The sequence below is a fragment of the Pseudomonas sp. CJQ_9 genome (assembly GCF_043106615.1).
GTDB classification, from domain to species: Bacteria; Pseudomonadota; Gammaproteobacteria; order Pseudomonadales; family Pseudomonadaceae; genus Aquipseudomonas; species Aquipseudomonas juntendi.
The window spans coordinates 57672-114761 of record NZ_JBICMS010000044.1 but is presented as its reverse complement, the minus strand read 5'-3'; the positions used below and the strand labels follow the sequence as shown (position 1 = coordinate 114761).

The following is a 57090-nucleotide window of genomic DNA, read 5'->3' as shown; positions in this document are numbered from 1 at the left end:
GGAGCTGCCGGTCCGGGTGCTGCGTTTTCCCAGCCGGCAGGCCGCTTTGGAAGCACTCCGGCAAGGCGACATCGACCTGCTGGGCAGCGCCAATGGCTACGAAGCGGCCAGCGGCGGCCTGGCCTTGTCGCACCCCTATGCCGTGGACCAGCCGGTGCTGGTCACACGCGAAGACGAAACGCGGGCACTGGACACGGGCCTGGCCGGCATGCGCCTGGGCATGCTCTATCACTACCTGCCCGAGGCAGAACTGCTCAACGCCTACCCCGATGCCGAGCTGCTGACGTTCGAGTCCTCCAGCCAGGCGTTGAATGCCGTAGCGTTCGGCCAGGCCGATGTGTTCATCGGCGACACCATTTCCACCCACTACCAGCTCAACCGCGGCCACCTGCCACGCCTGCGCATGGCCAACTTCGGCAAGCATGAAGCCATCGGCTTTGGCTTTGCCCTGCGCCAGCAGGACACCGTACTGAGGGAACTGGTCGATACCGTCCTCGATAGCCAGCCCCCCGCCATGCGCGCCAGTATCTTCAAACGCTGGAGCGCCGGCAGCGACCTGCTGTTGACCGACCGCAACCTGCAATTGAGCGAAACGGAGCAACAATGGCTGCAACAGCACCCTGTGATGCGTGTGGCCATCGACGACACCGCTGCGCCCTTGTCCTACTTCGATGGCTCGGGGCACTTTCGCGGCATCACGGCCGACCTGCTGGAGCTCATTCGCCTGCGCACTGGCTTGCGCTTCGAGGTGCAGCGGGCCAGTGGCATCGCCGACATGATCGCCCGCTTGAAGGATGGCCGCGCCGACGTGATCGCCGCCCTGGCCATCGCCGGGTTGGTCGACAAGGACCTGCAGATCAGCCGGCCGTACCTGGAAAGCGCCTATGTTCTGGTCAGCCGCAAGGACAAACCGGCCCCAGGGTCCCTGGAACAGTTGCAGGGCCACCGCATCGCCTTTACCCGCCACAGCGCCCTGCATGCCACGTTGCCGCAGCATTATCCGCACATCGGCTGGGTCGAGAGCGCCAGCGCGTTCTACTCCATGGCGTTACTCAACAGCGGCGCAGTCGATGCGGTGATCACCACCCTTATCGATGCCAACCACGCCCTGGCCAGCAACCCCGACCTGGTCATCCGCACCTCGGTCGGCGGGGAGCCCGCCAACTACGCCATGGCCACCAACGCGTCTTCACCGGCACTGGCCTCGATCCTCGACAAGGCCCTGCAGAGCATTTCGCCCGAGGAACTGGGGGTCATCAACAACCGCTGGCGCAGCTTTGGCCCGCACGAAGACAGCAAAAGCCAGAGCTACCGCCGGCTGGCGCTGCAGGTGGTATTGGCCACGGCGGTGCTGCTTCTGCTGGCGTTGCTCTGGAACGCCCGCCTGCGCTTGCAGATCCGCCAGCGCCAGCGCGCCGAAAGGGCGCTGAACGACCAACTGGCATTCATGCGCGCACTGCTCAACGGCACCCCTCACCCTATGTACGTGCGCGACCGCGATGGCCGCTTGCAAAGCTGCAACTACAGCTACCTGGAGGCGGTGCAGGCCCGCTCCGAGCAGGTTATCGGCAAACAGCTGAGCGCCAGCCTGTTCGCTGACGCCGAACAGACCCGGCAAATCCAGGCTGATTACCACAAAGTGATGGCTGCCGGCTCCCCCCTGATCATGGACCGCCCCTTGCGGATAAAGGGCAGGGAAATGACCATCTACCACTGGATCCTGCCCTACCGTGATTCGCTGGGTGAGGTGCAGGGCATCATCGGCGGCTGGATCGACATCAGCGACCGCCGCCAGCTGGTCACGGAACTGCGCCAGGCCAAGCAGCAGGCCGACGATGCCAACCGCGCCAAAAGCACCTTCCTGGCCACCATCAGCCACGAAATCCGCACCCCCATGAATGCGGTCATCGGCATGCTCGAACTGGCGGTCAAACGCGCCGATCAAGGGTGGGTGGACCGCAGCGCGCTGGCCTTGGCGCACCATTCGGCCAAAGACCTGCTGGGCCTGATCGGTGACATTCTCGATATCGTGCGCATCGAATCCGGGCATCTGTCGCTGGCCCCCGAGGTGGTCGACCTGGCAGCCTTGGTCGAGTCGGTGGGGCGCATGTTCGATGGCCAGGCACGGCAAAAAGGCCTGGCGCTGGAAGTGATCATCGAACCGGCCGCACGTTGCCACGCGTTGCTCGACCCCCTGCGTTTCAAGCAGGTGCTGTCCAACCTGGTGAGCAACGCCATCAAGTTCACCGAGCATGGCCAGGTACGCATCTGCGTCAGCCTGCTGGACGAACGCCCTGGCAGGCCTGCAATGCTGGACCTGGAGGTGCGCGACAGTGGTATCGGTATCCCTGCCAAAGACTTGGAGCGCCTGTTCAACCCGTTCATCCAGGCCAACCCTCACAGCCAGGGTGCCCGTGCGGGCACCGGGCTCGGTCTGGCCATCTGCCGCAACCTGTGCGACATGATGGGGGGCAGCCTGACCATCAAAAGCCTGGAGGACGTCGGCACCCAGGTGCGCCTGAAGATGCCGTTGCAACGGGTCGATGCTGCAGCGCAACCCGCCCAGTTGCCGGAATGCCTGGACGCTCCCGACCCCGGTCTGCGCGTGCTGGTGATCGACGATCACCCGGCCAACCTGGAACTGATGGCGCAGCAGCTCGGTTATCTGGGCCTGCAGCATGCCAGCGCCAGGGATGGCCGGGAAGGCCTGGCCGCCTGGCGCGCAGGTGATTTCGACGTGCTGGTGCTGGACTGCAACATGCCGCACATGAACGGCTACCAGCTGGCAACCGCCGTGCGCACCGAAGAACGCCATGGCCAGCGGCCGCGCTGCACCATCCTGGGTTATACCGCCAACGCCCAGCCAGAGGTGCGTCGAAAGTGCCTGAGCGCCGGCATGGACGACTGCCTGCTCAAGCCCATCAGCCTGAGTACGCTCAGCCAGTGCCTGGCGGGCATTCGCCCGCGCCGCCAGCAATGCCCCCCGGGCAGGTTGTACGAACTGGACGGCCTGGCGGCCGTGACCGGGCCAGCACCCGACGACCGTCAGCGTTTTCTGCAAGCGCTACTGCAGAGCCTGCAGGCCGACCTGCTCAGCTTGATGGCGCTGGACCCACAGCACGACAGCACGGCCATCGCCGACCAGGCCCACAAGGTGCTGAGCGCCGCGCGTATGCTCAAGGCACCCGCCCTGATGGCGGCATGCGAAGCGCTTGAAGCCGGCACCCTTACCACTGCCCAGCTACGCTTGAAGCGCCAGGCACTGGCACGCCACATGCGCCGGGTGGAGCGCGCCCTGGCCAGGGAGTTGGCGCCAACCGCCGACACTCAGGCAGGCAGCCACGCGTGTTAACTGGTAGACTGCGCGGCGTTATTACCTAAGAGGATTGTTTCATGGCCACAAACCGCTCCCGTCGTCTGCGCAAGAAGCTGTGTGTCGACGAGTTTCAGGAATTGGGCTTCGAGCTGAACCTGGAATTCAAGGAAGATCTGGATGACCAGGCAATCGATGCTTTCCTCGACGCGTTCCTGGCTGAAGCCATGGACGCCAACGGCCTGGATTATGTAGGCGGTGACGATTACGGCCTGGTTTGCTCGGTCAAACGCGGTTCGGTCAGCGAAGAGCAACGCGCCGCCGTCGAAGCCTGGCTCAAAGGCCGCAGCGAACTGACCAAAATCGAAGTCAGCCCGTTGCTGGACGCCTGGTACCCGGAAAAGCCGATCAACAAGGCTGAGTAACCCTCAGCCCGGTTCGATCGAAGAAAGGCCACCTCTCGAGGTGGCCTTTTTATTGGCGATGGTTTTCCGTCGAACGTGGCGCATCGTCGCTACGCTTGGGGCATAATGCGGTTTCTTTAGCTCGTGGGGCCATCATCGCTTACAGCCCCAATGTCCTTTTCCCTCGCTGCAGGGTATTTGCTCACCATGATCAAAACGCTTCGTCCCCTCGTACTCGCCGGCCTGCTATTGCCCTTCGCCTTGCCCAGCCAAGCCGCAGCCGTCAACACCACCTTGCCTGCCAAAGTGCAGCAGGCGCTCAAAGCCAACAAACTGCAAGACACCGCGCTGTCGCTGGTCATGCTGCCCCTGGATGGCCCCGGTGTTCCCACCGTGTTCAATGCCGACGTGTCGGTGAACCCGGCCTCGACCATGAAACTGGTCACCACCTACGCAGCCCTCGAGCTGCTTGGCCCGACCTTTCAGTGGAAGACCGAGTTCTACACCGACGGCACCCTGAGCAACGGGGTGCTCAACGGCAACCTTTACCTCAAAGGCGGCGGTGACCCCAAGCTGAACATGGAAAAGCTGTGGCTGCTGATGCGGGATCTGCGCGCCAATGGTGTGCGCACCGTCACCGGTGACCTGGTACTGGACCGCAGCCACTTCGTGCAACCCAACCTGCCCCAGTTCAACGACGACGGCGGTGACGAAAACAAGCCGTTCCTGGTCAAGCCCGACTCGCTGCTGGTCAACCTCAAGGCCCTGCGCTTTGTAGCCCGCAACGATGGCGGCAAGGTCACCATTGCGGTGGAGCCACCGATTGCCAGCATCCGCATCGACAACCAGGTCAAGCCTGTGGCCTCGAAACAATGCAGCGGCGATGTGCGCTACAACCCAGTGCCTCAGGCCAACGGCATCAGTGTGACGGTCAGCGGCCAACTGGGTGACGGTTGCAACTCGCAGACTTACCTGGCCCTGCTTGACCACCCGACCTACGCGGCCGGTGCCGTGCGTGCCATCTGGAACGAGCTGGGCGGCACCATCCAGGGCGGCGACCGCATCGAGAACGTGCCCAAGAGTGCCCGCCTGCTGGCCCGTGCCTTCTCCCCAGACCTGGTCGAAGTGATCCGCGACATCAACAAGTACAGCAACAACACCATGGCCCAGCAGTTGTTCCTGAGCCTTGGCGCACAGTTCCGCACCGATGCCGATGGCGACGATGCGCGTGCCGCACAGCGCGTGGTACGCCAGTGGCTGGCGAAAAAAGGCATTACCGCGCCGCACCTGGTAATGGAAAACGGTTCAGGCCTGTCGCGAGCCGAGCGAGTCAGCACCCGGGAAATGGCCGAGATGCTGCAGGCGGCCTGGAAGAGCCCCTACGCTGCCGAATACATGAGTTCGATGCCGCTGGTGGGCATGGATGGCACCATGCGCAAACGCCTCAAGCGCACCGCCATGGCCGGTGAAGGGCACATCAAGACCGGCACCCTGAACACGGTGCGCGCAATAGCCGGTTTCAGCCGCGACAGCAACGGCCACACCTGGGCGGTGGCGGCGATCCTCAACGACCCGAAACCATGGGGTGCCTCGCAGGTACTGGACCAGGTGCTGCTGGACCTGTACCGCCAGCCGAAACTGGCCGGCAGCACCGCTGCCAATTGATGCATCGAGCGCCGCCGGCGCGGCGCTCGATCTCACAGGCGCTGAAGATGCAGTGGCCAGCACCTGGCAGCGCGGTCAGGCCGACTCGCCCTCTACCCGGTCCCGCCCGGCCTGCTTGGCCGCATAAACCCCGGCATCGGCGCGCAACAGCAATGCATCGGCGCCCTCCCCCCGCCGCCACCCGGCCACGCCGAAACTCGCGGTCACTTGGCCCACGCCGTCTACTGGGTCATTGCGCACGCCTTGCCAAAGCTCCAGCGCCAGCACACGCGCCTGCTCGGCATCACTGCCCGGGCACAGCACCATGAACTCCTCCCCGCCCAGCCTGCAGAACACATCGGTCCGCCGTAAGCGCTGGCCGATGCGCTGGCACAGGCTACGCAGCACCCGGTCACCGACCGCATGGCCGAAACGGTCGTTGATGCGCTTGAAGTGATCAATGTCGAGCATGATCACGGCCAGCGCCTGGCCACCTCGCAGGGCACGCTCCAACTCGTTTTTCAACCGTTCCTGGAAGTAACGGCGGTTATGGATGCCGGTCAGTGAATCGGTCACCGACAGCCTGCGCAACTCGTGTTCCACGCCCTTGAGATCGGAAATATCGGTCAGGTAGCCATGCCACAAGGTGCAGCCCTGCTCGCCCACTTCCGGCGTTGCCTCGCCACGCACCCAGCGCAAGCCCGCCTGGGGCAGGCACACGCGGTACTCCTCGCGCCACGGCGTCAGGTGTTCGGCCGAATAACGCACCGAGCGGCTCACCCGCTCCAGGTCATCAGGGTGAATGCGTTCGTACACTGCGGCGGCATCTTCGCGCAGCTGCTGCAGGTCAAGCTCATAAATGTCGTACAGCCCCTTGCTGGCATAGGGGAAACACGAATGGCCGTTGGCATCCAGCCTGTACTGGTAGATGCCGCCCGGTACTTCGGCACTGAGTTTTTCCAGCAACCGGTCACGCGCAGCCAATGCCTCGTGCACCCGACGCCGCTCGGTGACATCGATGCAGATGGCCAGGTAACCCACCCACAAGCCCTGCTCGTCCAGCATGGCGGTCACCAGCATGTTGGCTACCAGTTGGCTGCCGTCGGCGCGTACCAGGGTCCACTCACCCGGCTCGGCCCCCTGTTCGTATACCGTTTCGGCAAACAGTGCATGGCCCCCCGCAATGGCGCGGCCAAAGCGCAAACTCAAGGCGTGGGCGCGCTGGCTCAGCTCCTCGGCCAGCACCAGTTGCTCAAGACGCAGGCGGCCAATGGCTTCACTGGCCGGGTAACCAAGCATGCTTTCGGCACCGGCATTAAAGGTGCTGACCACCCCTTTGAGGTTGGTGGCGATGATGGCAACCTGGGTCGCGGCATCCAGCACGCTGCGCAGCTGATTGTGAGTGCCGCGCAGCGACTGTTCGCTGATCTGCAGCTCTTCGGTGCGCTGCGCAACCAGGGCCAAGGCCCGTTGACGCTGGCTGAGCAGGCTGAACAACAGCACGCTCAGCAGCAGGCTCAGCAAACCGCCCAGGGCACCGACTGCCAGCACCGCCGAAGAACGGTTGGCCTGCAAGAATGCCAGGCTGGGGCGGATACTCAGCAGCAACTGGCGGTCCGCCAGGTGCAGCACCTGATCGCTGACCAGCGAGAGAGGCGCCACGGGGTTGTTGGAGTCGTAGAGAACTTCTGGGCCCTGCCGCCCGGACGGGTCAACCAAGCGTGTTACCAGGTTATCGTCAGGCGCCACTGGCCGGCCATCGCCGATCAGCTCGGGCATGCTCAACAAGGCCAGCACATAGCCCGCTGCAGCGCCGTGGGTCGCGGCAACGGCGAACACCGGCGCGACCATCAACAGGCCGCCCGCGCCCTGTTCGCTGGCATTCAACTTGAGCGGCTGGGACACCGCCATGCTTCCCGGCACCAGCGCCCGCGCAAGCACAGCCCGGGCCGCATCCTGCGCGGCCAGGTCGAGACCATAAGGCAGCCCCGGCGAGGTGCCTGATGCGTTATACAGCACGGGAAAATACAGGTCGCGCGCGGGAGCGCGGCGCCATTGCCCCTGTTCGTCCTGATCGCGAATCACAAAGCCCGGGCCGGCAAGGGTGCTGGCCTGGCGTTCAAACACGGCGCGCTGAGCAGCCTCTACACGCGGGGCCCAAGCATAGGCCTGGGTACGGTGCAGCAGCGGCCGGGCATAACCGTCAAATTCCCGAGGGGTTATTTCGTCGGAATAGCTGAAAAACCACCGCAGCCCATCCAGGCGCTGCTGCTGTTCGGCAAAACGCTCGGCGATGCGGCCAAAGCGCTCGCCCGCCAGCAGCTCGAAGCGCTGGCGCAGCTGCTGGTTGTAAAACGACTGCGCGGCCAGGGCCAGGGCGGCCGTCAACAGGCCGCCGGCCAGCAGCGCAATCAAGGCCATCAGCCAGGCGGACATCGCCTCTGCGCGCAGGCCAAGCACCCGCGCAAGCACGCCACACTTTGACATACACCCGTCTCGTCACGTCAGCGTCCTGCGGATTATCCTGCCCTGCACTCAGTTATAGCCAATTGCCACTACCGACGCAATGTACCCCGTCGGCTCAGCGCAGCTGCAAGCGCCAGGCGCGGTGAATACGGTTGTTGCGGGCGAAATCCGGGTCCAGGGTCTGGGCCGTGATTTCCTCCACTGCGTAGCGCGCCATCAGGTGTTCGTCCAGCTGGAACTTGCGGAAGTTGTTGGAGAAATACAGCACGCCACCGGGCGCCAGGCGGGCCATGGCCAAGTCCAGCAACTGCACATGGTCACGTTGCACGTCGAACACACCTTCCATCCGTTTGGAGTTGGAGAAGGTCGGCGGGTCGATGAAGATCAGGTCGTAGCTGTCACGGTTACCCTCCAGCCAGGCCATGACATCACTCTGCTCCAGGCGATTGCGCTCGGAGTAACCATTGAGCGCCAGGTTGCGCCGCGCCCAGTCCAGGTAGGTCTTCGACAGGTCGACGCTGGTGGTGCTGCGCGCGCCGCCCTTGGCCGCGTGCACGGTGGCCGTGGCGGTGTAGCAGAACAGGTTGAGGAAGCGCTTGCCGGCTGCTTCGCGCTGAATCCGCATGCGCATCGGGCGGTGGTCGAGGAACAAGCCGGTGTCGAGGTAATCGGTGAGGTTGACCAACAACTTCACGCCGCCTTCGTTGACCTCCTGGAAACGCCCCTCGGTAGCCTGACGCTCGTACTGGCGGGTACCGCTTTGCCGCTCGCGGCGCTTGAGCACCACGCGCTGGGGAGCAATGCCCAATGCCTGCGGGATGGCCGCCAGGGCATCAAGCAGGCGCGCCTGGGCCTTGTCCGGGTCCACCGAGCGTGGTGCGGCATATTCCTGCACATGTACCCAATCGTGGTACAGATCGACTGCCAGGGCATATTCAGGCATGTCGGCATCGTACAGGCGATAGCAGTCGACCTGCTCGCGCCGGGCCCATTTGCCCAGTTGCCTGAGGTTTTTCTGCAGGCGGTTGGCAAACATCTGTGCCCCTTCCGACAGGCGGGCCGGCTCGCTGGTGACGGGCACCTGCTGGCCGACCTCACCGGTGTCGGCCGGTGCCTCGCGACGCTCACCGGTGACGAATTGGTCAGGCTGCACCTTGAACAACAGCAGCTTGCACGGCAACGCGCCGTTCCAGAACGCGTACTGCTTGTGGCTGCGAATGCCCATGCGCTTGCCCAGTTGCGGCGCACCGGTGAATACCGCAGCCTCCCAACCCATGCATGCCTGGCGCAGGCGCTCGCCAAGGTTCTGGTAGAGATACAGCAGGCTGGCTTCATCACCCAGGCGCTCGCCGTAGGGCGGGTTGCTGATGACCAGGCCTTTCTGGTTCTGGTCCGGGCGCGGCTCGAAGGTGCTGACCTCGCCCTGGTAGATTTTCACCCAGTCACCCAAGCCTGCGCGCTCCACGTTGTTACGGCCCGGCTGAATCAGCCGCGGGTCGGCCTCGTAGCCACGGATCCACAGCGGGGGTTTGGCCAGGCCAGCCTGAGCACGTGCCTGCGCTTCTTCATGCACCTTGCGCCATAGCGCCGGCACGTGGCCGAGCCAGGCGCTGAAACCCCAGCGTTCACGCTTGAGGTTGGGCGCGATATCGGCAGCAATCATGGCGGCCTCTACCAGGAACGTACCCACACCGCACATCGGGTCGGCCAGCGCACCACCTTGCGCGGCAATACGCGGCCAGCCGGAACGGATCAGCACAGCAGCCGCCAGGTTTTCCTTGAGCGGCGCGGCGCCCTGCTGCAGACGATAGCCACGCTGGTGCAAGCTGTGCCCGGACAGGTCGAGGGACAGGATCGCCTCGCCGCGCTCCAGCCGCAGGTGCACGCGAACGTCAGGATCGATCTTTTCCACCGACGGGCGCAGGCCTTCGCGGTTGCGCAGCTTGTCGACGATGGCATCCTTGACCTTCAACGCACCGAAATGGGTGTTGTCGATGCCCGAGCCATGGCCGCTGAACTCGACAGCCAGGGTGCCATCGGCCGCCAGGTGGTCCGCCCAGTCCACGGCGTGCACACCGTCATACAGGTCGTCGGCGTTCTTCATGGAAAAACGCTTGAGCACCAGCAGCACCCGGTTGGCCAGGCGCGACCAGATGCACAGGCGGTAGGCGGTCTCCATGTCGGCGGCGCCGCGGATGGCCGAGGTGTGCTCACGCACTTCGTCCAGGCCAAGGCTTTTGGCCTCTTCGGCAAGCAGGCCTTCAAGGCCTTTGGGGCAGGTGAGGTAGAGTTCGAAACGGTCCGACATGAATATTCCAGAGCCTTGGGCTATTGACTGACGAGGCGACGCATCGCCCCGCGATGTTTGCCCGCACGCCTTTCCAGCAGGCGTGCAGGTGGCCGGTTGGGCACACTCGTGTGCCGCAGCGGGCCGGGCCACCTGACAGATCTGCGCTTCGCCGGGTGGCAAAGACAGCTTAGATCATCAGGCAGTACGAAAAATTCTGGCGACGTAGAGCGCTGTGTGACCCTTCGTCGCATTTCAAATTATTTCTCTGTTCCTTGACTGACGCTGGCAAAATGACGTCAATGATCGGCAAACCCCGATCGTAGCGGGCTCAACTCTAAATAAGGTTGAGTCGCATTTCTTTACTTATCCCCACACCCTCACAAACGTTACGTCCTTATGACAAATCGATCATTCACACCGTGACTCGCATTCGATAGAACTGGTCTCAGGCCGCTTCGCAACGAGGCGGCACATTCAGCTCGCCACGCCGGCAGCGAGCGCAAACCGGCAGAAAGACTCTGCCCGGCCTCGGAGAGGCCGACGGGACATTACAGTCAACAAGTGAGGGCAACACCCTATGAGAAGACTTAAGCGTGATCCGTTGGAAAGAGCATATTCACGTGGCTACCAATACGGGGTAACCGGCAAATCCCGCGAACTTTGCCCATTCAATCTTCCTTCTGTTCGCCAAGCCTGGATCAACGGCTGGCGTGAAGGTCGCGGCGATAACTGGGACGGTATGACTGGCACCGCTGGCATCCATAGACTCAACGAAAATCACGCCGTAGGCTGATCGAGGACACTGAATTCGATTTACCATGCACGCCCCAACCGGGCGGCGGGCTTAGGCCCAGGGGCCCCTTCAAGGGGCCCTTTTTCATGCGCTGGCAAACCCCGCCAGGCTAGCGAGGCATCGCCGCGATCGCATCCACCGCTTCGCGAATCAGCGCCGGCCCCTTGTAAATGAAGCCCGAATAGATCTGCACCAGGCTCGCCCCAGCAGCGATCTTCTCGGCAGCGTGGCGCCCTTCGGTGATGCCACCGGCGGCAATGATCGGCAACTTCCCACCCAATTCACCCGCCAGCACCTTGACGATATGGGTGCTCTTCTCCAGCACCGGCGCGCCTGACAGGCCACCTGCCTCGCCCCCATAAGGCAGCGCTTCGACACCCTCACGGCCCAGCGTGGTGTTGGTGGCAATCACTGTATCCATGCCCGACTCCATCAACGCAGCCGCCACCAGGGCGGTTTCTTCGTCGCTCATGTCGGGGGCGATCTTGATCGCCAGCGGCACGCGCTTGCCATGTGCAGCAGCCAGCTGCTCACGGCGCTCGGCCAGGGCATCGAGCAGTTGCTTGAGCGAATCGCCGAACTGCAGGCTGCGCAGGCCCGGGGTGTTCGGCGAACTGACGTTGACCGTGATGTAGCTGGCAGCGGTATACACCTTGTCCAGGCAGATCAGGTAGTCGTCCACCGCGCGCTCGACCGGGGTGTCGAAGTTCTTGCCGATGTTGATGCCCAGCACACCGCTGTAACGCGACGCACGAACACGGCCAAGCAGGTGATCGACACCCAGGTTGTTGAAGCCCATGCGGTTGATGATGGCGGTGGCTTGCGGCAGGCGGAACAGCCGAGGCTTGGGATTGCCCAGCTGCGGGCGCGGCGTGACGGTGCCGATTTCGACGAAACCGAAGCCCAACTGCGCAAAGCCGTCGATGGCCGCGCCATTCTTGTCCAGGCCGGCGGCCAGGCCGACCGGGTTGGCAAAGTTCAAGCCCATGACCGATACCGGCAACGCCGCCGGTTGCTTGCACAGCATGCCGTTGAGGCCAAGACGGCCACCGGCGCCGATCAGGTCCAGGGACAGGTCGTGAGAAGTTTCCGGGGAAAGCTTGAACAGCAGCTGGCGGGCCAGGGTATACATGGGCGGGCAAGGCTCAGGGTGAGTGAGGGGGCGATTATAGCTAGCGCGGCGCCGGCATGACAGCACATCGTGGGGCTGCGGAGCGAGGTGATCGCGTAAATGGCACATCGGTTGCACCCCAAGTGCCCACAGCCTTATCAGTATGGGCGAGGAACCTTGTGAACACTGCACCCCGAGCAACGCCCCTGGCCTGGGTCAACGGCAGCGACGCGCCGGAGAAACCCAGCCTCAACATCGGTTTCATGGGCCTCACCGACTGCGCCTCGGTCGTGGTCGCCGCCACCCAGGGCTTCGCCCAGCAGCACGGCCTGACCCTCAACCTTAAGCGCCAGGGCTCGTGGGCCGGCCTGCGGGACAAACTGGTCAGTGGCGAACTGGACGCCGCGCACTGCCTGTATGGGCTGGTCTACGCCGTGCACTTGGGCATCGGTGGCGTGCCGGGCAGCGACATGGCCGTGCTCATGGGGCTGAACCAGAACGCCCAAGCCATCAACCTGTCCCCAACCCTGCAACGTAAAGGCGTGACCAACCCTGAGGCGCTGGCGCGGCTGGTGCACCAACATGGCCCACGGCTGACCTTTGCCCAGACCTTCCCCACGGGCACTCACGCCATGTGGCTGTATTACTGGCTGGCCAGCCAGGGCATCCACCCATTGCGTGACGTCGACAGCGTAGTCGTACCGCCTGCGCAGATGGCCGCACACATCCAGGCCGGGCGCATCGACGGCTTCTGCGTCGGCGAGCCGTGGGCCGCCGACGCGGTCGCCAAAGGCCAGGGCTTCACTTTGGCCACCAGCCAGTCGATCTGGCCCGACCACCCGGAAAAAGTCTTGGCCTGTGCCCGCGCCTTCGCCGAACAATACCCCAACAGCGCGCGCGCGTTGATCAAGGCGATCCTCGCTGCCAGCCGGTTCATCGAGCAAAACCCGGACAACCGCCGCAGCGCCGCGCAACTGCTCAGTGGCAGTGCCTACCTGGACACCGCGCTGGCCAGCATCGAGCCACGCCTGCTGGGCCACTATCAGGACGGCCTGGGCAACCACTGGCAAGACCCGCACGCCCTGCGCCTGTTCGACCAGGGTCGAGCCAACTTCCCTTACCTGTCCGACGGCATGTGGTTCATGACCCAGTTTCGCCGCTGGGGCCTGCTGCGCGAAGACCCGGATTACCACCAGGTCGCAGGCCAGGTCCAACAACTGGCGCTGTACACCGAGGCCGCCCAGAGCCTGGGCGTGGCATGCCCGGCGCACCCCATGCGCAGCAGCCTGCTGATAGACGGTAGCCGCTGGGACGGCAGCGACCCCTACGGCTATGCCCGTAGCTTCAGGCTGCATGCGTTGGGCGCGCTGCCCGACGCCCAGGTTGGCAGGTAAGGGGGGACGACCATGCTGCGTATCCTGCTGATCGACGACACCCAGAGCAAACTAGGCCGCCTCAAAGCCGCTTTGACCGAGGCCGGCTTCGACGTCACCGAAGCCCCAGGCCTGACCATCGACCTGCCCGCCTGCGTCGAAACGGTGCGCCCGGACGTGGTGCTGATCGACACCGATTCACCGGACCGCGATGTGATGGAGCATGTGGTGCTGGTCAGCCGTGACCAACCCCGACCGATCGTGCTGTTCACTGACGAACACGACCCCGGGGTAATGCGCCAGGCGATCCAGGCAGGGGTCAGTGCCTATATCGTGGAAGGTATCCATGCGGCGCGGTTGCAGCCGATTCTGGACGTGGCCATGGCTCGCTTCGAAAGCGACCAGGCCCTGCGCGCCCAGTTGCTGGCGCGCGACCAGCAACTGGCTGAACGCAAGCGTATCGAGCAGGCCAAGGGCCTGTTGATGAAAATGAAAGACTGCAACGAAGAACAGGCCTACACCCTGATGCGCCGCCAGGCCATGAGCCGCCAACAAAAGCTGATCCAGGTGGCCGAGCAGATCATCGCCATGCACGAGATGCTCGGCTGAGGGTGCCAGTGCACTACCTGGCCAGCCTGCCCAGGCACAGTTGGCCCATCTCTTGCTGAACAAAACGCACCGGTAACCAACGGCGGTTGCCCCACTTAAATTCCGACAAAGACGTCGCTCGCCCCTCCACAGCCGTGGAGCGGGTGGCGGCGTCTTTTTCGTTCCGTTGCATGACCGAGTGAGGTGTTCGATGAGTACCAGCTTCTGGAAGTCCGGGCATGTGCCCACGCTGTTCGCCGCGTTTCTGTACTTCGACCTCAGCTTCATGGTCTGGTACCTGCTGGGCCCGCTGGCGGTGCAGATTGCCGCCGACCTGCAACTGAGCGCACAACAGCGGGGCCTGATGGTGGCGGTGCCGATCCTGGCCGGGGCCATCCTGCGCTTTGCCATGGGCGTGCTGGTGGACCGCCTGTCGCCCAAGACCGCCGGGCTGATCGGCCAGGTGGTGGTCATCGTCGCGCTGGCCGCTGCCTGGCGCCTGGGCGTGCACAGCTATGAACAGGCACTGCTGCTGGGCGTGTTCCTCGGTTTTGCCGGCGCCTCGTTCGCCGTGTCGCTGCCACTGGCTTCGCAGTGGTACCCGCCACAGCATCAAGGCAAGGCCATGGGCATCGCCGGGGCCGGCAACTCGGGCACGGTGTTCGCGGCCCTGCTCGCCCCGGCACTGGCAGCCGGCTTTGGCTGGAACAATGTCTTCGGCTTTGCACTGCTGCCACTGTCGCTGGCGCTGGTGGTATTCGCCTTGCTGGCACGTAACGCCCCACAACGGCCCAAGCCCAAAGCCATGGCCGACTACCTCAAGGCACTGGGCGACCGCGACAGCTGGTGGTTCATGTTCTTCTACAGCGTTACGTTCGGTGGTTTCATCGGCCTGGCCAGCGCCCTGCCTGGCTACTTCAGCGATCAGTACGGCCTGAGCCCGGTCACCGCCGGCTACTACACGGCGGCCTGCGTGTTCGCCGGCAGCCTGATGCGCCCGCTCGGTGGCGCCCTGGCCGACCGCTTTGGCGGCATCCGCACGCTGCTGGGCATGTACAGCGTAGCGGCCATCTGCATTGCTGCCGTCGGCTTCAACCTGCCCTCCGCGGCCGCCGCCCTGGCCCTGTTCGTCAGCGCCATGCTCGGCCTGGGTGCCGGCAATGGCGCAGTGTTCCAACTGGTGCCGCAACGCTTCCGCCAGGAAATCGGCGTCATGACCGGGCTGATCGGCATGGCCGGTGGTATGGGGGGCTTCCTGCTGGCGGCAGGGCTGGGCACCATCAAGCAGCACACTGGCGACTACCAAATGGGGTTGTGGCTGTTCGCCAGCCTGGGCCTGCTGGCCTGGTTCGGCCTGCACGGCGTGAAACAACGCTGGCGCACCACCTGGGGCTCGGCGGCCGTGACCGCAGCGCGGGTCTGAGGCACACCCATGAGCCTGCAACTGAGCTTTGCCCAGGCCAGTGCCACCGGGCCACGCGCGGAAAACCAGGATGCCTTGCGCCTGGTCACCCCGGCGCCCGAACTGGCCGCCAGCAAGGGCTACCTGTTCGCCCTGGCCGACGGGGTCAGCCAATGTGCCGACGGTGGCCTTGCCGCGCGGGCCAGCCTGCAGGCGCTGGCCCTGGACTACTACGCCACGCCGGCCACCTGGGGCGTGGCCCAAGCCCTCGACCGCCTGCTGCTGGCACAGAACCGCTGGCTGCGCGCCCAAGGGAATGGTCAGCCGTTGCTGACCACCCTCAGCGCACTGGTGCTGCGTGGGCGGCGCTTCACCCTGGCCCACGTAGGCGACTGCCGGGTGTATCGTTGGCACGCCGGCCAGCTGCAGTGCCTGAGCGAAGACCATGTCTGGGACCAGCCCGGCATGCAGCATGTACTCAAACGCGCGCTGGGCCTGGACCAGCATCTGCTGGTGGATTACCTGGAAGGCGAATTGCAGCCGGGTGAATGTTATCTGCTGGTCAGCGACGGTGTCTGGGCCAGCCTGGGCGACCAGCACATCCAGGCGGTGCTGCGCGAGCAACCCGACCTGCAGCTGGCCGTGGACACGTTGGTTGCCAGCGCCCACCTCAACGGTAGCCAGGATAACGCCAGCGCCATGCTCGTGCAGGTCGACCAACTGGGCACGGCGAACCTTGGCGACACGTTGGCGCAACTGCAGCACTGGCCTGTGCCCGAGCCATTACGGCCAGGCCTTTTGATCGATGGCTGGCAGGTCGAACAACTGCGCGCGCACAGCCGTCAGTCATTGTTGTACCGGGTGCGCGATGGCCAAGGCCAGGCGTGGCTGCTCAAGACCTTGCCGCCCGAGCGGCGGCAGGAGCCTGGTGCGGCGCAGGCCCTGCTGCTCGAAGAGTGGTTCATGCGCAGGGTCGCCGGCCGGCACTTCCCCGAGCTGCACGCCTGTAGCCAGCGCCAGCAGTTGTACTACGTGATGCGCGAATACCCTGGCCAGAGCCTGGCCGCGCTGCTGGCCGAAAATGGCCCACTGCCGTTGGCCCAGTGGCTGGAGCTCGCCCGGCAGTTGCTACAGGCGGTGGGGGTGCTGCACCGGCGCAACCTGCTGCACCGCGACATCAAGCCCGACAACCTGCACCTGGGCTGCGATGGCCAGTTGCGCCTGCTGGACTTCGGCCTGGCGTACTGCCCCGGGCTCTGCGAAGACCCGCAACATGCCTTGCCCGGCACCCCGTCCTACATCGCCCCGGAAGCCTTTGACGGCCTGCCGCCCAGCCCACGCCAGGACCTGTATGCCGCAGGCGTGACGCTGTATCACCTGCTGACCGGGCACTACCCGTACGGGGAAGTGGAAGCTTTTCAGCGGCCACGCTTCGGCCAACCGGTCAACCCTGCGCGCTACCGGCCCGACCTGCCGGAGTGGCTGCAGCACCACCTGCAGCAGGCCGTGGCCGCCGACCCGGCGCAGCGCTTCGAAACCGCCGAACACTGGTTGCTGCTGCTCGAACGGGGCGACCGCCAGGAATTGCCCGGGCGGCCACGGCCATTGCTGGAGCGCGAGCCACTGAAAGTCTGGCGCACCCTGGCCGTGCTGTCGCTACTGATCAACTTGATATTACTGCTCGCCCTGCTCAAGGGCTGAATGCAGCTTGCCAATGAGGAAACGCGGATGAATGCAAAAGTGTGGCTGGTCGGCGCCGGCCCGGGTGACCCGGAACTGCTCACCCTCAAGGCTGTACGCGCCTTGCAGCAAGCGGCAGTGGTGATGGTCGACGACCTGGTCAACCCGGCAGTGCTGGAACATTGCCCGCAGGCGCGGGTTATTGCAGTGGGCAAGCGTGGTGGCTGCCGCTCGACACCACAGGCGTTCATCCAGCGCCTGATGTTGCGCCACGCCCGCCAAGGGCGCTGTGTAGTGCGGCTCAAGGGCGGCGACCCATGCATTTTCGGCCGCGGCGGCGAGGAGGCCCTGTGGCTGCAGGGGCATGGTATCGAGGTGGAAATCGTCAACGGCATCACCGCAGGCCTGGCAGGCGCCACGCAGTGCGGTATTTCCCTGACCTCGCGGGGCGTCAGCCGCGGGGTAACGCTGGTGACCGCGCATACCCAGGATGACAGCGCACTGAACTGGGCAGCATTGGCCCAGGCTGGCACCACGTTGGTGGTGTACATGGGCGTGGCCAGGCTGGAGCAGGTCCGCCAAGGGTTGCTGGACGGGGGAATGGCACCCGGCATGCCGGTGGCCATGATCGAGAATGCCTCGCTCCCCGAGCAACGCGAGTGCAGGAGCGATGTGCAGGGGATGGTCGAGGATGCGCGTGGGTTCGCTTTGCGTAGCCCGGCGATCCTGGTGATTGGCGAGGTGGTTGGGGCGCAGGTCGCTCAGCAGTGGGTGACCGCTACCGGCTGACAGCCACGGCCCGCCGGCCGGTAAAATCCAGCCAAAGAAAAACCCGGCCGAGGCCGGGTTTTTCGTGAAGCTTCAAACCAATTACTTGGCCTGGGCTTCTACCTGAGCTTCAACGCGACGGTTGATAGCACGGCCTTCTTCGGTGGCGTTGTCAGCAACCGGACGGGTTTCGCCGTAGCCAACCGAGTCAACACGGCTGGATTCTACGCCGTACTGCTGGGTCAGGACTTGCTTGACAGCGTTGGCACGACGCTCGGACAGCTTCTGGTTGTAAGCGTCTGGACCCACGGAGTCAGTGTGACCTTCAACCACGGTGGTGGTTTGTGGGTACTGCTTCATGAAGTCAGCCAGGTTCTTGATGTCGCCGTAGCTGTTTGGCTTGACGACCGACTTGTCGAAGTCGAACTTCACGTCCAGCTCAACACGAACGACTTCGGCAACAGCCGGGCAGCCGTCAGCATCAACGGTAACGTTGGCCGGGGTGTCTGGGCACTTGTCGACGTTGTCGCACACGCCGTCGTTGTCGGAGTCGGAGCAAACTTCAGCAACAGGTGCTGGAGCGGGGGCTGCGGTTTGCTTCGGGCTACCGCCGAAGTTCAGACCAACACCAACGCTTGGGGCCCACTCGGTGTCGCCCTGGTCGATGTTGTACTGGGCTTCAACGCCAGCACGGGCGTAGAACATGTCGGTGATGTACCACTTGGCACCGGCGCCAACGTTGGCGAAGGTGGAGTGGTCACGACCGCCACGGCCGGTCTGGCCCAGCGACTGGTGCGAGAAACCAGCGGAAACGTACGGACGGATAGCGTCGTACGGGTTGTTGAAGTGGTAAACGGCGTCCAGGGCGGTGTTCGAGCCCTTGATGTTCTTGCCGTCGTCGCCACGAGCGTTGTGCACTTCGTCGTAGCCCAGACGCAGTTCAACGTCGTCGGTCAGGAAGTAACCGATCGAGCCGCCGAACAGGTTGCCGTCGTTCTTGAAGTCGCGCTGGCTGTCGAAGAATTCTTTCTTGTAGAAGATTTCAGTCTCGACGGCGCCTTGACCTTGTGCCATAGCGCCAATCGAGGTGGCGGCTACGAGCGAACCAATGGCCAAGCCCAAGGTGTTTTTCAATTTCATCCGTTAAATCCCCATCTGGTGATAGTTAAGCAGTCCCACCATAAACAAGGGGGACAACTCGACGGCAAGTCTAGCAGAACTCGCCGATTCATTAGAGATATTTGCAGACCACTAAGTTTCATCGAGACCCGCAAATTTCTCACGAAGCTTGTCTAGCGCGCGCTTGTATCGCATTTTTGTAGCGCTCAGGCCCATGTGCATGATGTCGGCGATCTCCTGGAACTCCAGCTCTGCGACAAAACGCAGCACCAGGATCTCGCGGTCGATCGGGTTCACATGCACCAGCCACTTGTCCAGCCCGCCTTTTTCTTCCGGCTTCGGTGCCTTGTCCTCGGACGCCTCTTCAACAGGGTCCAGGCTCAGGGCATCCATCAACCGGCGTTTGCGGCGCTCCTTGCGGTACTGGGTAATGCACTCGTTGTAGGTGATGCTGTAGAGCCAGGTCTTGAACTTGGATTTACCCTCGAAGTTCTTCAGACCGTACAGCACCTTGAGCATCACTTCCTGACAGACATCGTCCGCGTCACGGTCGTTCCCTAAATAACGTGCACAGACGTTGAACAGGGTCCGCTGGTAGCGCCGCATGAGCTCCTCATAGGCACGGGTGACGTGGTACAGCTCCTCATGCGAACGCGCCACCAACTCTTCGTCGGTGAGCTCGCGAGGGTCATAACGCATGGGCGGCGTAGGAACTTTATTCAAAACGGATCTGGCCGACAGTCAGGTCAATGTCGCCGCGCGACCCCGTGGGTCGAATTTCGCGGCGGCATACATTAACAGCTTTCACGCGGTTAGCGGCTATTGACTCGCTGTTCCAGCAGCTCGCGGTTGGACAACGACACCAGCTCCCCCTCCTCGGTCAGCAGCGTGGTTTTCACCGTGCCGATTTCCTCGATGAGCCCTTCGACCTCTCCAATCCGCACCTGCTGGCCTACCTGGTACAACTCGCGAACATAAATGCCGGCCAGAATCTGCCCGGCAATTTCGCGGCTGCCCAGGCCCATGGCCAGGGCAACCGCCAGACCAACGGTAATCAGGCCGATGACGATCACATGGTTGAGCAGGTCGGTTTTCACCTCCAGCTGGCTGATGGCCACCGAAATGCTGATGATGATGACCAGCCCTTGCGCGATCCGCCCCAGGCCAGCCGAATACTCCAGGCCAATGCCTTCTGCAGCACCGCGCACCAGGCCATTGGCCACCTGTGCCAGCAGCACGCCGGCCAGCAACACCAGGGCCCCGCCGAACACTTTCGGCAAGTACAGGGCAAGCATGTCGAGGGTCGCCGAAACCCGCTCCAGGCCCAGCGATTCAGCGGCGGAAACCAGGAAGATGAGCAGTACGAACCAGTAGACGATCTTGCCGATCAGGGTGGAAATGGGCACCTGAATGCCGACCCGGCCCAGCATTTTGGTCAGGCCGGTACCCGCCATCAGGCGGTCCAGGCCGAATTTGGCCAGCAGTTTGGACAGCAGTGTATCGAGCAGCTTGGCTACCACGAAACCGAGCAGCACCACGACCAATGCGCCGAACAGGTTAGGGATGAAGTTCGCCACTTTGGTCCAAAGGGCGGTCATCGCGGTGACCAGGCTCTGGGTCCAGAGATCGAGTTCCATATTCAATCGGCCTTATCTGCTTTGCTGCCAGCGGCAGCGTTGCGGGAAGTGTGTCGACGCACCGGCGCGACATGCGCCGAGCCATTGTTCACGGCAATCAGCAGCGCCTGGCTCCAGCGGCCAAGCAAGCTGAACAGATCACCCGCACCGACCTGGCGGTTGGCGGTTTTCAGCACGCGACCCAAGCAGGCAGCGTCATCCCGGTCGTCCCGGTCGTTGCCGGAGGGTGACGCCTTGAGCAGGTCGCGCAGGGATTCTTCAAACGGATCGTGCATGTGCACCTCGCGCAGTGTCAGCTAGAGACGAGATGGCCCGGCGATGGGTCACACGTCCGATTGGCACGAATGTTTCGAATGGTGTGATGTACGCCTGCAGCCCGCCCACGCTTCATACCCATCGCAACCGGCGGAACAACCACCACTGCCCCACCGCCAGCCCTAGCACCACAAGGCAGGCGAACAGGAAGCCGTAGGGGTTTTGCGCCCCCGGAATGCCACCGACATTGATGCCCAGCAGCCCGGTGATGAAGCTCATCGGCAGAAAAATGCAGGTGATGATGCCAAAGCGGTACATGGTGCGGTTCATCCGCTCGCTGCGGCGACGGTCTTCGCTCTCCAGCACCAGCGCGGCGCGCTCGCGGGTCAGCTCCAGCTCCTCCAGGTAGCGGATCAGGCTGTTGTTCAGCTCGTTCCAGTAATCGGCATCGGCATAGGCGAACCAGCCCCACTTGCTGCGTGATAACTGGGCATAGATTTCCCGTTGCGGGGCCAGGAACCGGCGCAACCCAGCGGCCCGCCGACGGATCTGCTGCAGGCTGCCTTGTTCGGGGGTATACCGTTCGTCGGATTCGACCTTTTCTTCTTCCAGGTCGACCAGTTCGGCGAGGTCACTGACCAGCCCCTGTACCTTTTCGGTCAGCAGTTCCCCCATCAGCAGCAGCAGTTCGGATGCGGATGTGGGCCCCCTGCCCTGTTCCAGTAGCTGGAGCACCTCGTCGCTGGCGCGCAGGGGCCGCAAGCGCAGCGAGATGACCCGCTGCGCCTCGGCGAAAATGCGCACCGAGACCATGTCTTCCGGCTCGGCACCCGGGTTCAGGTTGACCCCACGCAAGAACAGCAGCAGTTGTTCATCGGCCATGGGCAGCAAGCGCGGGCGGGTATTCTCCTCCAGCAGCAGCTCGCAGGCGAACTCGCTGAGGCCGCTTTCATGCAACAGCCAGGTACGGGTTTGCGGGTGGCTGCGATCCCAGTGCAGCCACAGGCTCTGCTGGGGCTGCAATTGCAGGTCGGCCAGTTCGGTACGGGCAATCGAGCGCGCGCCGCCTTTGCCATCGAGCACCAGGGCATGTACCAGCCCCCACTGCGCGTTGTCTTCCTCGAACATCAAAGCTCCATCAGCGCGTGCGGCGCATCACTCCGGCATTTTCAACGGGCTTGGCGACACCAGCACGCCATTGTTGTCGGCGTACACATACTCGCCCGGGCGGAACGTCACGCCGGCGAAGGTCACTGCCACATTGAGGTCACCGATGCCGCGCTTGTCGGTCTTCATCGGGTGGCTGGCCAGCGCCTGCACGCCGACGTCGGTCTGGATCAATACATCGACGTCGCGTACGCAGCCGTAGATCAACAAGCCTTCCCAGCCATTTCTGGCAGCCTTCTCGGCAAGCATGTCCCCCAGTAATGCCCGACGCAGCGACCCACCGCCATCGACTACCAGCACCTTGCCTTTGCCATCGAGTTCGACCTGCTCCTTGACCAGCGAGTTGTCCTCGAAGCACTTGATGGTAACGATCTGGCCGCCAAACGAATCACGGCCACCGAAGTTGCTGAACATCGGTTCCAGCACCTGGACCAGGTCCGGGTAGGCGTCACACAGGTCGGGCGTTACGTAATGCTGCATGGGAAGCTCCTGTCAGTCACAACGAAAGCGGGTATCGGCCAAGGCTACACCGTAGAGCCCATTGCAGTCATCCGGGACTAGATAGTCATGTGTGTTTTGCCTGTGCCGGCCCTATCGCCGGCAAGCCGGCTCCCACAGGATTGTCACAGGTTCGCAGGCTTGTGCAGTACCTGTAGGAGCGGGCGCGCCCGCGAAGAGGCCAGCACAGGCGACGCAAACTCAGCTGACCGGCACAGGCTCTGCAACCACTGTGGACGCATGCACCGGCAACAGCGGGTTACGCAGCCAGCGCTCCACCAGCGGCCACACCTGCACCTGCGCAGCCTTGCTCACCAGCATGTCGACATGCCCGAAAGTGTCGAAACCTTCTTCACGCCCCAGCCGCAGGAACTGCTTGCGCTCGCCCCCCACCTGTTCAAACAGCTTGCGGCAGGCCCACACCGGGTCCTGGAAGTCGCCGGCGCCGGCCACTGCCAGTAGCGGCACATCGACCTCGGCCAGCCCTGCCCACCAATCCTGCTTCTTGTCGCCAAAACGCCCGAACAGGCCATGCCAGCGCAGGCTTTCCAGGGCCAGCCCTAGTGGTTCGTCCTCTGGCCCACGCTTGAAGCGCGGCCCGGAAATCTGCCCCCAGCGCTTGAGCAGCCACTTCGCGCCCCAGGCCACTGGCGGGACCTTCAACGGCCAGTACACGCGGCTGACCTGTGTGCCGAACAGGGCCACGCTCGCAACCTCGTCGGCGCTCAGAAAACCGCCACCCAACGCTGCCACAAGGGTTGTCCCGCCGAGTGAGTGGCCCACCCAATGCGGCGCCTGGCCGGCTTGTTCGCGCACGAAGGCGTTGATGGTTGGCAGGTCTTCACGGGCATAGCCGGCTACGGTGTTGAGTCGCCAGGCCGCATTGCGTGGCGACAGACCATGGCCACGCATTTCCGGGATCCATACGTCGAAACCGGCCCGTGCCAGATAGGCCCCCAGGCCGATGCCCTTGGGCGAATACCAGAAACGCCGGTTGGAAAAACTGCCATGCAGCAGAATCACCGGCACGCCCTGGGCCTGCTCCTGGTCGGCCAGCCCCAGACGGGTAACGGCCAACTCCACACTGGGATCAGGGCTGTTGCCGGCCTTGATCCGGTACACGTCTTCACTGAGGTCGCCGCGGCGCTCGGCACTGAGCAAGGCCACGGGAAATAAACGGCTACTGCTTTGCATAAGGTTGCTTGGTGCACAAAAAAGGGCGGGATCCATTGCTGGAACTCGCCCTGGAAAAAACCAGGCGGGGGCACGCCAGACGCCCCCCCGCGTTTATTGCGTCAGGCTGCGCCCTGGCCTTCGGCGAGGAAGAACCAGGTTTCGAGTACCGAGTCCGGGTTCAGCGACACGCTCTCGATGCCCTGCTCCATCAGCCACTTGGCCAGGTCTGGGTGGTCCGACGGGCCCTGGCCGCAGATGCCGATGTACTTGCCAGCCTTGTTGCAGGCAGCAATGGCGTTGGCCAGCAGCTTCTTCACGGCCGGGTTACGCTCGTCGAACAGGTGGGCGATGATGCCCGAGTCACGGTCCAGGCCCAGGGTAAGCTGGGTCAGGTCGTTGGAGCCGATCGAGAAGCCGTCGAAGTACTCCAGGAACTCCTCGGCGAGAATGGCGTTGGACGGCAGCTCGCACATCATGATGACGCGCAGGCCGTTGTCGCCACGGGCCAGGCCGTTTTCGGCCAGCAGGTCGACGACCTGGCTGGCCTCGCCCAGGGTACGCACGAAGGGCACCATGATTTCGACGTTGGTCAGGCCCATCTCGTTGCGTACGCGCTTGAGCGCGCGGCACTCGAGTTCGAAGCAGTCACGGAACGACTCGCTGATGTAGCGCGAGGCACCGCGGAAGCCCAGCATCGGGTTCTCTTCTTCCGGCTCGTACAGCTTGCCGCCGATCAGGTTGGCATACTCGTTGGACTTGAAGTCCGACAGGCGCACGATGACCTTTTTCGGGTAGAAGGCCGCGGCCAGGGTGCTGATGCCCTCGACCAATTTCTCGACGTAGAAGCCGACTGGGTCGTTGTAGCCGGCAATGCGCTTGTCGACACTGTCTTTGAGGTCGGCAGGCAGACCTGCGTAGTTCAGCAGTGCCTTGGGGTGCACGCCGATCATACGGTTGATGATGAATTCCAGACGCGCCAGGCCGACACCGGCGTTGGGCAACTGGGCAAAGTCGAAGGCGCGGTCCGGGTTGCCGACGTTCATCATGATCTTGAACGGCAGCTCGGGCATGGCATCGACCGAGTTCTGCTTGACGTCAAAGCCCAGCTCACCCTCGAAGATGAAGCCGGTGTCGCCTTCGGCGCAGGAAACCGTGACGCCCTGGCCGTCTTTGAGCACCTGGGTGGCGTTGCCGCAACCGACCACGGCCGGGATGCCCAGCTCACGGGCGATGATCGCCGCGTGGCAGGTACGCCCACCGCGGTTGGTGACAATGGCGCTGGCGCGCTTCATCACCGGTTCCCAGTCCGGGTCGGTCATGTCGGAAACCAGCACGTCGCCTGGCTGCACCTTGTCCATTTCCGACACATCGTGGATCACGCGGACCTTGCCGGCGCCGATGCGCTGGCCAATGGCACGGCCTTCAACCAGGACCGTGCCCTTTTCCTTCAGCAGGTAGCGCTCCATGACATTGGCGCTGGAGCGGCTTTTCACGGTTTCGGGGCGGGCCTGGACAATGTACAGCTTGCCGTCGTCACCGTCCTTGGCCCATTCGATGTCCATCGGGCGCTGGTAGTGCTGCTCGATGATCATCGCCTGTTTGGCCAGTTCGCTGACCTCGGCGTCGCTCAGGCAGAAGCGCGCACGTTCGGCGCGGTCGACTTCCACGGTTTTCACCGAACGGCCGGCCTTGGCTTCATCGCCATAGACCATCTTGATCGCCTTGCTGCCCAGATTGCGGCGCAGGATAGCCGGGCGGCCGGCCTGCAGGGTGTTCTTGTGCACGTAGAATTCGTCGGGGTTTACCGCACCCTGTACCACGGTTTCACCCAGGCCATAGGCGCCGGTGATGAACACCACGTCGCGGAAGCCCGACTCGGTATCGAGGGTGAACATGACACCGGCGGTGCCGGTTTCGGAACGAACCATGCGCTGCACACCGGCAGACAGGGCGACCAGTTTGTGATCGAAGCCCTGGTGCACGCGGTAGGCAATGGCACGGTCGTTGAACAGCGAAGCGAACACTTCCTTGGCCGCGCGGATCACGTTGTCCACGCCGCGAATGTTGAGGAACGTTTCCTGCTGGCCGGCGAACGAGGCGTCCGGCAAGTCTTCAGCAGTGGCAGAGGAGCGCACGGCAACGGCCATGTTGTCGTTGCCAGCGGCCATTTCGGCAAACGCCGTACGGATTTCCGCATCCAGACGCGCCGGGAAGTCGGCTTCCATGACCCACTGGCGGATTTGCGCGCCGGTCTTGGTCAGGGCGTTGATGTCATCCACGTCGAGGGCGTCGAGCGCCGCATGGATCCGGTCATTGAGGCCACTCTGCTCGAGAAAATCGCGGTACGCCTGCGCCGTAGTGGCAAAGCCGCCCGGCACCGATACACCAGCACCGGCAAGGTTGCTGATCATCTCGCCCAGGGATGCGTTCTTGCCCCCCACATGCTCCACATCATGGACGCCGAGCTTATCGAGGGAAACTACGTACTCTACCAAGGTGATCTCTCCACTAACTGTGTTGGAAAAGCTCAAAGGGCGCCCGCCTGTACGCTATGACTTGGCCGGGCGTTTGTGGCCTGTACCTGGAAAATAGGCTTTGCAAATGTGGCAGAATGTCGACAGCCGCATTCGGCAAACCGAACTTATCATATCCAAGAATCTTCATCAGCTTAAGGCCCAGGTCGCAAATGAAACGAACCGCGTTCTTCATCTCCGATGGCACCGGTATCACAGCCGAAACCCTGGGCCAGAGTCTGCTCGCGCAATTCGAGAGCATCCCGTTCAACAAATTCACCCGGCCGTACATCGATTCGCCCGACAAGGCGCGGACCATGGTCCAGCAGATCAATGCCGCGGCCGAGCGTGACGGTGTGCGCCCGATCATCTTCGACACCATCGTCAACCAGGACATACGTGAGATCCTGGCCACGTCGAATGGCTTCATGATCGACATCTTTTCGTCGTTTTTATCCCCACTTGAGCAGGAATTGACCGCCCATTCGTCGTATTCCGTGGGTAAGTCCCATTCGATCGGCGGCAATTCCAACTACATGGAACGCATCGAGGCGGTGAACTTCGCCCTGGACAACGACGACGGCGCGCGCACGCACTACTACGACAAGGCCGACCTGATCCTGGTGGGTGTGTCGCGCTGCGGCAAGACCCCCACCTGCCTGTACATGGCCATGCAGTTTGGCATCCGCGCCGCCAACTACCCCCTGACCGAAGACGACATGGAACGCCTGCAGTTGCCGGCAGTGCTGAAAAAGCACCACAACAAGCTGTTCGGCCTGACCATCGACCCTGACCGCCTCACGGCCATCCGCCACGAGCGCAAGCCCAACAGTCGTTACTCAAGCTTTGCCCAGTGCGAGTTCGAAGTGCGCGAGGTGGAGAGTTTGTTCCGCCGGGAGAACATTCCCAACATCAATTCCACGCATTTTTCGGTGGAAGAGATTTCGGCGAAGATCCTGGTGGAGAAAGGCGTGGAGCGGCGGTTCAAGTAGGAAAGCTTCAAGCTTCAAGCTTCAAGAAAAAGCGGGGGCTGTGTACAGGATCTAAACGGTGCTAAAGCCAGAAGCTGCAAGCGAAACCAGTGAGGTCCGCTTGCAGCTTGTAGCTTGTAGCTTGCAGCTTGCAGCTTGCAGCTTAAGCAGGCACCACCGCGGCCTGCCCGCTCATGGCCAGGTCGACCAGCTCGCGGTTGGCCACCGCATACATCGCATAGTCGTTGCCGCTGGCATTGCGCAGGTCATCGAGCATCGCGCGCCAGCGCTCTACCATCACCCGGTGCTGCTCGGCCCACAGCGCCACACGGGCGTCCATGTCTTGCGGCCCGTCGGCCATTTGCAGGACCGAAATGGTGATCGCCCGCTGCTGCAAGTCGATGTCGTCACGGAAGGCCTCGCGGGCCAGCGCCTGCCAGTTGTTTTCCACCGGCAGGTTGCTGATTTCCTGCAGGTACCAGGTCAGGTCCAGCGCGCTGCCCACGGCGAAGAACGCCTTCGCCACCTGCGCCGGCTCATGCCCGGTAACGTCAGCCGCTTCGATGATCGGCAGCAACGTGTACAGGTGGCTGGTACCGGCCACCATGCGCGCAAGCAGTTCCGGCACGCCAGCCTCGACGAAGCCCTGGTAGCGCACCATCCAGCGTTCGCGGGTCGGGCCTTCGAGCAACTCATCCAGCTTGAGCCCGAGCTGCGCGATTTTCGGCCCGAAGTGCGCGGTGTCGCGCCCGGCGTCCTGCTCGTTGCGGCGGCTGCGCAGGAACCAGCGGGTTGCACGGCGGCCCAGGCGCATCAGCTCGTCCATCAAGGTCAGCTGGACCTCCGCCGGCACCTGGTAGTCGAGGGCCTCGATCTGGCGGAACCAGTGCGGCAGGTGGAAGATGTCGCGCACGATCACGTAAGCCCCGGCCACGTTGGCCGGGCTCATGCCAGTCGACTCCTTGAGACGCTGGACGAAGGTGATGCCCATATTGTTGACCAGGTCGTTGGCGATCTGGGTACTGACGATTTCACGCTTCAGGCGGTGGCGGCGCATGGATTCGGCGAACTTGCTGACCAGCGACGGCGGGAAGGCGGTTTCCATGTCGCGCGTCAGGTAGTCGTCGTCCGGCACCTGCGACTTCAGCAACTGCTCCTTGAGGTCGATCTTGCTGTACGAGATCAGCACCGACAGCTCGGCGCGGGTCAGGCCATGGCCGGCGGCCAGGCGTTCGGCCAGTTGCTCCTCGGAGGGCAGGAACTCGATGGCACGGTCCAGCTTGCCCCGCGCCTCCAGGTCAGCCATCAGGCGCTTGTACTCGGCAATGCGTTCGCGGGCGCGGCGGGCGGCCAGCGACAGCGCCTGGGTCTGCTTGTAGTTGTTGCCCAGCACCAGGCTGGCGACTTCATCGGTCATGCTGCCGAGCAGCTGGTTACGCTGCTTCTCGGTCATGTCGCCACCCTGCACCACTTCATTGAGCAGGATCTTGATATTGACCTCGTGGTCAGAGCAGTCCACGCCACCGGCATTGTCGATGAAGTCGGTGTTGGTCGCCCCGCCGTGCAGGCCGAACTCGACCCGGCCAAGCTGGGTCATGCCCAGGTTGCCACCCTCGCCCACCACCTTGCAGCGCAGCTCGTTGCCGTTGACCCGCAGCGCGTCGTTGGCCTTGTCGCCGACGTCGGCGTGGCTTTCGCTACTGGCCTTGACGTAGGTGCCGATCCCGCCATTCCACAGCAGATCGACCGGGGCCTTGAGCAACGCGTTCAGCAACTCGGTCGGCGTCAGGCGGTCGGCTACGATGGCGAAGCGTTCTTTCATCTGCGGGCTGATGGCAATGCTCTTGGCGCTGCGCGGGAAGATGCCACCGCCTTCGGACATGATGCTGGTGTCGTAGTCGGTCCAGGCCGAGCGCGGCAGGTCGAACAGGCGCTTGCGTTCGGCGAAGCTGGAAGCCGGCTCGGGGTTGGGGTCGATGAAGATGTGCAAGTGGTTGAACGCGGCCACCAATTGCAGCTTTTCGGACATCAGCAAGCCATTGCCGAATACGTCGCCGGCCATGTCCCCCACACCGATGACGGTGATCGGGTCTTCCTGCACGTTGATGCCGCGCTCACGGAAGTGCCGCTGCACGCCGACCCAGGCGCCGCGCGCGGTAATACCCATTTTCTTGTGGTCGTAACCGGCCGAACCGCCCGAGGCGAAGGCGTCGCCCAGCCAGAAACCGTAGTCGATGGCAATGCCGTTGGCGATGTCGGAGAAGGTCGCGGTGCCCTTGTCGGCGGCCACCACCAGGTACGGGTCGTCATCGTCGTGGCGCACCACGTTGGCCGGCGGCACCACGCCGCCATCCTTGAGGTTGTCGGTGATGTCGAGCAGGCCGGAAATGAAGATGCGGTAGCACGCCACGCCTTCGGCCGCGATCTCGTCACGGCTGCCGCCCAGCGGCAGGCGCCGCGGCAGGAAGCCACCCTTGGCACCCACCGGCACGATCACCGAGTTCTTCACCTGCTGGGCCTTGACCAGGCCGAGCACTTCGGTGCGGAAGTCTTCTTCGCGGTCGGACCAGCGCAAGCCGCCACGGGCCACGTTGCCAAAGCGCAGGTGCACGCCCTCGACCCGTGGCGAATAGACGAATATCTCGAACTTGGGCACCGGCTTGGGCAGCTCGGGAATCAGCCGCGGGTTGAACTTGAAGCTGAAATACGACTTGTTCTGGCCGTTGGCGTCCGGTTGGTAGAAGTTGGTGCGCAGGGTGGCCTTGATCAGGTCCAGGTAGCGGCGCAGGATGCGGTCTTCGTTGAGTACCTGCACCTCGTCCAGCGCGGTCAGAATGGCCTGTTCCAGGCGCTGCTGCTTGTCGTCCAGGTCGTCCTGGGTCAGCTTGCGCGCCAGGTAGAAGCGGGTCTTGAACAGCCGGGTCAACTCACGGGCGATGTCAGTGTGGTTGTTCAGGGTGCTGGCGATGTAGCCAAGGTCGAAGCCCAGGCGGATCTGCTTGAGGTAACGGGCGTAGGCGCGCAGCAGTGCCACGTCGCGCCAAGGCAGGCCGGCAGTCAGCACCAGGCGGTTGAAGGCATCGTTCTCGGCATCGCCGCGCACGATATGGATGAACGCGTCCTGCAGGGTGTCATTGAGCTGCTGGATATCCAGGCTAAGGCCTTCGCTGTAAGTGAAGGCGAAGTCGTGGATCCAGTATTCACGGCCACTGGCATGGCGCAGCCGGTACGGGAACTCGCCGAGTACGCGCAGGCCGAGGTTTTCCAGAATCGGCAACACATCGGAGAGCGCCAGCGGCGTGTCCACGTGGTACAGCTTGCAGTGCAGGATGCGCTCGCCGACCTGGGTCAACGGCTGGTAGAAGCTCATCGCCAGCGGCTTGCTTTCCGACAGGTTGAGCACGTGCTGCAGGTCGACTACCGCCGAGTGGGCGGCGAAACGCTCGCGGTAGCCCGCCGGGAAGCCGGTGGGGAAGTCGGCGAGGATGTTGGTGCCCTGGGCTTCGCCGAAGTTCTCCACGACCAGCGCCGAATAGTCGTCGCGCCACGAGCGGCAGGCCTGCACCACTTCGCGCTCCAGCTGCTGCGGGTCGATGTCGATGCGGTTTTTCGGGTCGACCCGAAGAATCAACTGCACGCGGGCCAGCACCGACTCGGAGAAAAACGTCCAGAACTCGCAGTCGCTGGCCTTCAGGCGCTCCATCAATACCTGCTGGATCTTCTGCCGCACTTCGGTGGAGTAGATTTCCCGCGGCACGTAGGCCAGGCAGTAGCAGAAGCGGCCGTACGGGTCCTTGCGCAGGAACACGCGGATCTTGTTGCGCTCCTGGATCTGCACGATCGCCATGACCGTGGTGAACAGCTCGTCGATTGGCGTCTGGAACAGGTCGTCGCGCGGCAGCACCTCCAGCACCTGAGCCAGCTCCTTGCCCAGGTGAGCCTTGGGATCGAAGCCCGAGCGGCGCTCCACTTCCGCGACCTTGACGCGGATGTACGGAATGGCATGCACACTTTCGCCGTACACCGACGAGGTGTACAGGCCCATGAAGCGGTGCTCCTTGATGACGTTGCCGTCGGCGTCCAGCTGGCGAATCGAGACATAGTCCGGGTAGGCCGGGCGGTGCACGCGACTGGGCAGCGCGGCCTTGGCGAACGACAGCAGCAGCGGCTCATTGAGGTAAGCCACGGCGTAGTCTTCGATGCGCAGTTCGTCGGCCGTCAGGCCCACACGCAGGCGGCGCGGCAAGCCGAGGAACGACTGTTCGTCGTAGACCATCTGGCCGCCATCGGCAGTGCTGGCGACGGTGAATTCCTCATAGCCGAGGAAGGTGAAGTGGTTGTCCAGCAGCCACTCAAGGAAGGCCTTGACCTCGCCCTTCTCGTTTTGCGCCGGGCCGAATGCGGTTTGCTCCACCTTGGCGAGCACTTCCTGCAGCTTGGCTTTCATCGGCTCGAAGTCGGCGACCGCCACCCGAACCTCAGCCAGCACCTGTTCGATCTCGCGGGTCAGCACGGCCAGTTCGGCGGCGTTGGCGCAGCGGTCGATCTCCAGGTACATCAGCGACTCGTGCTGCACACCCTCGCCCCGGCTGCCCTTGGGCAGCAGCTCCAGCAGCTCGCCGTTTGCGCCCCGGCGCACGCTGAGCACGGTGGTTTGCAGGGTGTGGATGCTATAGCCACGGCGGTTGAGCTCGGTGCGTACCGAGTCGACGAGGAACGGCAGGTCGTGGTGCAGCACCTCGACCACGGTATGGGTCGACTGCCAGCCGTTACGTTCGTAATCGGGGTTGTACACGCGTACTTGCGGGTACTGGGGGTCGAAACGCTCGATGATGCGCCAGGCTGAGAGGGTGCAGCCGGCCAGGTCGGAAAGCCTGCGCTGGGTGAGTTCGTCCAGAGAGATGATGCCGAAGAACTGATCGGCGAACAGCGCCACTTGTGGCAGGGACTGTTCGCTGATGTGCTGCGCCAGGGCCGCTTGCAGTTGGTGCTGGAAGTCGGCTTTGCTGGCTGCGGTGAAGAACGCCATCTGTGGTACTCCGCTTGGGCTTTGTAATAGTTGAAGCGTCGCTGCGTGCGCCATTTACGGATCAACGATAGCCAACCCGTGGCAAGGCGGACGGTAAAAACCAGAGGTGGAACGTGCGCAGGCACGCCCGGGCTTGGCGAAGCTTAACGACTGATCGGTCATCAAGGCTTGCAGCGCTGCGACAATTTCGGTCAAGGGGCGGTAACTTTACGTTTATGCATGTAGCCAAGACTGTCAGAATTCCCTTCCGTTTCCTTTAATCCGAGCCTGCTCATGCAAATCAACACCGCCCTGCTGTTCGCCACCCCTTGCGATGACGAGGAAGACAACATGGCGACCCTGTGCTGCCATAGCGACAAGGGCCAGATGTTCCTGCTTACCCGCTACCCGGACGAAGACACCGTCGACCTGACCCTGGATGACGAGCCGTCGACGCTGGACGGGCTGAAAGTGACCTTGAGTGCCAAGCGCCTGCTGATCGAAGTGGCCGCCGGTGACCGCGATGCGCTGAAGGGGGATGAGGTGCTGGAAATCAACCTGACCAGCGACCTCAGTGACCTGGATGAGGTGAAGGAAACCCTGGAGAACATCCTGGCCGGCACTGGCACCTTCGTCTGCGAGCTTTAGGGCTTCATACGCCGCGCGTAGCCCCTGATCATGCCAGCGCTTGTTGCATTGCTTTAGCCTGCGCCCGCAATGCCTCACAAAACGGCTCCACCGCAGCCGAAGCCGGCCGATGATCCGGGCGGATCAGCATCACCTGGTATGGCACCGATACCCGCAACGGCCGGATCGGCAGCCCGCCCTGCGCGGCCTCCAGCCCGCTCAGCGGGTTGATGATGGCAACCCCCAGGCCCTGGCGCACCATGGCGCAGACCGAGGCCGCACTGGTCGTCTCGATCACCGTTCGGCGGTTCACACCCGCCGCGCGGAAGTGCTGGTCCAGTTGCTGGCGGTAGGTGTCCAGGCTGGCCAGGTTGATGAAATCGACTTCGTGAAAATCGCTCAACGCCAGCTCGGCCTTGGCCTGCAACGGGTGGTGTTCGGGCAGCACGCACACCATGTTGGCGCTGAACAGCCGCTCCCCATACGCCCCGCGGGGTATCTGCTCGACCTCGGTCAGGCCCAGGTCGTGCTGCTGGGCCACCAGTGACTCCTCCAGCAACGGCGATTCCTGGGCCAGAATGCTCACACTCACCCCCCGGTGCTGCTGGTGGAAGCGCTGGCAGGCCTTGGGCAGCAGGGTTTGCGAGAACAGCGGCAGGCAGGTGATGGCCAACCGGCCCTGCTCGAAATTGCGAATGGCCTGGGCAAAGCGGTCGATCCGCTCCAGCCCGACATAGGCGCGCTCCACCTCCTCGATCAACAGAAGTGCCTGGGCTGTCGGCACCAGCCGCCCACCTTCGCGCTGGAACAGGTTCAGCCCGGTGACCTGCTCCAGCCGGGCCAGCTCGCGGCTGACGGTGGGCTGCGAAGTGAACAGCAGGCGAGCTGCAGCGGTGACGCTGCCCGCCGCCATGATGGCGCGGAACACTTCGATATGGCGGACGGACAATTTCACGGCAACGCCCTGCGTAATGACAGTGGCCATATCAGATATGAATGGCCGACAGAAAAAAAGCTATTTTTCTGAATTCCTGCTTTATCGCATCCTGCTTTCATTCCTGGTATCACCTGAGCGAGTAGCGCCAACATGACAACACCCTTCACCCTCCTGGCCGAGGCAGTGCGCCAACATGGCTCGCCGTTGTGGGCCTACGACACCGGCACCATCGCCGAGCGTGTCGAACAGCTGAAGGTGTTCGACACCGTACGCTTCGCCCAGAAAGCCAACCCCAACCTGCACGTGCTGCGCCTGATGCGCGGCCACGGCCTGGTGCTGGACGCCGTGTCGCTGGGCGAGATGGAGCGAGCCTTCGCTGCCGGCGCCAGCGTTCAGGGCGACCCGGCCGGCGTGGTGCTGACCTGCGATGCACTGGACCGGCCTACCCTGGAGCGGGTGGTGGCAGAAAAGATCGAAGTGAACGCTGGCTCCATCGACATGCTGCGCCAGCTGGGCGAGCGCTCCCCTGGGCACCGCGTGTGGGTCCGCATCAACCCCGGCTTTGGCCACGGCCACAGCCGCAAGACCAACACCGGCGGTGAAAACAGCAAGCACGGCATCTGGCATGAGCAGCTGGACGAAGCGCTGGGCGTGATCAAGGCACACGGCCTGCACTTGGTCGGCGTGCACATGCACATTGGCTCGGGCGTGGATTACCAGCACCTGGAACAGGTAGCCCGCTCGATGATCGAGCTGGTCGGCCGCCTGGGGGTGGACATCGAGGCATTTTCCATCGGGGGCGGGCTCTCCACCCCCTACCGCAGCAGCGACAAGCCGGTCGACCTGCAGCGCTACGCCCAGACCTGGGCAGTGGCACGCAAGGAAATCGAAGCGATGCTCGGCCACCCGGTGCGTATGGAGATCGAACCCGGCCGCTTCCTGGTGGCCGAGTGCGGCTACCTGGTGGCCGAGGTGCGGGCGGTGAAACAGGTGGGGCGCAATACCTTCGTGATGATCGACGCCGGCTTCAACGACCTGATGCGCCCGGCCATGTACGGCGCGTACCACGGCATGACCCTGCTCGATGCCAACGGCCAGCCGGTGGAGCGCCCACGCCAGCCAACCGTGGTGGCCGGGCCGCTGTGCGAGTCGGGTGACGTATTCACCCAGGACGACCAGGAACTCACCCCGCAAGACCTGCCGCAAGCACAGGTGGGCGACCTGCTGGTGATCCACGATGCCGGGGCCTATGGCGCATCGATGTCGTCCAACTACAACAGCCGGCCACTGCTGCCAGAGTTCCTGATCGAGAACGGCGCACTGCGGATGATCCGCCGGCGGCAGACCGTGCAGGACCTGCTGGACCTGGAAGCGGGCCTTTAAGCACCCTTCTGCCGGCTAGGCCATACCGCCCATGTAGTGCTCGAGGCGGCCGCGCAGCCAGCGCTCGGCCGGGTCATTGTCGGTAGTGCTCAGCCAGACCATGGCCAGCTCCAGCGCCGTGGCCGCGAACGGCAGTTGCTCGGCCTGCAGGTTGCCCCAGCGCTCCATCCCCTGGGCGGCGTAATCGGGGCAGCAGGCCAGCAGTTCGGTACCGGCCAGGATCGCCGGCAGCGTACTGAATTGCGGCACCGACAACACCACCTGGCGTTCGCGCCCCAGCTCCTTGAGCCAGTCATCGACTACACCGTGGGTATTGGCCGTGGGCGAAACCTGAACGTGCGGGCGGGCGCAGAACTCATCCAACGTCAACGCCGTGGTCGATTTGTCGGCGCGCACCACCCTGGCCTGCATGCAGCGCAATACCTTGCGCTTGGCATTGGCCGGCAGGCCCCGGGTCTGGCTGATGCCGACCGTGACATCACCCGCCGCCAGCAAGTCGGGAATGCGCCAGTAATCCACGTGCTGCACCACCACCACCACGTTCGGCGCCTCGACCCGCAGCGCCCGCAACAACGGCGGCAACAGCCCGGACTCGACGTCATCGGACAAACCGATGCGAAAGGTCATCTTGCTGGAAAGCGGGTCGAAGTCGTGGGTCAGGCTAAGGGCCACAGACATCGCATCCAGCGCAGGCGTGAGGTGCTTGATCACCTCCTGGGCGCGGGCCGATGGCTCCATGCGGTTGCCCACACGGATCAGCAACGGGTCATTGAACATCGCCCGCAACCTCGCCAGCGCAGCGCTGACCGTAGGTTGGGCGACGAACAGCTTTTCTGCCGCGCGGGTAAGGTTGCGCTCCTGCATCAGCGCTTCGAACACCACCATCAGGTTGATATCGGCTTTGCGCAGTTCGTTGCGGTTCATTGGCGCTCCCGGCCCATTGTAGTTGTGCATGCTCGATTTCAGCATCGACAAGCACCCTGGTCGAGTCAACGTTGGTAGATAACCTGGCAGCACGGCCCTTGGCGGCGACCTGATTGCCCGACAACGGACAGTCCGGTTACCCTTGCTTCCCACCCCCTCACGGCCGCCCCAGCCGTGCTCCGCCCAGGCTCCCACCGCGATGAACCGTAAAGCTGACCCGCCACCGTCCGACTGGGTAATCCGCAGCGACCAGCCGGGCGGCATCGAGCGTATCGAGGCCTGGTTCGGCAGCCACGGTTACGACCCGCATCGTCATGATACCTACTCGGTCGGGCGAACCCTGGCCGGCGTGCAAAGCTTCCATTACAAGGGCTCGCTGCGCCACGGCATACCCGGCAACACCCTGGTGCTGCACCCGGACGAGCTGCATGACGGCATGGCCGGCACCAACGCAGGCTTTCGCTACCGCATGGCTTACGTAGACCCGGCCCTGATCCAGAACGTGCTGGGTGGCCAGCCGCTGCCCTTCATCGCTGGCGGGCTGTCCAGCGACCCCCGGCTGTACCAGGCCAGCGAGGCACTGGTACAGGCCGTGGACCACCCGTTGGAGCCGCTGGAGCAGCAGGACGCCCTGTACGACCTGGCCATGGCCTTGTTGGCGGTCGGCGGCAAACCACGCGGGCGCAAGCGCCTGGACTACCAAGCCGCCGAACGTGCCCGAGCCTTCATCATGGCGCACCTGCACCAGAGCATTACCCTGGACATGCTCGAACAGGCCAGCGGCCGTGAGCGCTGGAGCCTGTCGCGTGATTTTCGCACGCTGTACGGCACCAGCCCCTACCGCTTCGTCACCTTGCGCCGCCTGGACTGTTTGCGGCGCATGGTGGTCGACGGGTTCAGCCTGGTCGATGCGGCCCTTGCTGCCGGCTTTCATGACCAGAGCCACATGACTCGGCATTTCACCCGTTGCTATGGGGTGCCGCCCTTGCGTTGGCTGGAGCGCCTGCGCCCCACCCGCTGACTTGCAGGATCGTACAAGATGCCCATGTTGCAGACCGTTAGGCTGGCCACTCCACTCAACGAGGAATTGTCATGTCTGAAGCCCGTATCCCCTCCCAGCCTGCCAACCTGCTGCACAAAGCGTCGCTGATCGAGCAGCAGTGGAGCCCCAGGGTCGTTGCCGAAATGAACGACTACCAATTCAAGGTGGTGCGCATCGAAGGCGAATTCATCTGGCACGCACACCCGGAAACCGACGAAGCGTTTCTGGTGCTGGAGGGTGTTCTGCGCATCGATCTGCCCGATGGCTGTGTGTACGTCAATCCCGGTGAGCTGTACGTCGTGCCGCGCGGTATCGAACACAGGACAGCCGCAGAGGGCGAAGCGAAACTGATGATGATCGAGCCCCGCGGCATTCTGAACACCGGGCATGAGGGCGGCGAGCGCACCGCCGTCAATGATGTCTGGCTCTGACAACAGAAGCCGCTTTATTTGTTGCGCGTAGCACTCGCCTGGCAATAATTCACCACGTTCAACTGCCAAACAGCCATTTTTGTCTTGCTCACCCCTTTTCCATGCCCACCATCGCAACCCGATGAAAATCCACCGCCGTATAATTGGATCCAATATCGAGGATGCCTTGAATGCGAACACTGGAAATGGACTACGGCCACGGCGACCAGGTTGCCAGCCATTGCCACGCTGAAGACCAGCTGATCTATGCCGCCAGCGGTGTAATGCGCGTCAGCAGCGCGGGAGGCGACTGGGTGATCCCCGGCGGGCATGCACTGTGGGTGCCTGCCGGGGTCAGCCACGCCATCCGCATGCAGGGCGTGGTGAGCATGCGCACGTTGCTGCTCGACGCCGGCATCGCGTGCTGCCAGGTCATCGTGGTATCCGGCTTGCTGCGCGAACTGATCCTGGCCGCGTCACGCATGCTCGACCGGCGTGACGGCGAGCATGCGCGGGCATTGATCCTTAACGAGTTGTCCGCCGCTCGGCGCATCCATGCCTTCGTGCCCACGCCCTCGCACCCGCGCTTGCGTGCCTGGTGCGAGGGCTTTCTCCAGTACCCGGCCCAGGACCTGACGCTGGCGCAGTGTGGCGCGCAGTTGAACCTGAGTGCGCGCAGCGTGGCGCGGCTGTTTCAACGCGAACTGGGCATGTCGTATGGCGAGTGGCGCGCCCGCGCGCGGGTAATGCTCAGCCAGCAATGCCTGGCGCAGGGTCAGCCTATTCTCAACGTGGCGCTGGAGCACGGTTACCAAAGTGCAAGCGCGTTCACCGCCATGTTCAAGCGCATCCTCGGCTACGCGCCGAGTGACTGGCAGCACAACCTCACACGCGGTCACTGAACAGGTTGTCCCGCTTGCGCGCAGGCTTGTCCTGCTCGCGACAGCGCCGCTTCCCCATCCCTGGTTAACCTCGCATCACCCCCTTCAAGTGACCTGTGTGATGCCTTTACTGCACTTTTCTCCCTTTGCTGCCCGGCTGGGCGCCACGCTCGCCGTGCTGGGTGCCCTCACGGCGTGCACGCGGCAGCCGGCCCCCGCCGCGCCGCCACCCGTGCTGCAGGCAAACCCGTTGGCAGACCTGCCGGCGGGGGTCAGCCAGCAGCCGTTACCCGCGCAATGGTGGGCGCTGTTCCAGGACCCGCAACTCAACCACTGGGTACAGCTGGCCCTGGCGCATAACCAGGACCTGGCCCAGGCAGACGCCACTATGCAGGCCATGCTGGCGGGTATCGGTGAATTCGACGCGCGGCGCTGGCCCACCACTGCGGTGGAGGTTGGCGCAACCTATGGCAAGAGCGCCGATGACCAGACCCTGGCCGAGGCCACTGACAGTCATGCGCCGTCACAATGGCAATTCAGCCCCGGCATCGAGCTGGCCTACCAGGTGGATGTCTGGGGCCAGGTACGTGCGGCCATCGAGCGCGCCCGCGCTCAAGCCGATGCCAGCGCTGCAGCACGGGACCTGGTACGCCTGCAGGTGGTCACCCAGACCAGCCGCGCCTACCTGGCTCAATGCGTGTATGGCGCACGCCTGGCCCAGGCCAGGCAGTCGCTGCAAAGCCTTGAGCGCAGCGTGCAACTGAGTGAACGCCAGCAACAGGCCGGCGTGGCAACGGCGCTCGACAGCGAGCGGCTGCTGGGCTTGCGTGAGCAGGTGCGGGCGCAACTGCCGATGCTCGTTGCCAGGCGGCAAATGGCGCTTTACGAACTGGCCATGCTCAGTGGCCAGGCGGTTGCGGCACCGGTAGGCGACTGCAGCGCCATCCCCACGGTATCGGTGCCGCTACCGCTTGGCGATGGGTGGCGCCTGCTTGAGCGAAGGCCGGATCTGCGCCAGGCAGAACGGGAACTGCGGGCTGCTGCGCTGGAGACCGAAATCGCCCGGGCGGACCTGTACCCGAAGGTCAGCTTCGGCGCCTCATTGACCTCCTCCGCCGCTCACCTGGCCGACCTCGGCGACAGCCGCGCGGTGATGTTCGGGATCGGCCCGCTGATTCACTGGCAGTTTCCCAACCTGAAGGCCAATCGCGCGCGGGTTGGCAAGGCTCGAGCATTGCAGCAGGCGCAGGTCGCCCGCTACCAGGGCGTAGCGTTGAATGCGCTGAAGGACGTGCGCCAGGCCCTGGCGCGTTACGCCGGTGAGCGGCAGCGCCTGCAGGCACTGGAGGCAGCGCTTGGCCATAGCGAGCGGGGCTTTGCCCTGGCCCAGAACAACTACCGCGCCGGTACGGTGGACGGCCTGGCATTGCTCGACAGCGAACGCGAACTGATCCGCTTGCGCGCCAGCCAGGTCGAGGCCCAAGGGCGCCTGGCGCAGGCACAGGTCAACCTGTTCCGCGCGCTGGGTGGGCGGTGGTAGCTCGCAGCAACAACCAACAGGGCCGCGATGCGGCCCATCGCCGTCAAGCCAGCTCCCACAGGGACCGCGCTGGGCCGAACGCTTTTTCAATGATCAGGGAGTGGCTGCCCTGTAACGAACGCCAAGGCCAGCGCGGTCCCTGTGGGAGCTGGCTTGCCGGCGATGGGCTGCGCAGCAGCCCCAACATCAGAAATGGAAACCGAACATGAATGCCGCCGTAGAACAGAACGCCCCCGCCGAAGCAGCACAGCAAGCCAGCCCCAGACCACGTCGCCGCCAGGCCTGGATCGCCGGCGGCAGCCTGGCGGCCGTCACGGTGCTGGCCTTCGCCAGCTACTGGCTCACCACCGGCCGCTACCTGCAGACCACCGACGATGCCTATGTCCGTGCCGATTGGGTGGCACTGAGCCCGCGCGTTGCCGGCTATGTTGCCAAGGTGGAAGTGGCGGACGACCAGCCAGTCCAGGCCGGCGATGTACTGGTACGGCTGCAAGACCAGGACTACCGCGCACGTGTCGAGCAGGCCCAGGCCAGCGTGGCCGAAGCCCAGGCAGCACTAGCCGCCGCACAGGCAGGCCAACAGCTGGCGGCCGAGCGCATCAACCAGCGCCAGCACGCCATCCAGCAGGCTGAAGCGACCGTGCGCAGCGCCACCGCCGAACGCCAACGCACTGCCCTGGACGTGCACCGCTACCGCGGCCTGGTACGCGATCAAGCGGCCACCGCGCAGCGGCTGGAAAGTGCCAACGCCCAGGCGGCCCAGGCACAAGCGGCGCTGCAAGGGGCCCAGGCCGCGCTGCGCGAACAACGCGCTCAACTGGCCATGGCCAAGGCCCGCTCTACCCAGGCCGACGCCGAACTGCAACAGCGCGCAGCCGCCTTGGCCCACGCCCAGGCTCGCCAGCAACTGGCCAGCCAGGACCAGCACGACACCGTGATTCGCGCCCCGCTCGCTGGCATCGTGGGCCAACGCCGCGTGCGTGCTGGCCAGTACGTGGTGCCCGGCCAGCCGCTGCTGGCAGTGGTGCCGGTACAGCAGGCCTACGTGGTCGCTAACTACAAGGAAACCCAACTGGCCCGCATGCGCCCCGGGCAACCCGTGGAAATCCGCGTCGACAGCTTTGCCGGCCAGCCACTGCACGGCCGTGTGGCCAGTTTCTCCCCCGCCTCGGGCAATGTCTTCGCCCTGCTGCCGTCGGACAACGCCACTGGCAACTTCACCAAGATCGTCCAGCGCTTCCCGGTGCGCATCCTGCTCGACCCAGCGCCCGCAGGCCCGCAGCTGCTGCCGGGCATGTCGGTGGTGAGCATCGTCGACACCCGCCCTGCCGAGGTTGCCGATGGCCACTGAGCAACCCGTCTCGTTGCGCGCCTGGGTCGCCGTGCTCGGCGGCCTGTTCGGCTGCTTCATGGCCGGCATGAACGTGCATGTCACCAGCGCCGCGCTGCCGGAAATCCGGGGTTCGCTGGGCGCCAGCTTCGAGGAAGGCTCATGGATCTCCACCGCCTACCTGGTGGCGGAAATCGTCATGATCCCGCTGACCGCGTGGCTGGTCGAAGTGTTTTCGCTGCGCCGGGTGATGTGGACCGGCTCGCTGATCTTCCTGCTGGCCTCGGTGGCCTGCTCATGGGCCCCCAACCTGGAAACGATGATCACCCTGCGCGTAGTGCAGGGTGCGGCCGGCGCGGTGCTGATCCCGCTGTCGTTCCAGTTGATCATCACCGAGCTGCCAGCCAGCAAGATGGCCATGGGCATGGCGCTGTTCAGCCTGGCCAACAGCGTGGCACAGGCGGCCGGGCCGTCGATTGGCGGCTGGCTGACCGACGCCTATTCATGGCGCTGGATCTTCTACCTGCAACTGTTCCCGGGTATCGCCCTGCTGTTCGCCATCGCCTGGTCGATCGACGCCAGGCCAATGCAACTCGCGCTGCTGCGCAAGGGCGACTGGCTGGGTATCGCGGCCATGGTCATCGGCCTGGGTGGCTTGCAGATCGTGCTGGAAGAAGGCGGTAGGCTGGACTGGTTCGGCTCATCGTTCATCATTGGCATGAGCGCGATCGCCGCCATTGCCCTGGTGGTGTTCGTGGTTACCCAACTGCGCGGCCAGCGCGCTTTCATCAATTTGCGCTTGCTGGGGCGTTACAACTTTGGCGTCGCCAGTGTGGCCATGTTCATCTTCGGCGCGGCAACCTTCGGCCTGGTGTTCCTGGTGCCCAACTACCTGTCGCAACTGCAGGGCTTCAGCGCCCACGACGTGGGTGTAGCACTGATCGCCTATGGGGTGGTGCAGTTGCTGCTGGCGCCCATGATGCCGCGGCTGATGGGCTGGACCAGCGCCAAGTTCATGGTCGCCAGCGGTTTCCTGATCATGGCCCTGGGTTGCTGGCTGGGGGCAAGCCTGAGCGCCGACAGTGCCGACAACGTGATCATCCCATCCACTGTGGTACGTGGCATCGGCCAGCCGTTCATCATGGTTGCGTTGTCGGTGCTGGCGGTGGCCGGGCTGGACAAGCGTGAAGCCGGGTCGGCGTCGGCCGTGTTCTCGATGCTGCGCAACCTGGGGGGCGCGGTGGGGACGGCCGGGTTGACCCAGCTGGTGGCCACGCGCGAGCGTTTCCACAGCGAACGCATCCACGAGCAGGTCAGCGTGTTCGAGCCGGGCATGCAGGAACGCATCAACCACACGGTGCAGAGCTGGTTGCCGCAGCAGCAACAGGCGCTGGAGGGGTTGGCGGCAACCATTCGCCGCGAAGCGTACCTGATGGCCTACAGCGACGCGTTCTACCTGGCGTGCCTGGCCTTGCTCGGGTGTGCCCTGGCGGCGATGCTGTTGCGGGCCAGGCAGAACACCTGAATAACGTCAGCGGGCCCCGTGGATGCTGGGCTGCACCGCTAGGTGCAGCCTGCTCGCCGACCACCCGGCGCAGGTCGCTGGTACACTCTGGGCCGACGACAGGTGCGAGGCAGAACACAGGTATGAACCCTACGCGCTATGCCACTGTGGCCAAGGACTTGATGGCAGGCATTGCCAGTGGCCGGTATCCGGTGGGCAGCCTGCTGCCAACCGAGCACGAGCTGTGCGACCTTTATGGTGTGAGCCGGCACACGGTACGGGCCGCGATCGACCAGTTGCTCGGCCAGGGGCTGGTATCGCGACGCAAGCGCGTCGGCACCCGGGTCGAGGCCAGCAGCCCCCGCGGGGGCTACACGCAGTCGCTGGCCAGCGTCGCCGACCTGGCACAGCTGGCGCCAGATCAGCGCTGGCAGATCCGCGATGTGCAGCACTTCGTTGCCGACCTGGGCCAGGCGGCACGGCTGGGGCTGGTGCCGGGCGAGCACTACTTTTGCCTGTCGAGCATCGCCGTGGCGGGGGCGCAGGCTGCGCCGCCGCTGTGCTGCACCCATGTATATGCACAGCGGGACTACGGCGAAGTCATCGAACGCGCCCGCGAGCAGCCCGAACAACCGATTGCCAGGCTGATCGAGCAACATTACGGCCGAGCGATCGCGGTGATCGACCAGCAGGTACGGGCGCTAGCGCTGACGGCAGAGCTGGCCCACGCGCTGAAGGCGCAGGTGGGTTCGGCGGCGTTGCAGATCATTCGCCACTACCGCGAAGAGAACGGTGACCTGATGGCCGTGGCCGAGACGATCCACCCGCATGACCGCTTTACCCTGGTTACCCAGTTGCGCCGGGATCGCGCAGCGGGGTAACCCGTTCCAAAACCTCAGGCGCCCTTACGGCGCTCAACCCAAGGCAAGGTCGACAGGTATGGCAGCAGACAACACGCGGATGCTTACAGTGGGCGAAGTCACCAAGCGCAGCGGTGTGGCGGTGTCAGCGCTGCACTTTTATGAAGCCAAGGGGCTGATCGCCAGTGTACGTACAGCAGGCAACCAGCGCCGCTATCCGTCCTTGGTGCTGCGCACGCTGGCGATCATCAAGGTGGCGCAGCGCACCGGTATCCCGCTACAGGAAATCAAACAGGCGTTGAGCCGTTATGCGCCCAACACCAAGCTGACAGCGGCGCAATGGGGCGAGATGTCCACGGCCTGGCGCGAAGACCTGAATGCACGCATCCGTACCCTGGAGGCGCTGCGCGACAGCCTCGACAACTGCATTGGCTGCGGCTGCCTGTCACTGCAGGACTGCCCGTTGCGCAACCCCGGGGATGTGCTGGCCAAGGAAGGGAGCGGCGCGCGGATTCTGGAAAAGAAGGCGCGCTAGCCTCGCCACCCACGCCACGTGCGATTCGTTGCAGGAGCGTGTGGCTTGAAGGTGGTGAGTAGTTGGAACCATTGCGGCCCTTCACCTCCCTAACCCTGTGCTGTCAACCCAAAGCCGCTTACAGGAAGGAACATAGCCATCATGAAACGCGAACAGATCGAAGGTGTTGCCGAGAACCTTGCAGGCAAGGCGCAGAGCGCTGTAGGCCGGCTGGTCGAAGACCCGGCACTGGAAGCCGAAGGCGATGCACGTCAGGCGGCAGGCCAGGTGACCAAGACCTATGGTGATGCCGTGGACACGGTGTCTTCGTTCGTCAAGGAAAAGCCTATCGCCGCACTGGCCATCACCGCCGCCGTCACACTGGTGATTTCTCGCCTGCTGCGTCGCTGACCCAGGGCGCAACAGGCGGTTAAGGGCCGGACATGTCGTCCGGCCCGCACCATCACCGGCTGGCGATATCGTAGGCAAGACGAAGGTGCAATACCTGTGGGAGCGGGCATGCCCGCGAACACCGGCTCAGCCGGTGCCATGCAGCGCGCTGGTTTCTTCGCGGGCTCGCCCGCTCCCACCGGGATCGCGTCAGGGCTGGCAGTTGTTGGCCAAAAGGCGCTGAAGAGGCTGTGACGAGCAACTGGCAGCCCCGATGACTAGAGCGCTACCCCGCATGCACCTCATGTAGCTTGCTTCCTGGATCAGGCTTTTCTGATCTTTGCCAAAATAGCTGTCCAGTTGGCCACTTCGGAAATATCCTACGAGTCGCATCCTCTGCCATCACCTGTTCAATGGGAACCAGTGTCTCTAGGCTCTATCCGTCGCCGAATACCTTGGCGATCGGGTGTGGTAGCCCAGATGCTTTTTTCCATGACAGTCTATGGCGGCTGTGCGTGGGAGGCTTTCGAGCCTGCCTGGATTGGAAAATGCCCGGGTCTACCACCTCGCGTACAGTCGCCACCCATTCACGTGGTAGTGATGGTTGGCGGCCTTGAGGAGCATTTTCCAATGTTGAAGAAAATAGTCCCCGATCCACCTCTTCCTTGCACCTCCAACCGCCCCTTCGGCCGCTGCGACGCTGGCCATGATCCCCTTTTCACCGTCAACCCGAACATTTCCGCCGAAGACGCTCTGGTCCATGTAGCCCTGTACCTACGCAGCGCTTATGAAACCGGCTACAAAGCCCTGGACTACATGCGCGAAGAAGGCCGTGGCATGTTCTGGTCGAACCTGCATGCGATTGAAATGGCCGAGGGTGTGATTGAGGCAATTCTCGATGGCATCGAGTCTTCCCCACCACGGACAAACAGCCCCTCACAGGCATAGCGCAGCGATCAAAGCCGACGCAGTAACCTGTGGGAGCGGGCATGCCCGCGAACACCGGCTCAGCCGGTGCCATGCAGCGCGCTGGTTTCTTCGCGGGCTCGCCCGCTCCCACAAGCTGCGTCGCGCTTATGAATTGAGTTCTATGCGCGACAGCGCAGCCCGTAGGGCTGTGTGATCTCCCACAGGGGTCGCATCAGGGCTGGCAGGTGTTGACCAAAAAGTGTTGAAGAGGCTGTGGCGAGCGACCTGCGGTGTTAGTCATTCTTGCCCAACATGTACTGGTCAAAATGCTCGATATGCTCGTCCAGGTTATCTTCGAGCATCATCCGGTACTGCTCGCAGAAGTATTTCAGGATCTCGTCCCGCGCAGCGCCCAGTTCTGTGCCGCTCTTGAAACTGCGGGCGCTCATCCAGGCGCTGAAGCGCGCGGCACCAAAGGTCAGCGAAGCGCTTACCTTGCCCAGGTCCTCGACCCTGTCGATCTGCTGGTTGGCCAGTTCTATGTGCGCATCGGCACGGTCGTAGAAGGCCTGGTCGGTAACTTGGGTCATGGCGGTTCACCTGGTTGTGCAAGACGAGCGAAAGGCCAAGCCTTGCATGTCACGGCGCATACGTGCAAGGCTGAAAAAGGATTACCAAAGTCGAAAAAGGACTCACAGTACCTCATGCTCGGAATCACACGTATCCATCGCTATTTGCGCCCACTGCCTGCAAAACCGACTGCAGCCAGTGGGCGTGACCTCAAGGCCAAACGTGCCGCCCGCCTCGCTTCCAGGTTCGCCAACCTGCTGTGCACCCCCCGCTCCATCCCGCCCTACCTCTGCGTCACCCCCCAGCGCCCTCCTGTCGACCGCGTGCCCCCTACCTGACTGCCATTGCTGCAGCTCGCACGCCATGCTCGCCTATTGCAGGCGGGATGTACGACCCACCGACAAGGGGCAACAACCCATGCTTTTCTTTCACGGCAAACGCATCCTCAGCGCTATCTTCGATATGGATGGCACCCTCTTCGACACCGAACGCCTGCGCTTCAAGACCCTCAAACAAGCGTCGCTGGAAATCTTCGGCAAGCCGCTGGGCGAGCACACACTGCTCGGCTCTCTGGGCCTGAGCGCGAAAAAAGCCGAAGCCTTGGCCAAGGCGCATAACGGCGCAGACTTCCCCTATGCCGCCATCCGCCAGCGCGCCGATGAACTGGAGCTGGAGTACGTGCGCAATCACGGCGTGCCGATCAAGCCCGGCCTGCTGGAGGTACTGGAACGCCTGCGCAAGGCCGGCTTGACCATGGCCGTGGCCACCTCCAGCCGCCGCGCCATCGCCGAGGAATACCTGATCAACGCCAATGTGCTGAAGTACTTCGACATCACCGTGTGTGGCGATGAAGTCAGCCAGGGCAAACCCCACCCGGAGATCTTCCTGAAGGCCGCCCGCGCACTCAACTGCCCGCCAGCGCAGTGCTTCATGGTAGAAGATTCGGAAAACGGCATGCTGTCGGCCATGCGTGCCGAGGGCCAGGCGATTCTGATCGAAGACATCAAGCCACCTGCCGCCGACATCAAGGCCGGCGCACTCAAGGCTTACCACAGCATGCCGGAGTTCCTCGCCGACCTGAATGCATGTGTGCCCGAGCTGGGCATGCCCGCGCTCAGCGAACCCTTCCCGGCGTCGTTGAACCAGTTCCGTGTCGGTATTCATGGCTTTGGCGCCATCGGCGGCGGTTACCTGACCCAGGTGTTTTCCCATTGGGACGGCTACACCCGGCCCTGCGAAATCATCGCCGCTACCCGCTCACGCATGCTGCGCGAGAGCGTGAGTGCCTTCGGCAGCTACAGCGTGCGCTATGGCAGCACCTCGTTCGACCAGACCATCGACAATGTGCGCATGATCGACCTGGGCGATGAACAGGCGGTGATCGCCATGTACAACGACGCCGAGATCATCGGCCTGAGCCTGCCTGAACAGGCCATTCGCAACCAGGCCAGGGTAATTGCCCAAGGCCTGCTGCAGCGCTTCGAGCGCCGCGGCCGCGAACTGACGTTGCTGATCGTGCTGAACAAGGTGGGTGGCGGCGCGTTCGTGCGCCGGCATGTGCAAGCCGAGCTGGCGACATTGTGCCCGCCAGCGATCTGCGAGCAGGTAATGCTCAAGACCCATTTCGCGGAAACGGTAGTCAGCCGCATCGTTTCCAAGCTGAGCAACGATGCGCTGGTGCGGCAATTGCGGATCAAGTCGCAGATGTTTCGCAACAGCCTGGAAGAAGAGCCTGCCGCACCCCGCAGTGCCTCGGCGCCGCCGGCTGAATACGAGCGATTGCTCGGGCATTTCAGGCCCTTTGCCCAGCCCAGCAGCGCCATGAGCCAACTGCACCTGGTGCTGTTCAACAGCGAAGCCGACATGCCGTTGTATGTCGAGCGCGGCAGCGACCTGCTCGAAGGCCTGCGCCAAGTGCACACGGTGCCGGATATTACCCAGATCCAGGTCATCAAGAACCGCCTGTGGAACGGCCCGCACGCGATCATTGCCTGGTACGCCAGCCTGCTGGGCCATGCGTGGGTGGGCCAGGGCATGGGCGACGCCCGCGTCAATGCCCTGGCCGAGCGGCTGATACGCCAGGAAGTGGCGCCCGCCCTGGAAGCGGAGTACCCGCAAATGACCGAGGTGATCAGCCGGTTCGCCGACGCCTTCCTGGCGCGCTGCAAAACCTCGTTCAAGGACCCGTGCGCCCGCGTCGGCCGCGACCCGCTGCGCAAACTGCAGCGCAATGAACGTATCCTCAGCAGCATCGAACTGGCCGGCAGGCACGGCATCGACACACCGGCCCTGGCCTTTGGCGCGGCATTGGCCATCCACCACGCCCTGCGCTGCGACGATGCGAAGAACCTCGATGCCCAGGCGATCAGGCAGGTGTACCTGGACCATGATCACAGCGTCGAGGCTGTGCTCACCTACCAGGGCAGCAGCCACGGCAAGCGCTTCCCGGCGTTGAACGCGCTCAGCGACGCGCCGCTGATCAACGCCATTGCCGAGGCCTTCCGGCAGTACCAGCAAGCGCACCCTGCCCCGCTGCCCGCTTCGCGCTGCATAGGCGCGTAAAACGCGCCTTTTTGCCGCGGCGCCAGCTGCGAACACCGGCCGGCCGGTGTCAGCGCCTGCGCCGCGCGCTTTGCCAATGCCCCCTCGCGCACCTCCTTGCCGCCCGGCACGCCGCCTCTGGAGCCCTGCTGCAAGCAAATTGTGTCATTACCTGCTTGAACATGACACAAAGTGTCATTATGATCGTCGTGTGTCCTGGCGACCCTTCTCTGTCGCTCAGCAACCCACCGCCATTCCTGCAGGTACCGCCCATGACGACCACCATGCATGCCCCCAAGGACCAGCTGGTCAAGCACGCCCAGCAGCAGATGCTGACGGCCCTGGCCGACAACGCCTACAGTACCCGGCAAAAGCTGGCCCTCACCTGCCGCATTCTGTTCGACGGCGGCCATGACTCGGGGCTGGCCGGGCAGATCACCGCCCGCGCCCAGGAGCCTGGCACCTATTACACCCAGCAGTTGGGCCTGGGCTTCGACGAAATCGCCGCCTCCAACCTGCTGGTGGTGGACGAAGACCTGACCGTGCTGCAAGGCCGCGGCATGGCCAACCCGGCCAACCGTTTCCACAGCTGGCTCTACCGCGCCCGGCCTGACGTCAACTGCATCATCCACACCCACCCGCTGCACAGCGCCGCCCTGTCGATGCTCGAGGTACCGCTGGCCATCTCGCACATGGACCTGTGCCCGCTGTTCGACGATTGCGCCTTCCTCAAGGACTGGCCTGGTGTGCCGGTAGGCAATGAAGAAGGCGAAATCATCGCGGCGGCCATCGGCGACAAGCGCGCGATCCTGCTTTCCCACCATGGCCTGCTGATCGCTGGCGGCTCGATCGAAGAAGCCTGCGTGCTTGCCCTGCTGTTCGAGCGGGCCGCCAGGATGCAGTTGCTGGCCATGGGGGCCGGTGACATCCGCCCCATCCCCGAAGCCCTGGGCAAGGAAGCCCACGACTGGATCTCCACCCCTAAGCGTCATGGCGCCGCGTTCAGCTATTACGCGCGGCGTGCCTTGCGGGCCCACGGCGACTGCCTGGCCTGACTCGAAGCTGTACTCTTCCCTCAACAACGGCAAAGGTGCCTGGTCATGTCTACACCTGTAATTCGCGGCGTCATCGGCTACACCATCACTCCCTTCTCGGCAGACGGCACACTCGACCTGGAGGCTTTGGGCACGTCCATCGACCAATTGATCAAGCATGGCGTGCACGCCATCGCGCCGCTGGGCAGCACCGGCGAAGGGGCCTACCTGAGCGACAGCGAGTGGGAAAGCGTGGTGCGCTTCAGCCAGGCGCGCATCGCTGGGCGCGTACCCAGCGTGGTCAGCGTTTCCGACCTGACCACCGCACGCACCGTGGAGCGTGCGCGCCTGGCGCAGGCATGCGGGGCCACGGCGGTCATGGTGCTGCCCGTTTCGTACTGGAAGCTCACCGAAGCCGAAGTGGTGGCCCACTACAAGGCCGTCGGCGCCGCTATCGACATCCCGATCATGCTTTACAACAACCCGGGCACCAGCGGCATCGACCTGTCGGTGGAACTGATCCTGCGCATCCTCGCCGAGGTGCCGAATGTGACCATGGTCAAGGAAAGCACCGGTGACATTCAGCGCATGCACCGCCTGTTCCAGGCCAGCAAGGGTCAGGTGGCGTTCTACAACGGTTGCAACCCGCTGACCCTGGAGGCCCTGGTGGCAGGCGCGAGCGGCTGGTGCACCGCCGCGCCCAACCTGATTCCGGCATTGAACCTGGCATTGTGGGACGCCGTGCAGCAAGGCCAACTGGCCGAAGCCCGCACGCTGTTCTACCGCCAGTACGAACTGCTGGAATACATCACCCGCCGCGGCCTGCCCACCACCATCAAGGCCGGCCTGAAGCTGCTGGGCCAGGATGTCGGCGCGCCCCGCCTGCCGTTGCAGGCGCTGGATGTGCAAGGCAGCGACTATCTGAAAAACCTGCTGACCGAACTGGCTGCCTGACCCTCGACAGCGCAGCCCTTTAAGCGCGGGTTACCCGCGCAACAGGCAACGCGCTGGGTGGCGGGATCGCTGCCGGCGTTTGCATGGCCGCCTTCGGGCGCTGCGCAGCGACGCCCGCCAAGCGGGCATTCCATCCCCCTTGCCGTGCGCCAGGCGCGCACGCTGTCTACAGGTCCCGACATGCGCTACGTTGCTGCCCCCAAGCTGCTGACCCAGGTTGCCGCCGTACATTTCGTCAGCCATGTGCACATCATGCTGGTCCCGGCACTGCTGCCAGTGCTGCCCTCCCTGCTGGGGGTCGGTTTCGTCGAACTCGGCGTGGCCTTGGCGGTGTTCAATATCGTCTCTGCCCTGGTGCAAGCCCCGCTGGGTTACGCCGTCGACCACTTTGGCGCGCGCAAGGTGCTCAAGGCCGGGCTGCTGTTGGGCAGCCTCAGCTTCCTGCTACTGGCAGCCAGCCCCGGCCATGCGGTGTTGCTGGTGAGCATGGCGCTGGCCGGCCTGGCCAATGGGGTGTACCACCCGGCCGACTATGCGCTGCTAGCCAAGGGTATCGAGCCAGACCGGCTGGGGCGGTCATTCTCCATTCATACCTTCGCAGGCTTTCTCGGCTCGGCGGTAACCCCGGCAATATTCCTCGGTATCGCTGCCGTGTTGGGCACACGGGCAGCCCTGGCGACGGGCGCAGTGTTCGGCGCTGCTGCGCTGCTGTTGATATCGCTACCAGGCAGCGGGGTGTACCGGGTAAAGGAGATGGGCAACCCGGGCAATGCCGGCGCGCCCCCGGCAAATGGCCGAGTGCGCTTGTTCACACCCATGATCGGCGTGCTGACAGTGCTGTTCATATTGCTCAACCTGAGCACCAGTGCCATCGAGAAATTCTCCGTTGCCGCACTGGTGCAAGGGCAAGGCCTGACCTTGGCCTGGGCCAATACCGCGCTTACCGCCTTCTTGCTCTGTAGCGCCGCCGGGGTGCTGTGTGGCGGTGCCCTGGCCGACCGTACCCGCCGGCATGGCCTGGCGGCGGCGCTGGCTTTCGCCCTGGCCGCTGTGCTGACCGCAGTGGTGGCCCTGGGTGTGCTGCGCGAATGGGCATTGGTGGTGGTGCTGGGCAGCATCGGCCTGCTGACCGGAATGATCGCTCCGTCGCGGGATATGCTGGTAAAAGCGGCCGCGCCCAAGGGTGCCGAAGGCAAGACCTTCGGGCTGGTCTCGACCGGGTTCAACATCGGTGGCGCCGTCGGGCCAGTGGCGTTCGGTTGGATGCTCGACCGGGGGCTGCCAAATGGCATTTTCGTTGCTTCGGTAGCGTTCATGGCGCTGACGGTGATGCTGACCGTGGCGCAGGAGGGGTACAGGGCTCGAAAACGCAGGAACGCGCAGCGATGAGTGAATGGAGTGGCGACCCCCTCCTGCCACCCCAGACACATTCACCCCACCGGATTCCCATGCACTACTCGCCCCGCCACCCCCGGCCGGTTGACAAACAACACATCCAGCACGCTGTTACGCAACCCTTTCAGCGCATTCCAGTTCGCCGAAGCATGCACATACTTGTCGCGCAATAACCGCTGCTCTTGCTCGCTCAGCGCCAATTGCCCGGTTTCGCCCAAAGCGAAGCCATGCAGTTTTGCGCTGATCACCTGCAATTCAGCCGGCAAACGGTGCTCCGCCTGGCCGCCCAACGGCGCAAACGGCACGCCAGCCCGTACCGCCAGCTCGCGCATCACGCTCAGGTAGACGCGCGACAGGTGCCCGGCGACCTCCCGCTCGCGGGCTACCGCTGCGTAGACTTGCTTCTCTGCTTCACGCGGGTGGCCGCCAGCGATTGGCTCCTCCCAGGTGATCACCCGTGGCCTGGGTTCCCCCATGTCGGCAAAATCCGTCGCCAACAGGCCCTGCATCACGGCATGCACGCGGCACTGCCCGGCAGGCGTCGCCACCGGCACGCGCTGGGACTGGGGTTTGCACAACAGCACCTGTTCCCATGTGGTTTCCGGGTAGCCGCCACCGATATTCGAGTGCACACCCGGCAGCACTATGTCGTGGCCACTGCTCACCAGCGGGAAGTTATGCCGCTGCTCATCGCGGGCCACCAGTTGCACCACCTGCCGGGCAATACCCGCCCCCAGGCCCAGGCGCAAGCCACCGTGGCGCTCGTCGGCGGGGTCGAAGTCGCCCTGCAACGGCGCGATGATCGCGGCCACCGTGTCGAACAAGCCCATGAAGTTGATCGCGATGTCACACGCCACCGGCAACAATTGCCCGGCACCGTCGTGCAACAGGTTGGCCAGGTGGCGAACCGCCGCCGCGCCACGGCTGAAGCCGAACAAGTCGAACTCCAGGCGTGCCGGCACACACTGCGGGTGCGCCTGGCACCAACCCTGCAGTTGCCCGGCAATCACCTGCAACGCCTCGGCCACCCGGGCTTCGACGCCCGTGCGGCCACGCCCGGTGGCAGAGGCATACACCGGGTCGGTTTCACCGGCCAAGGTGCCGATGCCTTCCATGTAGCATTTGAAAAAGACCTGGCGCGCCTCGCCATCGGCCGCTTGCGCCGGGTACAACGCATGCAGCAGGGCTACGTTGCTCAGCGCATTGGCATAACTGCCGCCGTGCCCCGCCAATGCCGTGGCGTTGTGCTGATTGTTACCGGTGCCATCGAAGAACACCCCGAAACGCAGGGTTACCCGCCGAGGGGTCGGCGTACCGCCGTTGCTCGCTACCATCTTCGTGCCTTGTGCTTGACCCAAAAGCACAAGCAGGCGCCAGTACGCCGTCAGGCAACATCAGGCAATCGCCAAGCCTTCGTGAGAGTTTTCCATACCCCAGGCCCGCTGCAGCGATAAATTTACCCCGTGCCATTAGTCGCCGCCCCCCCGGATGGATTAAAGTATCAGCCCTTGCCAGGGCAGCTGCCGTCAGCCGCCTCCGGCCCCCTACCAGGAACCGTCGCCGATGGAACACCGTGAAGCGCTGATCGCGCTGCGCACCTTTCTTTCAACCCAGATCCTAGGCCAGGAGAAACTGGTCGAGCGGCTGTTGATCGTGCTGCTGGCAGACGGCCACATGCTGGTCGAGGGGGCGCCCGGGCTGGCCAAGACCAAGGCCATCAAAGAGTTGGCCGAGGGCATAGAAGCGCAGTTCCACCGCATCCAGTTCACCCCTGACCTGCTTCCGGCCGACATCACCGGCACGGAAATCTACCGCCCGGAAACCGGCAGTTTCGTGTTCCAGCAGGGGCCGATCTTCCATAACCTGGTGCTGGCCGACGAAATCAACCGCGCACCGGCCAAGGTCCAGTCGGCACTGCTCGAGGCCATGGCCGAACGCCAGGTCAGTGTGGGCCGCAGCACCTACGACCTGTCACCCCTGTTCCTGGTCATGGCCACGCAGAACCCGATCGAGCAGGAAGGCACCTACCCGCTGCCCGAAGCCCAGCTCGACCGCTTCCTGATGCACGTGAAAATCGGCTTCCCGGACGCCGCGGTCGAGCGGCGCATCCTGGCGCAGGCCCGCGGCGAAGCGCTGGGCGGCGAAGTGAAACCCGAACGGCGGGTCAGCCAGCAGGCGATCTTTGCCGCGCGCAAGGAAATCCTCAACCTGTACATGGCCGATGCCGTCGAGGAGTACCTGGTGCAGCTGGTCATGGCCACCCGCACCCCGGCCAAATTCGATACCGAGCTGGCTGACTGGATCGCCTACGGCGCCAGCCCGCGCGGTTCCATTTCGCTGGACCGCTGCGCACGTGCCCACGCCTGGCTGGCCGGGCGCGACTTCGTCAGCCCCGAAGACATCCAGGCGGTGCTGTTCGACGTACTGCGCCACCGCATCATCCTCTCCTTCGAAGCCGAGGCCGCGGGGATCGACCAGGACCGCGTGGTCCAGCGCATCCTCGACGTCGTCGCCGTTGCCTGACCCCATGCCCACTGCGCACCTGGCCGAACCCGGCATCCGCATCGGCCTCGCCGAGCTGATCGACATGCGCCACCGCGTGCGCGAAATCCAGCTGTTTTCCAAGCCCGGCCAACGCAGCCCGCTGGTCGGCCTGCACCATTCCAAACTGCGCGGGCGCGGTGTGGACTTCGACCAAGTGCGCGTGTACCAGGCCGGCGACGACGTGCGCAACATCGACTGGCGCGTGACCGCACGCACCCAGGAGCCCCACACCAAGCTGTTTCACGAAGAACGCGAACGGCCTATCTTCATCCTGGTCGAGCAGAGCCAGCGGCTGTTCTTCGGCTCGGGCCTGATGTTCAAGTCGGTGCTCGCGGCCCAGGCCGCCGCCTTGTTCGGCTGGGCCGCGCTGGCCCATAACGACCGCATCGGCGGCCTGGTGTTCGGCGACAACGAGCACCACGAAATCAAGCCCCGGCGCAGCAAACAGAGCCTGCTGCAGTTGCTCAACCGCATGGCCAAGGTCAACCAGGCACTGCACACCGAGGCGGTTGCCGGGGCCGACAGCCTGGGCCTGGCCCTGCGCCGCGCCCGCGAAGTACTGCGCCCGGGCAGCCTGGCCATCGTGATTTGCGACGAGCGTTCGCTCAGCGCCCAAGTGGAGCAGCACCTGGCCATGCTGTCACGGCATTGCGACCTGCTGCTGCTGCCGGTGTCCGACCCCCTCGACCATGCCCTGCCGGCCGCTGGCCTGCTGCGTTTTGCCCAACGCAGCGCGCAGCTGGAGCTCGACACCCTCGACGCCAACCTGCGCCAGGCCTACCGCCAGCAGGCCGAAGCCCGCATCGAGCGCTGGGAGCTGCTGGCGCAAAAGCTGCGGGTGCTGCTGATGCCGCTGAGCACGCAAAGTGAAATGATCGAGCAATTGCGCGAATACCTGAGCGCACAGCGCCCGCGGAGCGCGTCATGAACCCACTCGATCAGTTGCAACCGCTGATCGAACCGGCGCCCATCGGCCTATGGCCGCCAGCACCCGGCTGGTGGGCATTGCTGGTCATCCTGCCAATGCTGGGCTGGGGCCTCTGGCGGCTGCGGCACTGGCGCCCGCGCAAGCGCCGCGTCGTACGCGCTGAGCAACCGCTGGACCCGGTGCGGGTAGAGGCGCTGGCCGAGCTGGCACGCCTGCCACGCCCCTACGACGGCGCCCCCGCCGGCGCCTGGCTGCAACAGATCAACGCCCTGCTCAAGCGCCTGTGCCGCAGCCACTACCCGAGCGCCAACAGCCATACCCTCAACGGCCGCCAGTGGCTGGCATTTCTCGACAACCGCTGCCCGGCAGCCGGCCTCACACGCTGGATGGTGCTGGTCGAAGGCGCCTACAAGCCCGAGTGCAAACTCGACGACAAGGCCATCGCCGGGCTGAGCCAAGCCGTCGAAACCTGGATCCGCAAGCATGTTTGAACTGGCCTGGCCGTGGGTATTTGCCTTGTTGCCGCTGCCGTGGCTGGCGCGCCTGCTGCTGCCCGCCGCCGATAGCGGCGAACCGGTACTCAAGGTTGGCTTCCTCAACGAACTGGAAGGCCTGGCCGGGCGGCGCGCACGGCTGAACCTGCCCACCTGGCGCCAGCAAGGGCCATTCGTGGTCATCTGGCTATTGCTGCTGTGCGCTGCCGCGCGCCCGCAATGGCTCGGCGACCCGGTGCCGGTGGCGGCCAGCGGCCGCGACCTGCTGGTAGCGGTGGACGTGTCTGGGTCGATGGACTTCCCGGACATGCAGTGGAAAAACGAAGACATCAGCCGCCTCGACCTGGTCAAGGCCCTGCTCGGCGATTTCCTGCAGGACCGTGAAGGCGATCGCGTGGGCCTGATCCTGTTCGGCAGCCAGGCCTACCTGCAAGCCCCGCTCACCTTCGACCGGCGTACCGTGCGCACCTTCCTCGACGAAGCGCAAATCGGCATCGCCGGCAAGAACACGGCCATCGGCGACGCCATTGGCCTGGCGGTGAAACGCCTGCGCCAGCGCCCGGCGCAAAGCCGGGTACTGGTACTGATTACCGACGGTGCCAACAATGGCGGGCAGATCCACCCGCTGACGGCAGCCCGCCTGGCAGCCCAGGAAGGCGTGCGCATCTACACCATCGGCATTGGCGCCAACCCCGAAGCCAGTGGCACCCCAGGCCTGCTCGGCCTCAACCCGAGCCTGGACCTGGACGAAGCCGCACTCAGGGAAATCGGCGAAATCACCCACGGCGCGTACTTCCGCGCGCATGACGGAGCCGAACTGGACGCTATTGGCGACACCCTCGACCAACTCGAACCGGTGGCCCAGCAACCGACCCAGGCCCGCACCGCCCAAGCCCTGTACGCCTGGCCGTTGGCCCTGGCGCTGCTGCTGAGCGTGCTGCTCGTGGTGGCCGTGCAATGGCCCGACAACCTGATGCAGCGCCTGCTGCGCAAGCCGCGCTTCTTGCAGCCACACCCGGAATGGCGCCAACGCCTGAAGCGCTTGCGCTTGAGGAGGCGGCGATGATCGACCTGTGGCCGCAATGGTTGCGCCCGCTGTGGCTGCTGGCCGTGCCCTTGCTTGGCTGGCTGCTGTACAAGCTGTGGCATCGGCGCAAACGCGCCGGGCGCTGGCAGCTGATCCTGCCGCCGGCATTCCACGCT

At 64.1% G+C, this 57090-nt stretch carries 47 protein-coding genes (2 of these 47 running past the window's edge); 31 read left to right on the top strand and 16 right to left on the bottom strand.

What is annotated here, in order from left to right:
- The 3 genes from ACF8SD_RS08360 to dacB all read left to right on the top strand — a co-directional run.
- Positions 1–3352, top strand: the 3' portion of a protein-coding gene (locus ACF8SD_RS08360) for an ATP-binding protein (protein ID WP_392484205.1). Its footprint begins 281 nt before the window's first position; the window shows 3352 of its 3633 coding nt (coding positions 282–3633); its start codon lies off the left edge, out of view; its stop codon occupies positions 3350–3352.
- 41 nt (positions 3353–3393) lie between these two features.
- Positions 3394–3738: a YggL family protein gene (locus ACF8SD_RS08355; RefSeq protein ID WP_009684007.1), complete on the top strand. Its 345-nt coding sequence runs from the start codon at positions 3394–3396 to the stop codon at positions 3736–3738.
- A gap of 186 nt (positions 3739–3924) precedes the next feature.
- Positions 3925–5382, top strand: a complete 1458-nt coding sequence (gene dacB, locus ACF8SD_RS08350) for a D-alanyl-D-alanine carboxypeptidase/D-alanyl-D-alanine-endopeptidase (RefSeq protein WP_173890561.1) — start codon at positions 3925–3927, stop codon at positions 5380–5382.
- Between the two features lie 75 nt (positions 5383–5457).
- Here dacB and ACF8SD_RS08345 read toward each other — a convergent pair whose 3' ends face one another.
- Both ACF8SD_RS08345 and rlmKL read right to left on the bottom strand, forming a co-directional pair.
- A complete protein-coding gene (locus ACF8SD_RS08345) occupies positions 5458–7848 on the bottom strand; it encodes a diguanylate cyclase (protein WP_392484204.1) in 2391 nt (796 codons plus the stop codon).
- Positions 7849–7942: 94 nt separating this feature from the next.
- Positions 7943–10135: a bifunctional 23S rRNA (guanine(2069)-N(7))-methyltransferase RlmK/23S rRNA (guanine(2445)-N(2))-methyltransferase RlmL gene (rlmKL, locus tag ACF8SD_RS08340; RefSeq protein WP_173890565.1), complete on the bottom strand. Its 2193-nt coding sequence runs from the start codon at positions 10133–10135 to the stop codon at positions 7943–7945.
- 559 nt (positions 10136–10694) lie between these two features.
- Between rlmKL and rmf the strand changes: the two genes are divergently transcribed.
- Positions 10695–10910: a ribosome modulation factor gene (rmf, locus tag ACF8SD_RS08335; RefSeq protein WP_003248687.1), complete on the top strand. Its 216-nt coding sequence runs from the start codon at positions 10695–10697 to the stop codon at positions 10908–10910.
- A gap of 109 nt (positions 10911–11019) precedes the next feature.
- Here rmf and ACF8SD_RS08330 read toward each other — a convergent pair whose 3' ends face one another.
- Positions 11020–12042: a quinone-dependent dihydroorotate dehydrogenase gene (locus ACF8SD_RS08330; RefSeq protein ID WP_392484203.1), complete on the bottom strand. Its 1023-nt coding sequence runs from the start codon at positions 12040–12042 to the stop codon at positions 11020–11022.
- 158 nt (positions 12043–12200) lie between these two features.
- On the opposite strand from ACF8SD_RS08330, the gene ACF8SD_RS08325 reads away from it, so the two are divergent.
- The 5 genes from ACF8SD_RS08325 (at position 12201) to cobA (ending at position 17853) form a co-directional block, all read left to right on the top strand.
- Entirely contained in the window at positions 12201–13415 is a 1215-nt protein-coding gene (locus tag ACF8SD_RS08325; RefSeq protein ID WP_392484202.1) for a CmpA/NrtA family ABC transporter substrate-binding protein, read from the top strand.
- 12 nt (positions 13416–13427) lie between these two features.
- Entirely contained in the window at positions 13428–14003 is a 576-nt protein-coding gene (locus tag ACF8SD_RS08320) for an ANTAR domain-containing response regulator (RefSeq protein WP_009684013.1), read from the top strand.
- 190 nt (positions 14004–14193) lie between these two features.
- Positions 14194–15405, top strand: a complete 1212-nt coding sequence (locus tag ACF8SD_RS08315; RefSeq protein ID WP_392484200.1) for a nitrate/nitrite transporter — start codon at positions 14194–14196, stop codon at positions 15403–15405.
- 9 nt (positions 15406–15414) lie between these two features.
- The gene (locus ACF8SD_RS08310; RefSeq protein WP_392484199.1) at positions 15415–17085 is read left to right on the top strand and encodes a protein kinase; all 1671 of its coding nucleotides are present in this window, start codon (positions 15415–15417) and stop codon (positions 17083–17085) included.
- A 27-nt stretch (positions 17086–17112) separates the two neighbouring features.
- On the top strand, positions 17113–17853 hold the full coding sequence (gene cobA, locus ACF8SD_RS08305; RefSeq protein WP_173890575.1) for a uroporphyrinogen-III C-methyltransferase: 741 nt from the start codon (positions 17113–17115) through the stop codon (positions 17851–17853).
- 81 nt (positions 17854–17934) lie between these two features.
- Here the strand turns inward: cobA and ACF8SD_RS08300 are convergent, their stop codons facing one another.
- The 8 genes from ACF8SD_RS08300 to ppsA form a co-directional block, all read right to left on the bottom strand.
- Positions 17935–18972, bottom strand: a complete 1038-nt coding sequence (locus ACF8SD_RS08300; RefSeq protein ID WP_009684019.1) for an OmpA family protein — start codon at positions 18970–18972, stop codon at positions 17935–17937.
- A 111-nt stretch (positions 18973–19083) separates the two neighbouring features.
- Positions 19084–19650 carry an RNA polymerase sigma factor SigX gene (gene sigX, locus ACF8SD_RS08295; protein WP_003248665.1) on the bottom strand — a complete coding sequence of 189 codons (567 nt, stop codon included), beginning with the start codon at positions 19648–19650 and terminating at the stop codon, positions 19084–19086.
- Between the two features lie 113 nt (positions 19651–19763).
- Positions 19764–20588 carry a mechanosensitive ion channel domain-containing protein gene (locus tag ACF8SD_RS08290; protein ID WP_173890577.1) on the bottom strand — a complete coding sequence of 275 codons (825 nt, stop codon included), beginning with the start codon at positions 20586–20588 and terminating at the stop codon, positions 19764–19766.
- A gap of 2 nt (positions 20589–20590) precedes the next feature.
- Positions 20591–20863 (bottom strand): CrfX protein, encoded by a 273-nt coding sequence (locus tag ACF8SD_RS08285; protein WP_173890579.1) that lies wholly within the window; start codon positions 20861–20863, stop codon positions 20591–20593.
- Between the two features lie 112 nt (positions 20864–20975).
- Complete coding sequence (locus ACF8SD_RS08280; RefSeq protein WP_392484197.1) at positions 20976–21971, bottom strand: zinc transporter ZntB; 996 nt, start codon at positions 21969–21971, stop codon at positions 20976–20978.
- A 27-nt stretch (positions 21972–21998) separates the two neighbouring features.
- On the bottom strand, positions 21999–22490 hold the full coding sequence (gene rraA, locus ACF8SD_RS08275) for a ribonuclease E activity regulator RraA (RefSeq protein ID WP_009684023.1): 492 nt from the start codon (positions 22488–22490) through the stop codon (positions 21999–22001).
- Positions 22491–22709: 219 nt separating this feature from the next.
- Positions 22710–23702 (bottom strand): alpha/beta fold hydrolase, encoded by a 993-nt coding sequence (locus ACF8SD_RS08270; RefSeq protein ID WP_249414285.1) that lies wholly within the window; start codon positions 23700–23702, stop codon positions 22710–22712.
- A 101-nt stretch (positions 23703–23803) separates the two neighbouring features.
- Positions 23804–26179 carry a phosphoenolpyruvate synthase gene (gene ppsA, locus ACF8SD_RS08265; RefSeq protein WP_173890584.1) on the bottom strand — a complete coding sequence of 792 codons (2376 nt, stop codon included), beginning with the start codon at positions 26177–26179 and terminating at the stop codon, positions 23804–23806.
- 191 nt (positions 26180–26370) lie between these two features.
- Here ppsA and ACF8SD_RS08260 point away from each other — a divergent pair, with 191 nt between their 5' ends.
- Positions 26371–27189: a pyruvate, water dikinase regulatory protein gene (locus tag ACF8SD_RS08260; protein ID WP_012271263.1), complete on the top strand. Its 819-nt coding sequence runs from the start codon at positions 26371–26373 to the stop codon at positions 27187–27189.
- A gap of 142 nt (positions 27190–27331) precedes the next feature.
- Here ACF8SD_RS08260 and ACF8SD_RS08255 read toward each other — a convergent pair whose 3' ends face one another.
- Complete coding sequence (locus ACF8SD_RS08255) at positions 27332–32197, bottom strand: NAD-glutamate dehydrogenase (protein ID WP_173890586.1); 4866 nt, start codon at positions 32195–32197, stop codon at positions 27332–27334.
- A 273-nt stretch (positions 32198–32470) separates the two neighbouring features.
- Between ACF8SD_RS08255 and ACF8SD_RS08250 the strand changes: the two genes are divergently transcribed.
- Positions 32471–32824, top strand: coding sequence for a hypothetical protein (locus ACF8SD_RS08250; protein WP_009684028.1), 354 nt, complete (start codon positions 32471–32473; stop codon positions 32822–32824).
- Positions 32825–32852: 28 nt separating this feature from the next.
- Here the strand turns inward: ACF8SD_RS08250 and ACF8SD_RS08245 are convergent, their stop codons facing one another.
- Positions 32853–33758, bottom strand: coding sequence for a LysR family transcriptional regulator (locus ACF8SD_RS08245; RefSeq protein WP_029887872.1), 906 nt, complete (start codon positions 33756–33758; stop codon positions 32853–32855).
- Between the two features lie 132 nt (positions 33759–33890).
- Between ACF8SD_RS08245 and lysA the strand changes: the two genes are divergently transcribed.
- On the top strand, positions 33891–35123 hold the full coding sequence (gene lysA / locus ACF8SD_RS08240; protein ID WP_009684030.1) for a diaminopimelate decarboxylase: 1233 nt from the start codon (positions 33891–33893) through the stop codon (positions 35121–35123).
- Between the two features lie 15 nt (positions 35124–35138).
- On the opposite strand, the gene ACF8SD_RS08235 is transcribed toward lysA, so the two are convergent.
- The gene (locus tag ACF8SD_RS08235) at positions 35139–36047 is read right to left on the bottom strand and encodes a LysR substrate-binding domain-containing protein (protein ID WP_156326592.1); all 909 of its coding nucleotides are present in this window, start codon (positions 36045–36047) and stop codon (positions 35139–35141) included.
- 199 nt (positions 36048–36246) lie between these two features.
- Here ACF8SD_RS08235 and ACF8SD_RS08230 point away from each other — a divergent pair, with 199 nt between their 5' ends.
- The 10 genes from ACF8SD_RS08230 to ACF8SD_RS08185 all read left to right on the top strand — a co-directional run bounded on the left by ACF8SD_RS08230 (position 36247) and on the right by ACF8SD_RS08185 (position 45466).
- Positions 36247–37068, top strand: coding sequence for an AraC family transcriptional regulator (locus tag ACF8SD_RS08230; protein WP_009684032.1), 822 nt, complete (start codon positions 36247–36249; stop codon positions 37066–37068).
- 71 nt (positions 37069–37139) lie between these two features.
- Positions 37140–37520, top strand: a complete 381-nt coding sequence (locus ACF8SD_RS08225; protein WP_173890592.1) for a cupin domain-containing protein — start codon at positions 37140–37142, stop codon at positions 37518–37520.
- Between the two features lie 170 nt (positions 37521–37690).
- On the top strand, positions 37691–38401 hold the full coding sequence (locus ACF8SD_RS08220; protein WP_029887877.1) for a helix-turn-helix transcriptional regulator: 711 nt from the start codon (positions 37691–37693) through the stop codon (positions 38399–38401).
- 100 nt (positions 38402–38501) lie between these two features.
- Positions 38502–39920 carry an efflux transporter outer membrane subunit gene (locus tag ACF8SD_RS08215; RefSeq protein ID WP_392484195.1) on the top strand — a complete coding sequence of 473 codons (1419 nt, stop codon included), beginning with the start codon at positions 38502–38504 and terminating at the stop codon, positions 39918–39920.
- A 205-nt stretch (positions 39921–40125) separates the two neighbouring features.
- Positions 40126–41271, top strand: coding sequence for an HlyD family secretion protein (locus ACF8SD_RS08210; RefSeq protein WP_392484194.1), 1146 nt, complete (start codon positions 40126–40128; stop codon positions 41269–41271).
- A complete protein-coding gene (locus tag ACF8SD_RS08205; RefSeq protein ID WP_392484193.1) occupies positions 41261–42775 on the top strand; it encodes a DHA2 family efflux MFS transporter permease subunit in 1515 nt (504 codons plus the stop codon). Before ACF8SD_RS08210 ends, ACF8SD_RS08205 begins: the two co-directional genes overlap by 11 nt.
- 122 nt (positions 42776–42897) lie before the next feature.
- Entirely contained in the window at positions 42898–43635 is a 738-nt protein-coding gene (locus ACF8SD_RS08200) for a GntR family transcriptional regulator (protein ID WP_173890598.1), read from the top strand.
- A gap of 58 nt (positions 43636–43693) precedes the next feature.
- Positions 43694–44149 carry a redox-sensitive transcriptional activator SoxR gene (gene soxR / locus ACF8SD_RS08195; protein WP_392484191.1) on the top strand — a complete coding sequence of 152 codons (456 nt, stop codon included), beginning with the start codon at positions 43694–43696 and terminating at the stop codon, positions 44147–44149.
- 141 nt (positions 44150–44290) lie between these two features.
- Positions 44291–44539 (top strand): CsbD family protein, encoded by a 249-nt coding sequence (locus ACF8SD_RS08190; protein WP_051098776.1) that lies wholly within the window; start codon positions 44291–44293, stop codon positions 44537–44539.
- 609 nt (positions 44540–45148) lie between these two features.
- Complete coding sequence (locus ACF8SD_RS08185) at positions 45149–45466, top strand: hypothetical protein (protein WP_392484190.1); 318 nt, start codon at positions 45149–45151, stop codon at positions 45464–45466.
- Between the two features lie 254 nt (positions 45467–45720).
- On the opposite strand, the gene ACF8SD_RS08180 is transcribed toward ACF8SD_RS08185, so the two are convergent.
- The gene (locus ACF8SD_RS08180) at positions 45721–46017 is read right to left on the bottom strand and encodes a DUF3144 domain-containing protein (RefSeq protein ID WP_173890602.1); all 297 of its coding nucleotides are present in this window, start codon (positions 46015–46017) and stop codon (positions 45721–45723) included.
- A 397-nt stretch (positions 46018–46414) separates the two neighbouring features.
- Here ACF8SD_RS08180 and mtlD point away from each other — a divergent pair, with 397 nt between their 5' ends.
- The 4 genes from mtlD (at position 46415) to ACF8SD_RS08160 (ending at position 51915) form a co-directional block, all read left to right on the top strand.
- Positions 46415–48559 (top strand): bifunctional mannitol-1-phosphate dehydrogenase/phosphatase, encoded by a 2145-nt coding sequence (gene mtlD, locus ACF8SD_RS08175; RefSeq protein WP_392484189.1) that lies wholly within the window; start codon positions 46415–46417, stop codon positions 48557–48559.
- A 251-nt stretch (positions 48560–48810) separates the two neighbouring features.
- Positions 48811–49593: an aldolase gene (locus ACF8SD_RS08170; protein ID WP_029886679.1), complete on the top strand. Its 783-nt coding sequence runs from the start codon at positions 48811–48813 to the stop codon at positions 49591–49593.
- Positions 49594–49638: 45 nt separating this feature from the next.
- Complete coding sequence (locus tag ACF8SD_RS08165; protein ID WP_173890606.1) at positions 49639–50526, top strand: dihydrodipicolinate synthase family protein; 888 nt, start codon at positions 49639–49641, stop codon at positions 50524–50526.
- A 180-nt stretch (positions 50527–50706) separates the two neighbouring features.
- The gene (locus tag ACF8SD_RS08160) at positions 50707–51915 is read left to right on the top strand and encodes an MFS transporter (RefSeq protein ID WP_173890608.1); all 1209 of its coding nucleotides are present in this window, start codon (positions 50707–50709) and stop codon (positions 51913–51915) included.
- Between the two features lie 41 nt (positions 51916–51956).
- Here the strand turns inward: ACF8SD_RS08160 and ACF8SD_RS08155 are convergent, their stop codons facing one another.
- The gene (locus ACF8SD_RS08155) at positions 51957–53255 is read right to left on the bottom strand and encodes a phospholipase effector Tle1 domain-containing protein (RefSeq protein ID WP_392484188.1); all 1299 of its coding nucleotides are present in this window, start codon (positions 53253–53255) and stop codon (positions 51957–51959) included.
- A gap of 229 nt (positions 53256–53484) precedes the next feature.
- Here ACF8SD_RS08155 and ACF8SD_RS08150 point away from each other — a divergent pair, with 229 nt between their 5' ends.
- The 5 genes in view from ACF8SD_RS08150 to ACF8SD_RS08130 are tightly spaced (at most 4 nt apart) and all read left to right on the top strand, a layout consistent with a single transcriptional unit that may run on beyond the window.
- Positions 53485–54444 carry a MoxR family ATPase gene (locus ACF8SD_RS08150; RefSeq protein ID WP_009683481.1) on the top strand — a complete coding sequence of 320 codons (960 nt, stop codon included), beginning with the start codon at positions 53485–53487 and terminating at the stop codon, positions 54442–54444.
- A 4-nt stretch (positions 54445–54448) separates the two neighbouring features.
- Positions 54449–55393, top strand: coding sequence for a DUF58 domain-containing protein (locus ACF8SD_RS08145; RefSeq protein WP_029886675.1), 945 nt, complete (start codon positions 54449–54451; stop codon positions 55391–55393).
- Positions 55390–55884 carry a DUF4381 domain-containing protein gene (locus tag ACF8SD_RS08140; protein ID WP_173890614.1) on the top strand — a complete coding sequence of 165 codons (495 nt, stop codon included), beginning with the start codon at positions 55390–55392 and terminating at the stop codon, positions 55882–55884. The genes ACF8SD_RS08145 and ACF8SD_RS08140 overlap by 4 nt, the downstream gene beginning before the upstream one ends.
- Positions 55877–56953 carry a VWA domain-containing protein gene (locus ACF8SD_RS08135; protein ID WP_047149559.1) on the top strand — a complete coding sequence of 359 codons (1077 nt, stop codon included), beginning with the start codon at positions 55877–55879 and terminating at the stop codon, positions 56951–56953. Before ACF8SD_RS08140 ends, ACF8SD_RS08135 begins: the two co-directional genes overlap by 8 nt.
- Positions 56950–57090 carry the beginning of a tetratricopeptide repeat protein gene (locus ACF8SD_RS08130; protein WP_392484187.1) on the top strand. It continues 1578 nt past the right edge of the window, so the window shows 141 of its 1719 coding nt (coding positions 1–141); the start codon lies at positions 56950–56952; its stop codon lies beyond the right edge, outside the window. The genes ACF8SD_RS08135 and ACF8SD_RS08130 overlap by 4 nt, the downstream gene beginning before the upstream one ends.

What these genes read in the sequence shown, in the direction of transcription:
- ACF8SD_RS08355 (WP_009684007.1), top strand. Translation starts at nt 3,394, where the DNA reads ATGGCCACAAACCGCTCCCGTCGTCTGCGCAAGAAGCTGTGTGTCGAC.
- dacB (WP_173890561.1), top strand. Translation starts at nt 3,925, where the DNA reads ATGATCAAAACGCTTCGTCCCCTCGTACTCGCCGGCCTGCTATTGCCC.
- ACF8SD_RS08345 (WP_392484204.1), bottom strand. Translation starts at nt 7,848, where the DNA reads ATGTCAAAGTGTGGCGTGCTTGCGCGGGTGCTTGGCCTGCGCGCAGAG.
- rlmKL (WP_173890565.1), bottom strand. Translation starts at nt 10,135, where the DNA reads ATGTCGGACCGTTTCGAACTCTACCTCACCTGCCCCAAAGGCCTTGAA.
- rmf (WP_003248687.1), top strand. Translation starts at nt 10,695, where the DNA reads ATGAGAAGACTTAAGCGTGATCCGTTGGAAAGAGCATATTCACGTGGC.
- ACF8SD_RS08330 (WP_392484203.1), bottom strand. Translation starts at nt 12,042, where the DNA reads ATGTATACCCTGGCCCGCCAGCTGCTGTTCAAGCTTTCCCCGGAAACT.
- ACF8SD_RS08320 (WP_009684013.1), top strand. Translation starts at nt 13,428, where the DNA reads ATGCTGCGTATCCTGCTGATCGACGACACCCAGAGCAAACTAGGCCGC.
- ACF8SD_RS08315 (WP_392484200.1), top strand. Translation starts at nt 14,194, where the DNA reads ATGAGTACCAGCTTCTGGAAGTCCGGGCATGTGCCCACGCTGTTCGCC.
- ACF8SD_RS08310 (WP_392484199.1), top strand. Translation starts at nt 15,415, where the DNA reads ATGAGCCTGCAACTGAGCTTTGCCCAGGCCAGTGCCACCGGGCCACGC.
- cobA (WP_173890575.1), top strand. Translation starts at nt 17,113, where the DNA reads ATGAATGCAAAAGTGTGGCTGGTCGGCGCCGGCCCGGGTGACCCGGAA.
- ACF8SD_RS08300 (WP_009684019.1), bottom strand. Translation starts at nt 18,972, where the DNA reads ATGAAATTGAAAAACACCTTGGGCTTGGCCATTGGTTCGCTCGTAGCC.
- sigX (WP_003248665.1), bottom strand. Translation starts at nt 19,650, where the DNA reads ATGCGTTATGACCCTCGCGAGCTCACCGACGAAGAGTTGGTGGCGCGT.
- ACF8SD_RS08290 (WP_173890577.1), bottom strand. Translation starts at nt 20,588, where the DNA reads ATGGAACTCGATCTCTGGACCCAGAGCCTGGTCACCGCGATGACCGCC.
- ACF8SD_RS08285 (WP_173890579.1), bottom strand. Translation starts at nt 20,863, where the DNA reads ATGCACGATCCGTTTGAAGAATCCCTGCGCGACCTGCTCAAGGCGTCA.
- ACF8SD_RS08280 (WP_392484197.1), bottom strand. Translation starts at nt 21,971, where the DNA reads ATGTTCGAGGAAGACAACGCGCAGTGGGGGCTGGTACATGCCCTGGTG.
- rraA (WP_009684023.1), bottom strand. Translation starts at nt 22,490, where the DNA reads ATGCAGCATTACGTAACGCCCGACCTGTGTGACGCCTACCCGGACCTG.
- ACF8SD_RS08270 (WP_249414285.1), bottom strand. Translation starts at nt 23,702, where the DNA reads ATGCAAAGCAGTAGCCGTTTATTTCCCGTGGCCTTGCTCAGTGCCGAG.
- ACF8SD_RS08260 (WP_012271263.1), top strand. Translation starts at nt 26,371, where the DNA reads ATGAAACGAACCGCGTTCTTCATCTCCGATGGCACCGGTATCACAGCC.
- ACF8SD_RS08255 (WP_173890586.1), bottom strand. Translation starts at nt 32,197, where the DNA reads ATGGCGTTCTTCACCGCAGCCAGCAAAGCCGACTTCCAGCACCAACTG.
- ACF8SD_RS08250 (WP_009684028.1), top strand. Translation starts at nt 32,471, where the DNA reads ATGCAAATCAACACCGCCCTGCTGTTCGCCACCCCTTGCGATGACGAG.
- lysA (WP_009684030.1), top strand. Translation starts at nt 33,891, where the DNA reads ATGACAACACCCTTCACCCTCCTGGCCGAGGCAGTGCGCCAACATGGC.
- ACF8SD_RS08235 (WP_156326592.1), bottom strand. Translation starts at nt 36,047, where the DNA reads ATGAACCGCAACGAACTGCGCAAAGCCGATATCAACCTGATGGTGGTG.
- ACF8SD_RS08230 (WP_009684032.1), top strand. Translation starts at nt 36,247, where the DNA reads ATGAACCGTAAAGCTGACCCGCCACCGTCCGACTGGGTAATCCGCAGC.
- ACF8SD_RS08225 (WP_173890592.1), top strand. Translation starts at nt 37,140, where the DNA reads ATGTCTGAAGCCCGTATCCCCTCCCAGCCTGCCAACCTGCTGCACAAA.
- ACF8SD_RS08220 (WP_029887877.1), top strand. Translation starts at nt 37,691, where the DNA reads ATGCGAACACTGGAAATGGACTACGGCCACGGCGACCAGGTTGCCAGC.
- ACF8SD_RS08215 (WP_392484195.1), top strand. Translation starts at nt 38,502, where the DNA reads ATGCCTTTACTGCACTTTTCTCCCTTTGCTGCCCGGCTGGGCGCCACG.
- ACF8SD_RS08210 (WP_392484194.1), top strand. Translation starts at nt 40,126, where the DNA reads ATGAATGCCGCCGTAGAACAGAACGCCCCCGCCGAAGCAGCACAGCAA.
- ACF8SD_RS08205 (WP_392484193.1), top strand. Translation starts at nt 41,261, where the DNA reads ATGGCCACTGAGCAACCCGTCTCGTTGCGCGCCTGGGTCGCCGTGCTC.
- ACF8SD_RS08200 (WP_173890598.1), top strand. Translation starts at nt 42,898, where the DNA reads ATGAACCCTACGCGCTATGCCACTGTGGCCAAGGACTTGATGGCAGGC.
- soxR (WP_392484191.1), top strand. Translation starts at nt 43,694, where the DNA reads ATGGCAGCAGACAACACGCGGATGCTTACAGTGGGCGAAGTCACCAAG.
- ACF8SD_RS08190 (WP_051098776.1), top strand. Translation starts at nt 44,291, where the DNA reads ATGAAACGCGAACAGATCGAAGGTGTTGCCGAGAACCTTGCAGGCAAG.
- ACF8SD_RS08185 (WP_392484190.1), top strand. Translation starts at nt 45,149, where the DNA reads ATGTTGAAGAAAATAGTCCCCGATCCACCTCTTCCTTGCACCTCCAAC.
- ACF8SD_RS08180 (WP_173890602.1), bottom strand. Translation starts at nt 46,017, where the DNA reads ATGACCCAAGTTACCGACCAGGCCTTCTACGACCGTGCCGATGCGCAC.
- mtlD (WP_392484189.1), top strand. Translation starts at nt 46,415, where the DNA reads ATGCTTTTCTTTCACGGCAAACGCATCCTCAGCGCTATCTTCGATATG.
- ACF8SD_RS08170 (WP_029886679.1), top strand. Translation starts at nt 48,811, where the DNA reads ATGACGACCACCATGCATGCCCCCAAGGACCAGCTGGTCAAGCACGCC.
- ACF8SD_RS08165 (WP_173890606.1), top strand. Translation starts at nt 49,639, where the DNA reads ATGTCTACACCTGTAATTCGCGGCGTCATCGGCTACACCATCACTCCC.
- ACF8SD_RS08160 (WP_173890608.1), top strand. Translation starts at nt 50,707, where the DNA reads ATGCGCTACGTTGCTGCCCCCAAGCTGCTGACCCAGGTTGCCGCCGTA.
- ACF8SD_RS08155 (WP_392484188.1), bottom strand. Translation starts at nt 53,255, where the DNA reads ATGGTAGCGAGCAACGGCGGTACGCCGACCCCTCGGCGGGTAACCCTG.
- ACF8SD_RS08150 (WP_009683481.1), top strand. Translation starts at nt 53,485, where the DNA reads ATGGAACACCGTGAAGCGCTGATCGCGCTGCGCACCTTTCTTTCAACC.
- ACF8SD_RS08145 (WP_029886675.1), top strand. Translation starts at nt 54,449, where the DNA reads ATGCCCACTGCGCACCTGGCCGAACCCGGCATCCGCATCGGCCTCGCC.
- ACF8SD_RS08140 (WP_173890614.1), top strand. Translation starts at nt 55,390, where the DNA reads ATGAACCCACTCGATCAGTTGCAACCGCTGATCGAACCGGCGCCCATC.
- ACF8SD_RS08135 (WP_047149559.1), top strand. Translation starts at nt 55,877, where the DNA reads ATGTTTGAACTGGCCTGGCCGTGGGTATTTGCCTTGTTGCCGCTGCCG.